General features: G+C 40.3%; 52 protein-coding genes, 1 tRNA gene and 1 pseudogene (2 of these 54 cut by a window edge). 29 read left to right on the top strand and 25 right to left on the bottom strand.

All coding sequences use genetic code 11. The features are described from left to right. From RMZ41_RS16955 to RMZ41_RS16930, 6 genes are all read left to right on the top strand, one after another. A protein-coding gene (locus RMZ41_RS16955; RefSeq protein ID WP_322642421.1) for a ferritin-like domain-containing protein crosses the window boundary here: on the top strand, nucleotides 1-901 show its 3' portion. 5 nt of this gene lie to the left of the window's left edge; only the last 901 of its 906 coding nucleotides appear in the window; its start codon lies beyond the left edge, outside the window; the stop codon is at nucleotides 899-901. Nucleotides 902-940: 39 nt separating this feature from the next. Beyond that, complete coding sequence (locus RMZ41_RS16950) at nucleotides 941-2,107, top strand: P-aminobenzoate N-oxygenase AurF (RefSeq protein ID WP_322642420.1); 1,167 nt, start codon at nucleotides 941-943, stop codon at nucleotides 2,105-2,107. A 57-nt stretch (nucleotides 2,108-2,164) separates the two neighbouring features. Next, the gene (locus RMZ41_RS16945; protein ID WP_322642419.1) at nucleotides 2,165-2,458 is read left to right on the top strand and encodes a 2Fe-2S iron-sulfur cluster binding domain-containing protein; all 294 of its coding nucleotides are present in this window, start codon (nucleotides 2,165-2,167) and stop codon (nucleotides 2,456-2,458) included. 487 nt (nucleotides 2,459-2,945) lie between these two features. Next, nucleotides 2,946-3,116 carry a hypothetical protein gene (locus RMZ41_RS16940; protein ID WP_322642417.1) on the top strand — a complete coding sequence of 57 codons (171 nt, stop codon included), beginning with the start codon at nucleotides 2,946-2,948 and terminating at the stop codon, nucleotides 3,114-3,116. 32 nt (nucleotides 3,117-3,148) lie between these two features. Next, nucleotides 3,149-3,541: a deaminase domain-containing protein gene (locus RMZ41_RS16935; RefSeq protein WP_322642416.1), complete on the top strand. Its 393-nt coding sequence runs from the start codon at nucleotides 3,149-3,151 to the stop codon at nucleotides 3,539-3,541. A 14-nt stretch (nucleotides 3,542-3,555) separates the two neighbouring features. Beyond that, nucleotides 3,556-4,020, top strand: coding sequence for an SMI1/KNR4 family protein (locus tag RMZ41_RS16930; protein WP_322642415.1), 465 nt, complete (start codon nucleotides 3,556-3,558; stop codon nucleotides 4,018-4,020). A 43-nt stretch (nucleotides 4,021-4,063) separates the two neighbouring features. On the opposite strand, the gene RMZ41_RS16925 is transcribed toward RMZ41_RS16930, so the two are convergent. Then, nucleotides 4,064-4,876, bottom strand: a complete 813-nt coding sequence (locus tag RMZ41_RS16925) for an HNH endonuclease (RefSeq protein WP_322642414.1) — start codon at nucleotides 4,874-4,876, stop codon at nucleotides 4,064-4,066. A 120-nt stretch (nucleotides 4,877-4,996) separates the two neighbouring features. Then, nucleotides 4,997-5,215 carry a hypothetical protein gene (locus RMZ41_RS16920; RefSeq protein ID WP_322642413.1) on the bottom strand — a complete coding sequence of 73 codons (219 nt, stop codon included), beginning with the start codon at nucleotides 5,213-5,215 and terminating at the stop codon, nucleotides 4,997-4,999. A gap of 128 nt (nucleotides 5,216-5,343) precedes the next feature. Between RMZ41_RS16920 and RMZ41_RS16915 the strand changes: the two genes are divergently transcribed. From RMZ41_RS16915 to RMZ41_RS16900, 4 genes are all read left to right on the top strand, one after another. Next, nucleotides 5,344-6,366 (top strand): aromatic ring-hydroxylating dioxygenase subunit alpha, encoded by a 1,023-nt coding sequence (locus RMZ41_RS16915; protein ID WP_322642412.1) that lies wholly within the window; start codon nucleotides 5,344-5,346, stop codon nucleotides 6,364-6,366. 135 nt (nucleotides 6,367-6,501) lie between these two features. Beyond that, nucleotides 6,502-7,254, top strand: a complete 753-nt coding sequence (locus tag RMZ41_RS16910; RefSeq protein ID WP_322642411.1) for a sterol desaturase family protein — start codon at nucleotides 6,502-6,504, stop codon at nucleotides 7,252-7,254. Further along, nucleotides 7,251-7,859: an acyl transferase gene (locus RMZ41_RS16905; RefSeq protein ID WP_322642410.1), complete on the top strand. Its 609-nt coding sequence runs from the start codon at nucleotides 7,251-7,253 to the stop codon at nucleotides 7,857-7,859. Before RMZ41_RS16910 ends, RMZ41_RS16905 begins: the two co-directional genes overlap by 4 nt. Then, a complete protein-coding gene (locus RMZ41_RS16900; RefSeq protein WP_322642409.1) occupies nucleotides 7,859-9,370 on the top strand; it encodes a GH3 auxin-responsive promoter family protein in 1,512 nt (503 codons plus the stop codon). Before RMZ41_RS16905 ends, RMZ41_RS16900 begins: the two co-directional genes overlap by 1 nt. Nucleotides 9,371-9,397: 27 nt before the next feature. Here the strand turns inward: RMZ41_RS16900 and RMZ41_RS16895 are convergent, their stop codons facing one another. Next, nucleotides 9,398-10,036 (bottom strand): glutathione S-transferase, encoded by a 639-nt coding sequence (locus RMZ41_RS16895; protein ID WP_322642408.1) that lies wholly within the window; start codon nucleotides 10,034-10,036, stop codon nucleotides 9,398-9,400. A gap of 601 nt (nucleotides 10,037-10,637) precedes the next feature. On the opposite strand from RMZ41_RS16895, the gene RMZ41_RS16890 reads away from it, so the two are divergent. Further along, entirely contained in the window at nucleotides 10,638-10,901 is a 264-nt protein-coding gene (locus RMZ41_RS16890; RefSeq protein ID WP_322642407.1) for a hypothetical protein, read from the top strand. Nucleotides 10,902-10,977: 76 nt separating this feature from the next. On the opposite strand, the gene RMZ41_RS16885 is transcribed toward RMZ41_RS16890, so the two are convergent. The 3 genes from RMZ41_RS16885 to RMZ41_RS16875 all read right to left on the bottom strand — a co-directional run bounded on the left by RMZ41_RS16885 (nucleotide 10,978) and on the right by RMZ41_RS16875 (nucleotide 12,508). Then, a complete protein-coding gene (locus RMZ41_RS16885; protein ID WP_322642406.1) occupies nucleotides 10,978-11,331 on the bottom strand; it encodes a hypothetical protein in 354 nt (117 codons plus the stop codon). 605 nt (nucleotides 11,332-11,936) lie between these two features. Then, nucleotides 11,937-12,254 (bottom strand): type II toxin-antitoxin system RelE/ParE family toxin, encoded by a 318-nt coding sequence (locus RMZ41_RS16880; RefSeq protein ID WP_322642405.1) that lies wholly within the window; start codon nucleotides 12,252-12,254, stop codon nucleotides 11,937-11,939. Next, nucleotides 12,251-12,508: a type II toxin-antitoxin system ParD family antitoxin gene (locus RMZ41_RS16875; protein ID WP_322642404.1), complete on the bottom strand. Its 258-nt coding sequence runs from the start codon at nucleotides 12,506-12,508 to the stop codon at nucleotides 12,251-12,253. The genes RMZ41_RS16880 and RMZ41_RS16875 overlap by 4 nt, the downstream gene beginning before the upstream one ends. Before the next feature lie 371 nt (nucleotides 12,509-12,879). Here RMZ41_RS16875 and RMZ41_RS16870 point away from each other — a divergent pair, with 371 nt between their 5' ends. The 4 genes from RMZ41_RS16870 to RMZ41_RS16855 all read left to right on the top strand — a co-directional run bounded on the left by RMZ41_RS16870 (nucleotide 12,880) and on the right by RMZ41_RS16855 (nucleotide 15,884). Continuing rightward, nucleotides 12,880-13,380, top strand: coding sequence for a hypothetical protein (locus RMZ41_RS16870; protein ID WP_322642403.1), 501 nt, complete (start codon nucleotides 12,880-12,882; stop codon nucleotides 13,378-13,380). Further along, complete coding sequence (locus tag RMZ41_RS16865; RefSeq protein WP_322642402.1) at nucleotides 13,377-14,135, top strand: hypothetical protein; 759 nt, start codon at nucleotides 13,377-13,379, stop codon at nucleotides 14,133-14,135. Before RMZ41_RS16870 ends, RMZ41_RS16865 begins: the two co-directional genes overlap by 4 nt. After that, on the top strand, nucleotides 14,132-15,097 hold the full coding sequence (locus RMZ41_RS16860; protein ID WP_322734380.1) for a tetratricopeptide repeat protein: 966 nt from the start codon (nucleotides 14,132-14,134) through the stop codon (nucleotides 15,095-15,097). The genes RMZ41_RS16865 and RMZ41_RS16860 overlap by 4 nt, the downstream gene beginning before the upstream one ends. 394 nt (nucleotides 15,098-15,491) lie before the next feature. Then, a complete protein-coding gene (locus RMZ41_RS16855; RefSeq protein WP_322642400.1) occupies nucleotides 15,492-15,884 on the top strand; it encodes a hypothetical protein in 393 nt (130 codons plus the stop codon). A 495-nt stretch (nucleotides 15,885-16,379) separates the two neighbouring features. Here RMZ41_RS16855 and RMZ41_RS16850 read toward each other — a convergent pair whose 3' ends face one another. Both RMZ41_RS16850 and RMZ41_RS16845 read right to left on the bottom strand, forming a co-directional pair. Then, a complete protein-coding gene (locus RMZ41_RS16850; RefSeq protein ID WP_322643592.1) occupies nucleotides 16,380-19,010 on the bottom strand; it encodes an ATP-binding protein in 2,631 nt (876 codons plus the stop codon). A 329-nt stretch (nucleotides 19,011-19,339) separates the two neighbouring features. Next, nucleotides 19,340-22,720: a COR domain-containing protein gene (locus RMZ41_RS16845; RefSeq protein WP_322643593.1), complete on the bottom strand. Its 3,381-nt coding sequence runs from the start codon at nucleotides 22,718-22,720 to the stop codon at nucleotides 19,340-19,342. 472 nt (nucleotides 22,721-23,192) lie between these two features. On the opposite strand from RMZ41_RS16845, the pseudogene RMZ41_RS16840 reads away from it, so the two are divergent. Next, a pseudogene (locus RMZ41_RS16840) lies at nucleotides 23,193-23,478 on the top strand (FAD-dependent oxidoreductase); the annotation flags it as partial. A 125-nt stretch (nucleotides 23,479-23,603) separates the two neighbouring features. Here the strand turns inward: RMZ41_RS16840 and RMZ41_RS16835 are convergent. Next, a protein-coding gene (locus RMZ41_RS16835; RefSeq protein ID WP_322643667.1) for an IS5 family transposase occupies nucleotides 23,604-24,418 on the bottom strand; the annotation gives its coding sequence in 2 pieces (ribosomal slippage) (nucleotides 23,604-24,052 and nucleotides 24,052-24,418; 816 coding nt in all). Nucleotides 24,419-24,608: 190 nt separating this feature from the next. Here RMZ41_RS16835 and RMZ41_RS16830 point away from each other — a divergent pair. The 5 genes from RMZ41_RS16830 to RMZ41_RS16810 all read left to right on the top strand — a co-directional run bounded on the left by RMZ41_RS16830 (nucleotide 24,609) and on the right by RMZ41_RS16810 (nucleotide 31,527). Further along, nucleotides 24,609-25,700, top strand: coding sequence for an NAD(P)/FAD-dependent oxidoreductase (locus RMZ41_RS16830; protein WP_322643594.1), 1,092 nt, complete (start codon nucleotides 24,609-24,611; stop codon nucleotides 25,698-25,700). A gap of 86 nt (nucleotides 25,701-25,786) precedes the next feature. Beyond that, nucleotides 25,787-26,830: an agmatinase SpeB gene (gene speB / locus RMZ41_RS16825; RefSeq protein ID WP_322643595.1), complete on the top strand. Its 1,044-nt coding sequence runs from the start codon at nucleotides 25,787-25,789 to the stop codon at nucleotides 26,828-26,830. Between the two features lie 1,112 nt (nucleotides 26,831-27,942). Continuing rightward, the gene (locus RMZ41_RS16820; RefSeq protein ID WP_322643596.1) at nucleotides 27,943-29,394 is read left to right on the top strand and encodes a glycoside hydrolase 100 family protein; all 1,452 of its coding nucleotides are present in this window, start codon (nucleotides 27,943-27,945) and stop codon (nucleotides 29,392-29,394) included. Nucleotides 29,395-29,589: 195 nt separating this feature from the next. Next, nucleotides 29,590-31,047 (top strand): 16S rRNA (cytosine(967)-C(5))-methyltransferase, encoded by a 1,458-nt coding sequence (locus RMZ41_RS16815; protein ID WP_322643597.1) that lies wholly within the window; start codon nucleotides 29,590-29,592, stop codon nucleotides 31,045-31,047. 57 nt (nucleotides 31,048-31,104) lie between these two features. Then, complete coding sequence (locus RMZ41_RS16810) at nucleotides 31,105-31,527, top strand: TerB family tellurite resistance protein (protein WP_322643598.1); 423 nt, start codon at nucleotides 31,105-31,107, stop codon at nucleotides 31,525-31,527. A gap of 60 nt (nucleotides 31,528-31,587) precedes the next feature. Here RMZ41_RS16810 and psb35 read toward each other — a convergent pair whose 3' ends face one another. Together psb35 and RMZ41_RS16800 are read right to left on the bottom strand one after the other, a co-directional pair. Next, the gene (gene psb35, locus RMZ41_RS16805) at nucleotides 31,588-31,815 is read right to left on the bottom strand and encodes a photosystem II assembly protein Psb35 (protein ID WP_229495704.1); all 228 of its coding nucleotides are present in this window, start codon (nucleotides 31,813-31,815) and stop codon (nucleotides 31,588-31,590) included. Nucleotides 31,816-32,083: 268 nt separating this feature from the next. Beyond that, entirely contained in the window at nucleotides 32,084-34,357 is a 2,274-nt protein-coding gene (locus tag RMZ41_RS16800) for a penicillin-binding protein 1A (RefSeq protein ID WP_322643599.1), read from the bottom strand. Nucleotides 34,358-34,870: 513 nt separating this feature from the next. On the opposite strand from RMZ41_RS16800, the gene folK reads away from it, so the two are divergent. From folK to RMZ41_RS16785, 3 genes are all read left to right on the top strand, one after another. Next, complete coding sequence (gene folK, locus RMZ41_RS16795) at nucleotides 34,871-35,386, top strand: 2-amino-4-hydroxy-6-hydroxymethyldihydropteridine diphosphokinase (RefSeq protein ID WP_322643600.1); 516 nt, start codon at nucleotides 34,871-34,873, stop codon at nucleotides 35,384-35,386. Nucleotides 35,387-35,454: 68 nt separating this feature from the next. After that, nucleotides 35,455-36,003, top strand: coding sequence for an NUDIX hydrolase (locus RMZ41_RS16790; RefSeq protein WP_322643601.1), 549 nt, complete (start codon nucleotides 35,455-35,457; stop codon nucleotides 36,001-36,003). A 6-nt stretch (nucleotides 36,004-36,009) separates the two neighbouring features. After that, nucleotides 36,010-36,849, top strand: a complete 840-nt coding sequence (locus RMZ41_RS16785; protein WP_322643602.1) for an ADP-ribosylglycohydrolase family protein — start codon at nucleotides 36,010-36,012, stop codon at nucleotides 36,847-36,849. Here the strand turns inward: RMZ41_RS16785 and RMZ41_RS16780 are convergent. Then, on the bottom strand, nucleotides 36,846-37,715 hold the full coding sequence (locus RMZ41_RS16780) for a sulfurtransferase (protein WP_322643603.1): 870 nt from the start codon (nucleotides 37,713-37,715) through the stop codon (nucleotides 36,846-36,848). The two genes, RMZ41_RS16785 and RMZ41_RS16780, sit on opposite strands and share 4 nt — an antisense overlap. A 499-nt stretch (nucleotides 37,716-38,214) precedes the next feature. On the opposite strand from RMZ41_RS16780, the gene RMZ41_RS16775 reads away from it, so the two are divergent. Both RMZ41_RS16775 and RMZ41_RS16770 read left to right on the top strand, forming a co-directional pair. Beyond that, nucleotides 38,215-39,237, top strand: coding sequence for a serine hydrolase (locus RMZ41_RS16775; RefSeq protein ID WP_322643604.1), 1,023 nt, complete (start codon nucleotides 38,215-38,217; stop codon nucleotides 39,235-39,237). A gap of 216 nt (nucleotides 39,238-39,453) precedes the next feature. After that, complete coding sequence (locus RMZ41_RS16770) at nucleotides 39,454-40,458, top strand: 2-hydroxyacid dehydrogenase (protein WP_322643605.1); 1,005 nt, start codon at nucleotides 39,454-39,456, stop codon at nucleotides 40,456-40,458. Between the two features lie 1,365 nt (nucleotides 40,459-41,823). Here the strand turns inward: RMZ41_RS16770 and RMZ41_RS16765 are convergent. Further along, complete coding sequence (locus RMZ41_RS16765; RefSeq protein ID WP_322643606.1) at nucleotides 41,824-42,567, bottom strand: M50 family metallopeptidase; 744 nt, start codon at nucleotides 42,565-42,567, stop codon at nucleotides 41,824-41,826. A 660-nt stretch (nucleotides 42,568-43,227) separates the two neighbouring features. Here RMZ41_RS16765 and RMZ41_RS16760 point away from each other — a divergent pair. Continuing rightward, on the top strand, nucleotides 43,228-43,449 hold the full coding sequence (locus RMZ41_RS16760; protein WP_322643668.1) for a ferredoxin-thioredoxin reductase variable chain: 222 nt from the start codon (nucleotides 43,228-43,230) through the stop codon (nucleotides 43,447-43,449). 5 nt (nucleotides 43,450-43,454) lie between these two features. Here the strand turns inward: RMZ41_RS16760 and RMZ41_RS16755 are convergent, their stop codons facing one another. The 8 genes from RMZ41_RS16755 to RMZ41_RS16720 form a co-directional block, all read right to left on the bottom strand. Next, entirely contained in the window at nucleotides 43,455-43,676 is a 222-nt protein-coding gene (locus tag RMZ41_RS16755) for a hypothetical protein (protein WP_322643607.1), read from the bottom strand. A 96-nt stretch (nucleotides 43,677-43,772) separates the two neighbouring features. Continuing rightward, nucleotides 43,773-44,564 carry a YdcF family protein gene (locus RMZ41_RS16750; RefSeq protein WP_322643608.1) on the bottom strand — a complete coding sequence of 264 codons (792 nt, stop codon included), beginning with the start codon at nucleotides 44,562-44,564 and terminating at the stop codon, nucleotides 43,773-43,775. Nucleotides 44,565-44,697: 133 nt separating this feature from the next. Next, nucleotides 44,698-45,204, bottom strand: a complete 507-nt coding sequence (locus RMZ41_RS16745) for a hypothetical protein (RefSeq protein ID WP_322643609.1) — start codon at nucleotides 45,202-45,204, stop codon at nucleotides 44,698-44,700. A gap of 187 nt (nucleotides 45,205-45,391) precedes the next feature. Next, entirely contained in the window at nucleotides 45,392-46,915 is a 1,524-nt protein-coding gene (locus tag RMZ41_RS16740) for an AAA family ATPase (protein ID WP_322643610.1), read from the bottom strand. Between the two features lie 100 nt (nucleotides 46,916-47,015). Further along, nucleotides 47,016-47,618, bottom strand: coding sequence for a 50S ribosomal protein L25/general stress protein Ctc (locus tag RMZ41_RS16735; protein WP_322643611.1), 603 nt, complete (start codon nucleotides 47,616-47,618; stop codon nucleotides 47,016-47,018). 110 nt (nucleotides 47,619-47,728) lie between these two features. Beyond that, nucleotides 47,729-49,072 carry an adenylosuccinate synthase gene (locus RMZ41_RS16730; protein WP_322643612.1) on the bottom strand — a complete coding sequence of 448 codons (1,344 nt, stop codon included), beginning with the start codon at nucleotides 49,070-49,072 and terminating at the stop codon, nucleotides 47,729-47,731. A gap of 221 nt (nucleotides 49,073-49,293) precedes the next feature. After that, a tRNA-OTHER gene (locus RMZ41_RS16725) sits at nucleotides 49,294-49,365 on the bottom strand. Nucleotides 49,366-49,370: 5 nt separating this feature from the next. After that, the gene (locus RMZ41_RS16720) at nucleotides 49,371-50,540 is read right to left on the bottom strand and encodes an SDR family NAD(P)-dependent oxidoreductase (protein ID WP_322643613.1); all 1,170 of its coding nucleotides are present in this window, start codon (nucleotides 50,538-50,540) and stop codon (nucleotides 49,371-49,373) included. A gap of 264 nt (nucleotides 50,541-50,804) precedes the next feature. Between RMZ41_RS16720 and RMZ41_RS16715 the strand changes: the two genes are divergently transcribed. Beyond that, nucleotides 50,805-53,003, top strand: a complete 2,199-nt coding sequence (locus tag RMZ41_RS16715; protein ID WP_322643614.1) for a PAS domain S-box protein — start codon at nucleotides 50,805-50,807, stop codon at nucleotides 53,001-53,003. Nucleotides 53,004-53,286: 283 nt separating this feature from the next. Here the strand turns inward: RMZ41_RS16715 and RMZ41_RS16710 are convergent, their stop codons facing one another. From RMZ41_RS16710 to RMZ41_RS16700, 3 genes are all read right to left on the bottom strand, one after another. Further along, nucleotides 53,287-53,523 carry a hypothetical protein gene (locus RMZ41_RS16710; protein WP_322643615.1) on the bottom strand — a complete coding sequence of 79 codons (237 nt, stop codon included), beginning with the start codon at nucleotides 53,521-53,523 and terminating at the stop codon, nucleotides 53,287-53,289. A 634-nt stretch (nucleotides 53,524-54,157) separates the two neighbouring features. Further along, complete coding sequence (locus RMZ41_RS16705) at nucleotides 54,158-55,513, bottom strand: cytochrome P450 (RefSeq protein ID WP_322643616.1); 1,356 nt, start codon at nucleotides 55,511-55,513, stop codon at nucleotides 54,158-54,160. 76 nt (nucleotides 55,514-55,589) lie between these two features. Continuing rightward, complete coding sequence (locus tag RMZ41_RS16700; RefSeq protein ID WP_322643617.1) at nucleotides 55,590-56,543, bottom strand: Rieske 2Fe-2S domain-containing protein; 954 nt, start codon at nucleotides 56,541-56,543, stop codon at nucleotides 55,590-55,592. A 319-nt stretch (nucleotides 56,544-56,862) separates the two neighbouring features. Between RMZ41_RS16700 and RMZ41_RS16695 the strand changes: the two genes are divergently transcribed. Then, nucleotides 56,863-57,519, top strand: coding sequence for a TetR/AcrR family transcriptional regulator (locus RMZ41_RS16695; RefSeq protein WP_322643618.1), 657 nt, complete (start codon nucleotides 56,863-56,865; stop codon nucleotides 57,517-57,519). Between the two features lie 14 nt (nucleotides 57,520-57,533). Here RMZ41_RS16695 and RMZ41_RS16690 read toward each other — a convergent pair whose 3' ends face one another. Continuing rightward, on the bottom strand, nucleotides 57,534-57,671 hold the 3' portion of the coding sequence (locus RMZ41_RS16690; RefSeq protein WP_322643619.1) for a hypothetical protein. 1,572 nt of this gene lie beyond the right edge of the window; the window shows 138 of its 1,710 coding nt (coding positions 1,573-1,710); its start codon lies beyond the right edge, outside the window; the stop codon is at nucleotides 57,534-57,536.

Raw genomic sequence — 57,671 nt, 5'->3', positions numbered from 1 at the left:
TTGCAAATATAATATTGTAGGTTTTGATCTACCACACACTAATTCTCATGATAGTTTACGACGGATATTGACAGCAGTATTACCTAATCAAAATAATTATGCCAATTACCCCCAATTAAATTATTGGAATGCTGATTTTTTCAACTTACAGAAAACCAAACTTTTTCAAGAATCTAATATTACAGAACAAACTGCTATTCTAGAACTTGCCAACCGTAGCCTGTTAGAAGAATCATATTTCATTGAGAAAGCGGGCGTTGGCTATATGGCAAAAATGGTACTGTTAGCAGAAACAGTTGAAGAACGCATTCTTTATGGATTGTTTACGGCTGATGAAGCTACCCACCTTCACCAAATTAGCCAGTTTTTACCAGAAATGGAAGTAACTAGTACGGACGATCCATTTTTGCACTTACTATCAGAAGTGGTTGAAAGTGCAGATAAAACAGTTTTATTGTTTGTGTTGCAAGTCGTTTTAGAAGGATGGGGTTTAAGCCATTATCGGCGTTTAGCAAAGGAATGTCGCTATCCAGTTTTAGCAAAACTTTTTTCTAGTTTTTTACAATCTGAATCCCGTCATCACGCTACGGGAACCACCTTGTTTAATCAAATTACTGTTTCAGCATTCAGTCAAACAACAATTCTTGATGTATTGGCACAGTTTTTGTTTATGGTACAGGTGGGGCCGCAAAGTTTACTTGTAGCAATCGAACAAGTGAAAGGACATCTGACGCGATCGCAAAAAATCCAAATTCTAGAAGAACTGGATACTGAAACCCACAGTGGAACTCGATTACAAATATTGCGATCGCTCATGGGGATAAAATCAGCCCAGTCTATCCTGCAAAATTTAGAAGAACGCGGAGCCTTTGAACCACTCCCCGCCCATCAATGTGTGTAACAAATCTCAATTTTATCTCTGCGTGAAATAAAAACGAATATGGAAAAAACTATTTATCGCAAATTACAAATTAACCACACTCGCAACAAACAGCAAGACCATACTGCTTTAATGGATGAAGCTGTCACCAACTTTCGCTATGAGGATTGCCAAAACGAGTATTGGAATCCAGAAGAGTTTTCCCTGTTATATGGTACACCTTTATGGGAACAGTCTACTCAACATCAGCGTATAATTTTGAACCAACTTTATTGGGTAGCTTACTACTCACAAATTGTTTCTGCTGAAATTGCCACGATCTTTTTCAATCAAACCAGTGCAGCCGGACTTTACGCCCAAGAGGATTTTCGCTTAATCTGCGATACATTAGATTTGGAATCCGCCCAAGAGCGATCGCACATTAATGCTTTCCGCACCATTGCCAAACAGGTTGAACAAGCGTTATTTTGGGAACTTATCTTTACATACCCCATGCGCGGCCCCTTCACCGAAACGATGGTTTATGCTGACACCAATGCCTTAAAAACTTGGTGGAAAAAAATTCAACTTCAATACTTTGGGCTAATTTCTGCGAATAATACTTTTTTGGCTTGTCAATATTTTACAGTTCGGGGAGTGCGGACGCTAAACGGCAAGTTAATACAGCACAAACTCAGCAATTATTATCAAAAACATCCCCATCCTGAAACTGCTCCAATTCCGGCTCAAGTCTCCTATTATCACTTCATGGATGAAAGCTTTCACTTTAATAGTTCGACAATTATATCTCACGATGTTGTCACTTGCCTTCAGCCACCAACTGCTTTTGAACGACTGGTTGCTAATTTAGGATTGCTGGGCTGTCAGCGCGATCATTTCCATTTTTCGGCTGCGATAAACGGGATTTTTTGGTACGAGCCGGCGCTGTATGGCAAGATCTATCGGGTGTTGCGATCGCCAATTTTTGAGATGAGTGACAGAGATGCTAAAGAAATGATGCGGCGTTGTTTTACGGAGGAGTCGGAAGGATTACAGCGCAGTTTTTCAACTCATCAGGAGGCGATGAAATCTTATCAAGTGTATATTGAAAAACTCGATTATCTTTGGCAACGTAATCGAGATATGTCGCTGATGGCTACTAATTCAATTTCTCGATATTTGGCAACTCAACAAAGGGCTTTTAAAGGTTTTGAACAGCGAGAGGATTTGTTTATATCTCACGCATAGACGCAGAGGTGCAGAGAGGAATAGAAGAGTGTAGTTTAGGTAAAATTATTGCGTATTATGGCTGAATTATGTAAGATATCGTTTCCAGAAAGTGATTTTGTTCCTATCACTTTGGAATGTCATCAAAATTTGTCTGAACATCTCACAATTCAGAATTCACCTGTTTTATTTGGTTGTCGGACTGGTATTTGTGCAACTTGTTTGGTTGAGGTTATTGGTGATATTCCGCCTCCTCAACCTGATGAACAGGAAATGCTGGAGACATTAGCGACTAATAACCCTCATGCGCGGTTAGCTTGTCAGATTGAGGATGTTACAGTTAATATTGAAATTCGGAGACTGAAAGGATAAATTTAGTTAATGTTGTAAGGTTGAAATTTAGAATTAGGCTTAATGGCACTGAAGTTTATACTGAGATTTACTTTTTGCTAAATAATTTGAAAACATCACCAAAAAATAAAAGCTATGCATCTCGATCATTTTTTCCCCATGATTATTTTCCTCATATCAATAGGTTTTATGGGTGCGTTCTTGATACCCTTTCTTTTAAATACTTTATTGGATCAAAAGAGTTCCTACAAAACAAATATAACTAATTCTAGTTACTACTCTCATGACACAGATAGTAGTTGGAATTCTTTAGATGCTGCAAGTTATGGCGACGGGAGTAGTAATGACTCAAGCAGTTGCGATAGTGGGGCATCTGATGGGGGTGGTAGTTGTGATAGTGGCGGTGACTAAATCTTTGAATTAGCTGTAATTTCTATGCCATATCAAATAAACAATCAGCTTTTTTTATACCTAATATCGCATTTGTCAGTTTTTTGAAACGTTGGGTTTGCTAGCGCCAACCAACCTATTTACTTGTTTAGTTGAGATTATTGGTAATATTCCTCCTCCTGAAACTGATGAACAGGAAATGTTAGAGACTTTAGCACCTAATAATCTTCATGCGCGGTTAGATTGTCAGATTAATGTTACAGGTAATGTTGAAATTCGTGGGGTTTAGGTGATGATTTAAAAACAATTAAAAGAGCAAGTATGGATTGGTTAGAGCGCGTCGCAAAAATTCGTAAAACTTGTAACGTACCAGCACCAGCCCGAAATGTTGCTATTGCTAGAGTCTGGATAGATGAGATATTTTCCGAGCTATTCGCCTTTAGTGGTAAGCTGTTGCGAGAGGGAGCGGTTGATGTACCCACTCAACCAATGTTTAAAACCTTTGAAGTTACTGGACACCGAAGAGACTTAGACTCAGAGTACAAAATATTAGAAGCAATCGCTCAAAAATATACAAATAATAGAGAAGTAAAAGGTAAAATTGAGTTATTCACGGAGAGAGAGCCATGTGATTCGTGTGAGTATGTCATTAAGCAGTTTAGGCAGACTTTCCCGAACATTCAGCTAAATGTACATCACGGAAACATTGCGTAAAGGAGTCGGTATAAATGTCAATTCGCAATTTACCCGAACCACTTCAGCTTATTTTTAACGAAAATCAGCTTTCACCATGTTCAGATTTGGAAATAATTCAATTTGAACAACAACAAGGTATTACTTTGCCCAGGATTTACAAAGATTTTCTCAAGATGATGGGACATGGTGCAGGTAAGTTTTTGCGTGGTTCTGATTGCTTTTACCAGCATCTACCGCAAATTAAAGAATGGGCTAAACAACTTTTGCTAGAAAATGATTTTCCTGAAGCTTTACCAAAGGATGCTTTTGTATTTTTCATGCACCAGGGTTATCAGTTTAGCTTTTTCAGGCTTTCAGAAGGTGATAATCCACCAACTTACTCATATTGCGAAGGGCAGGAAGAGTCTTATTTTGTTAAAAGTCATGATACGTTTAGTGATTTTTTAGCGGTGGAAATACACCTTTATTTAAAGTCTTCGATGTCTGTAGCGAGTTAAATAACAGTAACTAACTGAATTAGAAGCTAGTTGAAATTATGTGTTAGCTTGTAGCTCGTCTTAGTCGGGAATTTATCTTGTTCTTACCGATATGTAAGGGACTATCCCCATTGTTCTCCAACAACCAGCGCCGATATCCTTCAATTTCTGAACCACCGTAGTTGATGACAAGTTCCAACCCAAAGATTGCTAGAACGAAAAAATACTCGCCCCAAGCAGTCTGAAGAATATCAGACTCATGAACCATTTGTACCTCTGAACCAAATTCGTCAATCCACGTCTCATTCATGTCATAGATTCGGCGTGAGTGATGTGGCCAATGTGGTATATTACCTCGGCGGGCATGATCTCTTATAGGATCAAGTTCTGGGTGATCAACTATGTAATCGATTCCACCAGAAGTATCTAATAATCGTTTAGCCATTAATTCAAGGGCTGCCTTTGCCAAAAATCTTGAGATGATTTTGTCAGATGGTGGTTGACCACCACTCGGAAGAATTAACTGTCCTCCATCATTTTGGAAAATATGTTCAACTGCATTCAACGGAACGTCAATCATTCCTACGAAAGGGCTATCAATGTATCGATATGCAGTAACAGGAAATTCTGGTAAGAGCATTCCTAATATTGGTGGAATTAGACTTCTCTTGTTTGGGATAGCTTGATGAAAACGGAGAGACATCAGTGCAGGAGCTTCAAGAAAAGGTTTTTCTACTTTCCGTGCAAAGTAGTTGTTACAAGTATCACAAACTACTCCTTTAGGAAGTATGTTCGTGGTGTTACCAAGAGACTCTGGAATAATATGCTCAACACTTCTAGATTTACTTGAATCATTTTTGCAAAAAATGCAGCGCATTATTCTAAACCTCCTTATGCATTGTTTAACTCACAAACTTGCTTATTTTAGCTGAGTATTAATATACTATACTACATTAGTAATACATAAGGCAACATTTATACTAAATTAATATTTATATTACTGATACTTTAAGGTGAGATAGTTAATATAATCCACTTCTATATTTTCACTTGATAGTTCTGTACCTTTGGCAATCCCTCGCAGTCGAGACAAGTTACCCTTTTTTGATTCAGAACTAGTTTCTCGCTGTAGCGACTCTAACAGGGTTTGCACTAATGCCCAACGATCGCTAATTGGTAACTCTAATACCTGCTTTTGTAATTGTTCTAATGTCATTATCATTTTCCTTTCTCAGGCTATCTCACCTTTAATTGTAAATTAGCTCTTTTGAAATTCGATATATACAGCAGTGCAGTTCTACTCAAGACATTGCCATAATTTAAATACGATCGCTCCCACCCACTATGCAATTTGCAGATTTCTGGTATATTGTCGCCCTCAGCGAACAGTTACAACCTAACAAGGTATTATCACGCACCGTTTTAGGAGAATGGTTAGCGATATTTCGCGGTGAAGATGGACAACCCGTAGCTTTGCGCGATCGCTGTTTACACCGCAATAGCCGTATATCATCAGGTAAAATCTGTAACGGTGCTTTACAATGTCCCTATCATGGTTGGGTATATGACGGGGTTGGAAACGTTATTGCAGTTCCAGCCGAAGGAGATGATTTCAAACCTTCCCCACAGCGTCGAGCCAAGTGTTACGCTACCAAAGAACAGGATGGCTATGTTTATGTGCGGTTAGCCGATACGCCAAGTATTGAGACTGAACCCTTTTCTATGCCTCACTACGGACAAACAGGATGGGAGACGGTACGGGTAATTAACCGTTTTGCTAACAATGTGACTAATTGTGCGGAGAACTTTATTGATATTCCCCATACGGCTTTTGTTCATCCTGGGGTTTTCCGTACCTCCCGCCAACAAAAGTTAGAGATGACTGTAGAACGCTGTCATGGTTCGGTTTTGGTGGAGTATCGCAACGAAAACAGTAATTTGGGATGGTACAGCCGTTTTCTGAATTTGCAGAATGCAGAGATTAAACATAGCGATCGCTTTTATATGCCAAACATTACCTCTGTAGAGTATAAGATGGCACATAATCGCCATTTATTCATTACTAGCCAATCTATTCCAGAAACCGATAATTCAACTCTGGTTTACACAGATGTCACCTACAACTACGGTATTTGGAATAAGTTAGCGCGTCCCTTTGTGCGGTGGACTGCTCAACATATTATCCGCCAAGACGTGGAAATTTTGGGTATTCAGGGAGAAGCGATCGCTAAATACGGGACACAATTTTATAATACGTCTGCGGACACAATTCATATATTTGTAGAGTCGATTATAGCGGCTATATCTCGTGGAGAAGATCCGCGTTTATTGCCAAATCAATCAGTAGAAGTTACATTTTGGGTTTGAAAATAATTTGTAATTACCCCCCTTAATCCCCCCTTGTAAAGGGGGGAGATTGGAAAATCCGGTTCCCTCCCCTTTATAAGGGGAGGGTTAGGGTGGGGTAAAACCCATGTTTAAAATCAGTGTGAGCAATCAAAAGTGGAAATACAAAGCTTTGCACAATTACTAATTTTTGGTACTTTTATCGGATTAGTTGGTTGGACTATTACCAATCAGCTTGGACAAACTCAATTTAAACTAAAAACTCGTGAAGATTGGCTAATAGATGGTATAGGATTAACGATTCAAGGAATTTTAATTCCCTTACTCCAAGCTACTTTAGTTTATGGGCTTTATCAATATTTACTACCGACTCAACAAGGATATTTAAAAGTATCATTATTTCCGGCTTTTATTATCAGTTTTGTTGTAATTGATTATTTCTATTATTGGAATCATCGTTTCTTGCATACTAAATTGTTGTGGAAAGTTCATCAAGTCCATCATACTGTTACTCAGATGGATGTATTAGGAACTTCTCGCAACACACTTTGGACAAGTTTGTTAATTATATATTTATGGATACACACTTTATTTGTATATCTGTTAGCCGATCCCACAGGTTATTTACTTGGAGTCAGTCTAACTTCTGCCTTAGATTTATGGCGACATAGCCGCTTAATCATTCCTGTAAATACCAGGCTATATCAATTCTTATCTACTTGGTTAATCTTACCACAAGATCATGCTTGGCATCATTGCCGTGAAATCCACAATTATAACTATGGGGCTAATCTGAAAATTTGGGATAAGTTACATGGAACATATTATGAAAGCGAAAATTTGCCATCTATAATTGGAATTTCTATCTCATTAAACTTGTTCCAAAAACTTTTATTCCCATTTTCATGACAGTTATCAGCAAAATTCTTTCGTTTTTTCCTACCTTTATATTATTGCTAACTGGTGCAGCAATAATTTACCTTGCCTATTCACCCAATATCTTCAGCATTTTGGCAGTGTTGCTTTCCATTTATGGGCTACCAGTGCTAGTTTACCGTTTGCATGAATGGGTTTATCCTGTGCGCGAGGGTATTAGTTATCTACTAGGTGAAGAATATAGTCCTTGGTGGGGTAGTCATCAAATCCAGGTAATTTATATTGCAATTCCGGTGTTGGAAGCAGTGCTGCGACTGATTCCAGGGGTATTTTCCTGTTGGTTGCGATTGTGGGGTGCTAAAGTGGGGCGAGATGTATACTGGACAACAAGATTGGAGATTGCCGATCGCAGTTTATTAGAAATTGGCGATCGCGTCGTTGTCGGGCATGGTGTCGGTATCTATTCTCACATCATTAAACCCCGCAAGCAAAATCTAATGTTGTATGTCAAAAAAGTCCAGATTGGCAGCAATGTTTTTGTGGGAGCCGGATCTAATCTTGCTCCTGGTGTAGTCGTTGCTGATGGTTCTTATTTACCAGCAGCCACCAAGCTTTATCCTAATCAAAAGGTGCAATAATGCGTCCGATTATTCAGCTTTTTGGGCAAATTCTCGCGCCAACTGCGAGGCGATTTTATCGAGCTTTGGATAACCCATTAATGCAGACATATGTACAAAGGGAAATTTGCGATCGCCTAATTAAAAGCGAGTATGGTAAAACTTTGGGGATTCATTCTGTAGACGATTGGCAACGTGTACCAATCGTAGATTATGATGCACTCGAACCCTGGTTAAATCAGAAACAGCAGCAAATTGCCCTCACGCCAGAACCTATTTTGTTCTATGAAAAAACCTCCGGTAGTAGTGGGGCGGTAAAATGGATTCCTTATACTCAATCTTTGCGGCGATCGTTTAATCAGATGTTTTGTGTATGGGCGCATGATTTGATTGTACATGGCCCGAAATTTTCCACAGGCAAGATTTATGCTTGTATCTCGCCGCAATTAGATGTAGCGGATAATCAAAGTTTACAGAATGATTTAGATTATTTAGATGGCTGGTTGCGTTGGTTTTTGCGCCCTTGGTTGGTGATGCCAAATAAACTTAATCGGCTGCATGATGCGAACTTGTTTAAACATCAACTAGCTTTGGCATTATTAGAGGCGGAAAAACTAGAAATTATTTCTATTTGGAGTCCTAGTTTTCTCCAAGTACATTTAAAATATATTCAAGAAAATCAGGATTTATTGCGAACAGAATTACACAATCGGATTTCACATCATCGGCTGCAACTCCTCACTGAAAGTAATATTCCCTGGCTACAACTCTGGCCAAATTTGAAGCTGATTTCTTGCTGGGATAGTGCCAATGCAGCAGATCAAGCTCAGGGATTACGATCGCAATTTCCCGGTGTATTAATTCAAGGTAAGGGACTACTAGCAACCGAAGCGCCAATAACGATTCCCTTGATTGTCTCTGGGGGATGCGTGCCGATTATCGATGAAGTTTTTTTTGAGTTTGAGGATGATGCTGGTTCAGTGTATGGTTTACACGAACTCAACATTGGCAGGGAATACACGGTTATTTTATCGCAGAAAGGGGGATTGTATCGTTATCGAATTGGCGATCGCATCCGAGTAACTCATTATTATCGCCAGACTCCTTGTTTAGAGTTTCTCGGACGGCATCAATCTGTCAGCGATTTGGTGGGCGAAAAGTTGCAAGAAACCTTTGTAAATAACGTTTTGACTCTGTTGAACTTGCAAGAAACTAATTTTAAAAGCTTAATGCCAGTTGCCGATCCTCCCCACTATATTTTATTACTAGATTCGGCAAAACAAACCCCAGAAATTATTGCCGAACAACTAGATTTAGCTTTATCAGAATCATATCATTACCAGAGAGCTAGAGCTATCGGTCAACTTACACCACCACAGGTTTTAATCTCTAATCAAATTCCTGAAGTGTTAGTTTCCCACCGTATGCGTATTGGAAGTATTTGGGGAGGCATTAAGCATCCAATTCTGGCAACATCACCTATTAGCAATGAACTTTTACAAGAATTGAAGTTGCAAATTGCCCAGAAATAGCTAATTTACAACGGGGTATGAGAATTATCAAATGCTGTTAGCGTAGTCGTATTTGCCCCCACGTTCAAGAGCGCGTTCATAAGCCGGTCGTGTATGGATGCGATCGATAAATTGCTTAATCTGAGGACGGCTTGAAATGAGTTCGGCTTGGGTAGCGACTATTTCGAGGGGAAAACTCATTTGGATATCGGCGGCGGTGAATTCTTCGCCTACAAACCACGTACTCTTACGAAGTTCACCTTCGATATAGTCAAAGTGAAGCTTAATTTGGGGTGCGATAAATGCATCTTTTACGCTGCTGTCTCCTGTACCAAAATTGCTGAAGACGAGGTTCATCACCAGAGGAGGCATTGCTGAACCTTCGGCGTAATGTAGCCAATAAGTATAGCGCAGACGTTCTGGCGTACCAGATGGCGGGATTAACCGACCATTGCCGTAACGATCTACTATGTATTCGATGATAGCTCCCGACTCAGCAATAGTCTCTTCTCCATCCGTAATCACTGGTGACTTGCCGAGTGGATGAACTTCGCGCAGTGATGCTGGTGCTAGCATCGTTTTCTGGTCACGTTCGTAGAACTTAATTTCGTAATCGACACCTAATTCTTCAAGCAGCCATAGCACACGCTGCGATCGCGAGTTGTTAAGATGATGAACAATAATCATAATAGCTACTTTTTTACAATTGGGTTAAGAAAAGCTTTTACATAAATCCTAATTAACTTATCATTATTTACTCAACTCTTCATCTATCTGGTGGTTTATAGCTTTTCCTAATCAAATGAGGTACATCATAGTCCCCTCCTCGCTTGTGGGGAGGGGATTGGGGGTGGGGTTTTTGTATCTCACCAGACCGGGAAATGCTGTATCTAAATTTAATTACCAATCGAGGAATATTTAGCTTAAGTACAGCGCAAATAAACCACCATTTAGCCTTTATGCAATGCAAATTGCGAATTGCAAATTGGCATTTATCCACATATTATTTTTAATTTTTGCTAGTTTGTGGTTCAATAAAATACTTTTAAACCGCAGAGGCACAGAAAACGCAGAGATTTTAAGAATTACCTTGAAAGAGTTAGTTTTGAGCCAAAGACTCTCAGCATTAAGCCAAAAAGTGATCGATAATTCAGATTTTTGTTGGCTACAAACCCACAATTATAAGCAGGGAATGCAATAGCATTCCCTGGTGATTCCAGCTTTAACTTGCAAGAATTAGCTGGCATCGGCTTTGTTGTGGGCAACGTTAGAAAGTTTGATGGTATAGATGAATATAGGAATAATTGAGTCTTACAGTAACGGGTTTTTAGAAGTTGTACCAGAAAGCGATTATTGGCAGATTGTAGCTATACACATCAATGGCCAAGCTTATTGCCCTACTCCTCGGCTTTATCGTTCAGAAAAACTAGCATTGGCAAAAGCTGCACAAATTTATGATTGGCTAGCTAACCATGAAGGAGAAATTAGTGATGGGGCTTGTAACTGCTCTGAATTGAAACTCATTTTATGGCAGCAACCGAAAGTATCTTAAATTGCTCTTGTATTAATAGCTTCTCAAAAGAGGCAGGGGCAGGGGAGAAGAATTTTCCCCTCTGCCTCTTCTTTGATTATTCTCTCCTTAAATCTAACTGTACTTGCAATCCATCGTTGTCACTGCCAGACTGAGCGGGTGTTAATAAAACCGAATTATCTGGCTGTGATAATGATTCGTTAAAACGGATTTTGACTGGAGTTTTATTGTCTCTTCTATTATTGTTAGAGATGCTTGCTGGATTAGTTCGCTCAAAAAACTTTCCAAAGTCATCTTGGGCAGTTCTATTATCAATTCCAACTAGTGAATCACCTGTTGATCTGTATTGTCCTGAATTTAGGCTTGATGCTGGTAACTGTGCATACACCTGGCTACCTAAGCTTGCAAAAGCTGTAGTAATTCCCAAAAAAGCAATAGTTTTGGCGTTCATTTTTTTTGTCCAAATTATCTTTAATATTGCTTGTGTATTATTCTCTGGGTAAATTATTTGAATCAACTCTATGGCTAGGTTCTACTACAATAATTTTATTGCGTATATACTTAGCGCGTCAATGATTTTTGCTCTGTATTGCGTAAAATAAACAGAGACGCGATGAATCGCCGTCTCTACAATAATCAGTTTTTTATATTGACGGCGGATTATCGGGTCTTTGTGATGATTTATTGCATCTTTACGCTCTAGAATTTCCATCAAAAAACCTTAACCGAACCGTATTGATCTATAACCTCGGCATTCTTTTAGACAGTATGATTATCTAGTTTAGCTTCTCAGCAAATTGCACTTAAGTTTGCCTAGTCGTCACAAATACCGCCTCACCTCAAATTCTCACATTGCATAAAGGTAAAGTTATCATTGCACCGGATTTTAACAATGTCTAACGACAAGCTACTTTGCATAACACTCCAATTGTAAAAGGCGATCGCCTACGACGGTCTACGCTTGCCTATTTGTGTTGAATGAGAGAATAGCGTAGGCGTAGCCCGTTGTAGACATCGCTCCACCAACGCAATCATACAAGCGATCGCTAATCAATATCATTCCTGTTCTAAAATCCTTTGTATATCTTGCCCAGCATAGAGAATCCGCACAATTTCAATGCTTTCATCTTGCTCAAAGTAAAAAATTAGATACTTTTTAAATCCCTTAACAGCCCATTTACGTAAGCCTTGTAAACGAAGATTATCCAGAGGATAACGGCTACCCATTCCAGGCATTTTTGCTAACTGTGCGAAAGTTTCTCTTACAGAGTCAAAGAACAAAAAAGCCGTATCGAGGTTTTCTTGGGCAATGTAAACAAAATATTCATCAATATCTAAACTGGCTTTTGGTGTAATGACTATCCGCTTCGTCATTGTTTCTCTTGATGCAGCTGGTTTATCAAGTGTGTGCGTTTTTGCTGCCACCATTCATCATTAACTTCTATTACCTCTCCACTTTCAAGTCCTACAATTAAAAGTTCTTCTACATGTTTTTGCATCTTGCATTTTTGGTCTTGAGCGATCAATTCTTGGAGATATTCGCTAACTGAACTGTAGCCACCTTGAGCGACTTGTTCTTCAACAAAGGCTTTCAGCGACTCAGGTAAGGAAATATTAATGCTATTCATAACCTTGGCAGTGAGGTTAAACTATTTTTTCTATCTTATCAAAGTTGTTAGGTGTTGTTTTTGAGGAAACGTTTAACGATCGCACCTTGGTTGATGAGAGAATAGCGTAGGCGTAGCCCGTCGTAGACATCGCTCCACCAACGCAATCATATAAGCGATCGCACTGGTCATACTTGCAGTATTTTTCTTAAAGTAGCACAGTAGTGATTGAACAGCGATCGCTCAATCTTCTTTCTGGTAATAAAATTTGCTACTTTTAAACAGCAAGCCTGTAGACGTTTCTAGATATTCAGTATGCCGTTAAGTATCTAGGGTGTATAGTAAATTCAGCCTAATTAAGCCAAATCGCAACCGAATTAGTTGATTTTGCTATGCCAAATGAGCTTTTACAAATTTTAGTAGCTGCATTTATCGGTGTTGTTTCTGGGTATCTGATTAATCAATTACCCCCACTCAGAAGCTTTCGGGGTAGCTGGTTCTTAGTTACTGCTGTAGTAATTGAACTTGCTCTTTTGGGAGGAATTTGGGCATGGTTGTCTGGAGAAGTTGCTAAAACATCAAATGTCAGAGGATTAGTTCAAATGATTGCTGCTGCTTTGGTGGGAGCTTTTTTAGTGAATATTCTTCAACTCATCTTTGGTAACGCTTGGGGTAGACAGTCTCCACAACCAACACCCCCTCAGCCAGGGACAAATCCGGGAACTGTTGTCAGAGGGACAACCATGAAAGGAAAAGGAAATAAAGCAAGAGTTACTAAAGGAGATGTTTGGGTAGAAAATACACAGATAGATGGCGAAAACCAAGAGTTTGATGTGACAGATGGTGTTAATCCTCCATCTTCTCCCCAACAAAATAATCCTCCGAATCCATGATTATTGCTAATCGCACAGAGGAACTTCGATTTTTTAACCAGATGGTGCAGGGAAGCGTTGCCAAACGGGTGTTACTGATTGAAGCTAAATCTGGTTTAGGTAAGACTCAATTACTGGCACGTTTTAAGCATACTCTGCCTCAAAATATACTATCTGTGCAAATGGATCTCAAAACAGCACAGCTAGGAATTCCTTATGTCTTTTCTTGTGTACGCAAACGTTTAGGAAATGAACGTTTTCCTCATTTAAACGCTGCTGTTGGGCAATATCTCAAATCGGGGATAGAAGTCTCTAATACTACGATGATTGGCAAAGATAATCAATTGAGCGTAGTTTTGTCTAATGTGGATGAGTCTACACGCAATTTTCGCTTGACTGAACTAAGAGAAGCATTCTTTTACGACTTGCGGAAAATTCCTCAAACATTAGTCTTTTTGTTTGATTCTTACGAAAAAGCCATTACCGAACTGGCAGACTGGTTAGGAGGCGAATTTTTAACTGAGGTTGTTGATACAGAGAAATTAATTGTAGTAATTGCTGGGCAGAAAATTCCTCAACCGACAATTGAGTGGATGGATTTGCATCACTGCTGTCGTTTAAAAGCGATTTCGGAAGCAAAGGCGTGGTATGAGTACACCCAACAAACTGGATTGCGCCTTAATCAAGATCAGGTAACAACGACAATACAGATACTAGAAGGGCAACCTGCTTTAATTGTGCAATGGTTAGAAACGCTAGCGAGAGAACGGCAATGAATCATGAGTTATTGCAAAAGCTAGCAAAAGCACAAACAGACGAAGAACGTTCTTGGATTGTGACAGAGAGTTTACTCTCAACGCTTTCGCCTGAGTTAGCGTCAGCAGCTTATGCGGCAGCAGTGCCACACTGGTTTAATGCAGATATTTTGGCAGCACTGCGCCCAGAACTGCAAGCTCAGTCATCTCAACTTTATACAGAATTACAAACTTTACCTTTTGTTGAAGAGTTTTTTGGAAGAGGGCACAATGTTCATGATTTGACGCGAAATCTGATGTTAAAACACTTGTGGCATGAGCATCAAGATGAATTTCTTACGTTGTCACAACGGGCAGCAGAGTATTTTTTCAGCAGCAATGAGCGTCAAAAAACTATAACTGAACAACCAGAAACTCAAATTGAATGGCTGTATCACTTGATTGTAGTTGACCGGGAGTGGAAAGGCAGCGAGTTTTGGGATTTAGCCCAAAAGTGGAACAATAATTTTCGTGTTGCGGAACTAGAATCGCTGATTACAACATTATTAGAACAGATTGCAGCAGAGCGAGTGGCAACACCTGCTAAAGCAGAGGTTTATTATTTTGCAGGTAAAGCAGAATTTCGAGTTTATAAAGTAACAAAAGCCTTAGAGCGCTACGAAGCAGCATTGGCATTCTACCGCGACACAGGTTCTCGCTTGGGTGAAGCTAATACTTTAGTAGAAATCGGCATTTTACAAGAAAATTTAACTTTAGGTTTAGAGTATTGTCAGGCAGCGTTAGAACTGTATACCCAAATTGGTGATAAGTATAGCCAAAGTCGTAATTTGATTTACTTCACATCTAAAATTCTTTTAAAACTGGGAAGGCAAAAAGAGGCTGTAGATGCGCTCAATCGTGCTATTGATCTTGCTAGAGAGGTTCCTTATGAAATATTTGTAGAATATGCGACAGCCAAACTCAGAGAAATTCAAGTTCTGTAAGTTGGGTTGAACGAACGCGAACAGCGATCCGTAGGGAAGTAAAACCCAATAAACTCTTGAAAATGTTGGGTTTTTGAGACGCGATAAATCGCCGTCAAGACAAGTGTTTTGGTTTTATCTGAACTGTATTGCGCTATAAATCACGACTTTCATTCACAAAATCACGATTTTTATTGATAAAATCACGACTTTCATTCACAAAATCACGATTTTTATTAATAAAATCATGAGTTTCATTAATAAAATCACGGTTTTCATTCACAAAATCATGATTTTTGCGATAAATACTGAGTTACACATTTTATTAGATACTAATTTATGAGGATTTTACTGGACTAAAATACAGCTTTAGTAAGCCAAAATAGCTCTAAAGCAGAATGAAAAGGATACATTGATGCCTCGTCAAAAACGTACATACCGGGTTTTAGAAAAAGCTGAGTTGAGAGCCGCAGGACTCAAAGCAATTGATCCGAGCATGGATTTTGGAGATGCACGCAATTTGCAAAATATGATACAGCTAATTGAGCAGTACCGTACCAAAATAGATGCTTATAATACTGCTTTAGCTGTGATTGACTCTTCTAAAACTCAGATGGATGAATTGGACAAAAGCTTAGGCGATCTAACTGAGAAAATGCTGATTGGAGTTGCTTTTAAATACGGCAAAGATAGCAGTGAATATGAAATGGCGGGTGGTGTTCGTAAAAGCGATCGCATTCGCAAAAGCAGAGCAACGCGCTTAAAGGGCGCAGACGAATCAAGCAGTGAAAATACTAAAACTGCGTAGCGAGGGATTGGGGATTGGGGATTGGGGATTGCGTGAAAAGTCTTTTTGTATTTAATGTAGATAGACACACAGCACTTCCTGCTGCTATGAGGTACAGATACTTGGAATGCTATTAGTCAAGCTAGTAATTAAAAGTTTGTAGTAAGCACTTTAGTGCTTATAAAATAAGGACTTCAGTCCTTACTACAAACTTTCTTACCCATCAATTTAAACTTGACAGACTATTAACACAGACAAACGATAATTCGAGCAATTAATGTACCTTATAACTTCGGGAAGTGCTGTAATTAAATATAAGATCAAACCTCACCCTCAATCCCTCTCCGATACTTTGGAGAGGGAAGCCGGAGGCAGGGTGGGGTTCTTCGGATTTAGTAAGCAATCAAGCAAACATAATCAGGACTTACGCAATAACTCTCTGAAACTCTTATTACTTCGTGTCTATGCGTCCTTTGCGGTTCGTTTTATCATGATTTTGCGTAAGTCCTAATAATATTACTCTAGTTTTTTCCACGGAAGTTTGACTGTAAATCGACTCCCTTTGCCTAACTGACTTTCGGCGTGGACAGTACCACCGTGTAACTCAACAATTTTTTGCACCATTACTAATCCTAAACCAGTACCCGCAGAACGACGGGTAGAGGCATTTTCAACTTGGATAAAAGGTTGAAATAATTTAAACAGGTCATCGGAAAGCATACCAATACCTGTATCTACCACGCTAAAAAAGATATATTCGTTTGTGGAATTTGGCTGGACTTCAATCCAAACTTTGCCTCCGTCGTGAGTAAATTTGATAGCATTACTCAACAGGTTGATAAATACTTGGCGGATACGACGCTCATCAACTTGGATAGGTTCGAGTTCTTCAGGGATTTGTAGACTCAGTTGAATATTTTTCTGTAACGCCAAATTCTTCACGAAACTGAGACTAGAGTCACATAATTCTGGAATCGAAGTTGCAGCTAGTTGCAGTTGGATTTTGCTAGATTCAATGTCGGTAAGCTCAAGGATTTGGTTAATCATTTCTAGTAAATTCTTACCGCTAGATTTGAGGGTATTTAAGAACTGGCGCTGTTCTGCGGTTACAGTACCGTAGACTTCATTTTGGAGTGCTTCTGCAATCTCAAAAATAGAACTTAAGGGAGTCCTTAGTTCCTGGCTCATATTTACTAAAAAGGTCTTTTTGGCACGATTTGCAACTTCGGCAGCTTCTTGAGCCTCACGTAGGGCGGATTCTGCACTTTTGCGATCGCACACTTCTATACTCAGGGCGACAAATTCAGCGATTGAACTAACGAAGTTTTGCTCGCTCAGTTCCCATATCCGAGGAATATCAATCTGTTCGTACAATACCGTTCCCACCACTTCGCCCCCAACCCAAATGGAGGTATTAATTAGGGATACAATATTCTTCGGTTCTAGCTGTTCATCCCATAATTCTTGTATCCGTAAATCGGTGCGAGTATCGTTAACGGCGATGATGCGGGCAGATGTCAGAGATTTAAAATAGATGGGATAATCTGCGCGATTGCGTTCTACACCCGCCGAATGCTTCTGATTGCTACGTTCGTAGAGATTTATACATTGTAGTTTGGTGCGATCGCTATTAAATAACCACACACTTACTCGTTCTACCTCTAAAGCATTCGCGGCTTTTTCGGTAATAACTTTGAATGCTGTTTCCAGATTTCCTTCTGAAATTGCTTTATGATTTGCCAGTTCTGCCAACGCTCGATTATGCTGTTCTAGTTTTCGCTCGCTGTTGGTATGTACTTGAATCTCTTGCTGTAATTCTTGAGTTCGCTGTTTAACCTGCAATTCTAACTCTTCATTTTTAGTAATCTGTGCAGTAAAGGTTTTACGTAAATGCTGCATCATCTCGTTGAAAGATTCACCCAGCACCTCTACTTCTTTAATGCCTTGTACCGCCACCGATTCAACCTTGGTAAAATCAGCTAAATCTTTTGTCGCCGTGCTGAAATAGAGAATTGGCACAGTTATCCAACGGGCGGCGATAATTCCTAATAAAGTAGCTAATCCTAATGCTCCCAGACAGAGAAAAATTGTAGTTTGAGTGTTGCGATCGATTTGTCCCATAAAGTCTGCTTCTGGGACAGCTACTACAATCAACCAGTTGACATTTGGTTCGCCCTGTAACGGTCTAATTTCTAAAAATTGTCGTTTACCGTCAAAAGAGAAATCTAGTTGCTGTAAACTCTGAATTTGGTCAAAGTTACTAAATTTAGTTTCTAAATATTTAGCGCTGGCTTGAGTCAAAGCATTCCCACTTTGGGAAGCTGCCAACCGAATCGGTTTACCATTTTGGAGACGGAATGGTTCTTCCGTCGTGGAACTTGCGACTAATAGCCCCGATCGCTCGATAATAAAAACTTGTCCAGACTTGCCAATTTTAATATTTTGCAGCAAATTCCCAATTTGTGATACATGAGTTAGAGTGCTGTTGACACCGAGTAACTCACCTTGGGAGTTATATATAGGTTGAGATGCACTAATTAGCAGCGTTGGTTCGGTGATAGATGTAAAAATCTGACTAAAGCTGAATTTTTTAGCGGTAACTGCTGCTTGATAACTAGGACGCGATCGCGCATCATAGTTTTTGATGACTTCTGGTAGCTGGGTACGTTGACCAAGAGAGTCAATTTTGTAGGTGTAGAGGTCGTAACCAGTTGACTTATCGGCTTTTCTGAGTAAGTATTGGCGATCGTTGAGCTTTTCTACCCCTAAATGTTCTTGCTGTTCGTTACTTGTCGTTAAAACAACAGCATCAGGAAAAATCTCTAACTGCTTGATTAAATATGACTCCCAAGTTGCCAGATTTTCCATCTTCAGCAACCCGATGTCAATGATATTTTGATTACCGCGCAATACTTGATACGGAGTTGAGAGATAAGCCTGTAAATTTTGCTCAACTCGATTAGCGACTTCATAACGCAACTCGCTAGCTACCTCATTGACAGCCTTTTGCCCATTGCGGATTGATAAGTATGCAGTCAATCCCACAGCTAGGAAGATTTGCAGCACAAACAACGCTACGAGAATGCGACGTAGGGGTACACCTTTAAATAGCGGAAAAACACCATTGTTACCAATATTTTTGTTCATAAGCCCACTCTCCCTTCCTATCGTGTAGTAGTGAGTACAACACCTCGACTTCTCTGGCCTGCGGGCTTATGCATAGTTTGTACTCGGTCAGATCAAGTGCCAATATACCACTTCTGGTAAAAGAACAAAACGTTAACCTGTGATTTTTACTGCAATGTGAATTTCATCGAATGAACATTTCCAGCCTAACCGAGAGCTTGTCTGAAAAGTGTTTAGCTGTGATTTATAAGCATTCATGGATTCATCCTAATACCCTTTAAAAAGACTGGCCATTACCCAGATTTTTATAGAGAAACTTGAACTTTTGTTCAAGATAGGGAGAGGTTTTTTTACAGACAGGCTGCTGCTGCATTGATTTTTTCGCAGATATCTACCCAAGCTTTATCTCGTTTTCCTGCCCCAATGGTGTTTAATGGGCGATCGGGAACGTGTGTTGCTTGATATCGTTCAATTGCTGTTACTTTGTAGTTGCTAGCACGCAAAGGTATCCAGAGAATTTTGACTCCCTCGGCTTTCGCTGCTTCTAACAGAGGTGGTAACTCATTTTGACTAATAAAGTTTGAGGCTAGGAAGTCTGGACTTACCAGCAATACTGCTACTTTTGCAGCTGCTAAAGCCACTTGAATTTCATTCCGCCATATAGCACCAGGCTTGATTTGGGTATCATCCCAAAGGTTGAGATTTTGTTCTCTAATTAATGGTTCTAGATGAATTTTGAGGTCATCAAACCACTTTTTATCTTTGTGACTATAGCTAATGAAAACTTGATTTCTCGTTACAGGTTCAGACATAGGTATTTCCAAATTTGGTGAAGTCGGTAAAACATCGTCAATCAGTCTGCGGACATCTACCATCCGAAAAGTTTTCTGACACTGGATTTGGTCATTACGCGCCTCCAGAGAGTTATACAATATGTATCGCTCATAAAAATGAGGAGTTTGACTATCCTTACACTTTTCACAGTTGCAGGGAACAAGTGTTTTGTATTTCAGGCGTTCGTAAGACTTATGGATTTTGTCCAGTTCATGAATAATACGTATTAGCAGGTCTTTCTTGCGGTTTCCTGCTACGCGAACTTTAATTTCTCGTTGATTGTAGTTTTCAATCACTTCCGCGCGGGTTTGGTCTTCACTGAGAACAACGCCTGTTTTCCAAACGAGGATTTGTTGTTCAATTAATGAATGCATTTCGACAATAAAACGAGTAATAATACCTTTTGGCATGAAATCGTATGTGTAGCGCAGAATCAGATTGTTAGATTCATCCCAATTGAAATCAGGCTGATTGCTAGAGAGTAATTGAGGTGCAATATAAGTACCCGGACGGCTAGGAATTTCGTAACAAAGTTTAAATTTTATCATTAGCTGCAACAGTTCTGGTCGCATATCTGCATATTTATCTTCAAGCCAAATGTTTTTTAAATCATTACGGTCAAATTTACCTGATTTTTCAATCACTTGTGGATTATCTAACACTTTGTAAACCGCATCTGTTCCCCAAGTTGGCTTGAGAATTACAGTTTTTCTTAGCAAGTCATCGTCTTGAAAGTGTAGGCATACACCTAAATCGTGCAGATAGCCACTAAGTTGAAGTTTATCCTCTTGTTTAGTAAAACCATGTTGCTGACAAATGTTAAAATATTCTTCCAAACTAATACATTCATGAAGGTTGTGTTCTAAAGCTTCCCGCACTTTAACCCAGGTTTTAGGGAGTTCTATACCTACATGAGGTAAGTTACTAATAAAGTGCTGAACTTTATCCAATATTTCTGGTATTCCGCGATTAGTGGCAAAGTTTGTAGAAAGTGTTTCTTTAAAATTGATGAATTCCTTTCGTAAATCTTTCTCATTTATTTCCCGTTTGCGCTCATGCTTTTCATTTTTGATAATGAGTAAAGGACTATCATCGCTCAACAATTTCACCACATTTAGCCAGTAGTAAAAATCTGTATCTTCTTTGCGAGTATCAGCAACTACGGCATAAAGAGAGCGTTTGGTGAGAAAAAATTGGTGGGTAGCATGGTAAATCTCTTGACCACCAAAGTCCCAAATGTTGACCTGAAATTCTTTGTGATTGTCAAGCAAGAATTTCCATTGAATAACATCAATGCCTTGGGTGGAAATTTCATCTTGCTGTAAAGTATATTTCTGATCTTGAATTTTTTTGGCTAGCGTAGTTTTACCTGCACCACTTTCTCCCACAATCAGTAATTTGGCTTCGTAGAGGCGATCGGTTTCTTGTTCTAGTTGTTGTCTGTAGAAGTTCAGAATTTCTGCAAACCTTTTTGTTCGGATTTCTGGTGGAAGTGTTTCTAAGGTATTGCTGGATAACTCAAAGACGCTGAGGTTGCTGAGTTTACCAATTTCTGCTGGCAGCATGGTCAGTTGATTATTGCTGAGGTTAAGTTTGCAAAGATTGGTGAGTTTACCAATTTCTGCTGGCAGCATGGTCAGTTTATTCAAGTTTAGGTAAAGCTGATACAGGTTAGTGAGTTGACCAATTTCTGCTGGCAGTATGGTCAGTTGATTATTGCTGAGGTTAAGTTTGCAAAGATTAGAGAGTTGACCAATCTCTGCTGGCAACGTTGTCAGTTGATTCGAGTTTAGGTAAAGCTGATACAGATTAGTGAGTTGACCAATTTCTGCTGGCAGCATGGTCAGTTGATTGGAATTGAGGTCAAGCTGATAAAGATTGGAGAGTTGACCTATCTCTGCTGGCAACGTTATCAATTGATTCGAGTTTAGGTAAAGTTCCCTTAGATTAGAGAGTTGACCAATTCCTGTAGGCAACGTTATCAGTTGATTTGAGTTTAGGTAAAGCTCTCTAAGGTTAGAGAGTTGACCTAACTCTGCGGGCAAGGTTATGAGTTGATTGAACTGAAGGTTAAGTTGGCTGAGATTAGAGAGTTGACCTATCTCTGCGGGCAGCGTTATCAGTTGATTGAATTGGAGGTAAAGTTCTCTAAGGTTGGAGAGTTTACCTATCTCTGCTGGCAGCATCGTCAGTTGATTCGAGTTTAGGTAAAGTTCTCTAAGGTTGGAAAGTTGACCTATCTCTGTTGGTAGAATTGTCAGTTGATTTGAATTGAGATCGAGCTTCCTAAGATTGCAAAATTGACTAATCTCTACTGGCAGCATTATTCGTGGGTTGGAATTGAGGTCAAGCTCCGTAAGGTTGGAGAGTTGACCTATCTCTGCTGGTAGAGTCTTTAGTAGTCGATTCAATCCGAGGTTAAGGACATTAAGGTTTGAGAGTTGACCTATCTGTTGTGGTAGGGTTTCTAATTGATTGGAGTTGAGGTAAAGCTCTCTAAGATTTGAGAGTTTACCTATCTCTTGTGGTAGGGTCTTCAGTTGATTAGAGTTGAGGTAAAGCTCCCTAAGATTTGAAAGTTTACCTATCTCTTGTGGTATGATCTTCAGTTGATTAGAACTCAGGTAAAGCTCCCTAAGATTTGAGAGTTTGCCTATCTCTTGTGGTATGATCTTCAGTTGATTGGAACTGAGATCAAGCACAGTGAGGTTAGAAAGTTGACCAATTTCTACTGGCAGTATTGTAAGTAGATTTGACTGAAGGTAAAGCTGACTAAGGTTGGAGAGTTGACCTATCTCTGGTGGCAGCTTTATTAAACCTTTGTCAGAAAGGTCTAATATTGTCGCTTTGTCTCTGGCAGCTTCTTCAAGAATTTGCAGAAGTTCTTCGTTGGTCATAGGTAGAGTTTTCACCAAGGCTATCTATGTCTCTGACTTGCCATTGTGCGTTTTGGCAGCAGAGAGATTGAGCTAATTAATTACTAATTTAGCGTGTATCAAGACTTGCATTGACGGACTTTGCGCTTCTAAGCTCAAGCTCAAAACCTCACCATTCCACCTCTGAACACAAACTGTCCAGCAAAAAAGGTTAGGCGTAGCCCCCCGTAGACATTGCTCCATCTTTGAACACCAACTGTAATAATTTATAAACTTTCCTATTTTCTCTCTTGGCGCACTTGGCGGCTTCTCTTCGAGACGCTGCGCGATGGCGGTTCGATAATCATAATTTGCTTCAAGATAATAAGTGCGATCGCAGCAAAATATCTAACTTTTTGTATTTGATTTTAAGATTGTTGTGTGATCCTATGTAACTTAATGGCTATAGCTTTCTATATTGCCCAGCTTCTATCCCAAATTCCTATGTATAAATATGCCAGAAACTAACTCAACACCTCATACATATACAAATACATCAACCAAAGCTGATACTTTACCTGCCTCTTCTACCTCTCAAGAAATCTACGATGTTGTAGTGGTTGGTGCTGGGCCTGTTGGGTTAGCAACTGCCATTGGCTTACGTAAACGTGGAATTGAAAATATCCTTGTCATCGATCAAACTCGCGCCTTTCGTCAAATTGGGCAAACATTAGATCTTCTCCCCAATGGATTAAAAGCTCTCAAACATTTAGATCCTAACGCTTACGAAGAAGTTAAAAAAACTGGACTTGGTTTATTGAATCCCAAACAGTCTAATGACCAAGAAACTGTCGAACCTACTGAAGAGAATCAACCTCCAAAGACTTCACCCCAATGGATTTAGAGCTGATTTGTAAAGTAAATATTAAGCCGCCAATCGCCTAACCATGAGACGAAGCAAAGAACCATAAATCATAGCTTCACTGACTTCGGAATAGACCTCATAATCTTTACTCAACCGTCGAAATCGATTCAACCATCCAAAAGTGCGCTCCACAATCCATCGCTTAGGCAATTGCTCAAAAGTGTCGGTGGTTCGTGCAATCACTTCCACTCGCACCTGCTCGCCACAGACTTGCTTGACAGCATTGGCAAAATTCTTACCAGAATAGCCTTGGTCTACCCAGATCACTTCTAATTGGGATAATTTCTCCTTTGCTTCATCAAGTACCACCACTGCTCCTAATCGTTCTGAGGCATTAGCTTCGGTCACGAAAGCTCCAAGTAACAATCCTTGAGAGTCTACGACGATATGGCGTTTACGCCCTTTAACTTTCTTACCACCATCGAAACCGTAGACCTCCCCTTTTTTTCCGTTGTCTTGACGGATTGAGAATCCGCGATCGCCACGGTGGAATGCTCCTCCTTACCTAATTCTGTTCGTAGTTGTTGGCGAACTTGGTCGTGCAATTGTTGCCAGATGCCTTTACGTTGCCACTTCTGAAAGTACCCATACACCGTCGTATATGGCGGCAGATCGTGGGGTAGCATTTCCCATTGGCATCCGGTTCGTTGTACATAAAATATGGCATTGAGAATTTCCCGAAAATCGACTTCCACTGGATGACCAAATCCTTTTGGTGCAGGTATGAGCGGTTTCAATACCTCCCACTCACCATCACTGAGGTCGCTGGGGTAAGGTTTTCTTTGGGGATTGGCAATCTCTGGCAGGCGAGTCATTTTTAGTACAACCATGCAACTCGATCTAGCTTAAAATCCACTCCCACTCATCCACAGTCTTTTTAGATTTTCTTTACGAATCAGCTCTTACAAAAACTTAAAAGGACAAATAATTAGGTCAACTTCGCTGAGTTTCGATGACTGGTTTAAAGATTATGGTGAGGGACGAGTATCAATTTCTTGGTACAATTTGCAGACAACTCTCAGACAGCTACTTCCAGAAGACCGAGTTAAAGCTAATCACCGTTGTATTAATGTTGTAAATGAGCCGGAAAAAAGTTGTGTCCGCATAGATTGTGTAAGTGATACCCAAATAGAAAGCAACCCCTATGCCTATTGGACAGATGGGCAGAAACATAAAGATTCGCAGCCCCAAGATTCAGATATTCTCCCCCAAGAATTAGCAACAAAATCTATTAGAGCTAAACTAATTGTTGCAGCAGACGGAATTAATTCTACAGTTCGTAAGCTGCTTTACACAGATACTCAACATCATGATTTTGCCCGACCTGAATATTCTGGATTTGCAGCTATATTGTGTAGAGAAATAGCTGAAGTACCAAAGGAACTATGGACAAAACTAAAAGAAGATTTCTTTCAAGAATCACCACTTGTAACAATTACTAATGATGAAATATCTGGCAATTCTGTTTGTATAAATAACATCAGGATAATTTTATATTACAGACCAACTGGTGAGCTAGGGTACATAATACATCTTGCTTTGCCTTTAGCCTCGTTGCAAGAAAAGTCAGAAAGTTCTTTAATTGACTTAGCTTTGCAAGAGTTAGAAAAAGCAGGTTTTCCTGATACGCTCAAGCAATTAGTAAGTCTGTCTCCTCCTGCTAAAATGCAGCAGCGTCCATACTATATCCACCCCGCGAGCATTTCAAATTCTTTACAAGTTTCTAACCCAACTGACCTCAATATAGAAGCGAATCCTAGCACAAATCCACCAGCTTGGAGTCTAGGGCGAATCGTCTTAGTTGGCGATGCCGCACATGGAATGCCACCCTTCATGGCTCAAGGAGCTAATCAAGGATTGGAAGATGCACTAGTAGTTACAACACTCATCGCTAAAATTGCTGAGGAGAATAACTGGGATAATCTGCAAACTATAGCCAAAGCCTTCGAGAAATACGAACATCTTCGTCGCCCATTGATAGCATACGTCCAAGAGGCAACATTACAGCGATCGCCCCACTCATCAGATAAAGAGTGGCAAAAGTTTACTCAACAGATGTATCACCGCAATTTCGACCAAATAATAGAAGCCTTGTAGTTAACCGTCAGTGAAAAATTTTGATTACAATGCAGATGTCCACTAGGCGGCGTGCTGTCTATCCACGTAAATCCAGAAGATAATCGATGAGTAATCAACTACAAGACTACAATCCTAGCGGCGTAGGTGAAATAAATGGCAACCTTTTAGGTTTGCCTTGCGATTATGAATCTGCAAACCTGATTGTCTTTGGTGTGCCGTGGGAAGTCACTGTTTCTTATGGTGCGGGCACTGCTAACGGCCCCCAACGAGTTCTCGATGCTTCGACTCAACTAGATTTATTCGATTTCGATAACCCTAATGGTTGGAAGCAGGGAATTTTCATGGTGGAAATTCCCCAAGATATTTTAGAGAAGAATACATACTACCGCGCCTTAGCAGCAAAAATTATTGAGCGATTAGCTCAAGGTAAAGAACTCTCAGATGTACCAGATTTAACACCTGTCCTCACAGAAATTAATCAGGCTGGGCAACTTGTAAATCAATGGCTGTTTGAAAATTGCCAAGAAGCAATTAACAAGGGTAAGCAAGTCGCAGTTATTGGAGGAGATCACAGTTCGCCGTTAGGTTATTTCCAAGCATTAGCGGCTAACTACGCCAACTATGGCATTTTGCACATTGATGCCCACGCAGATTTACGCAATGCTTATGAGGGATTTGAGTTTTCCCATGCGTCGATTATGTTTAATGCAATGAAAATACCGCAAATTTCCAAGCTAGTGCAAGTGGGTTTGCGTGATATTAGTCATGATGAAGTGGAAATGATAGACCAATCTGAGAGTCGTATTATTGCATATTACGACTCAGCCATTAAACAAAAGCTCTACTCTGGAACAACTTGGCTTGATTTATGCCGAGAAATTATCAGTCATTTACCTGAGTATGTTTACATTAGCTTTGATGTCGATGGTTTAGATCCCAAACTTTGTCCGAGTACAGGTACTCCTGTTCCAGGTGGGTTGGAATTAGAGCAAACATTTTGTCTGTTTCGGGAATTAGTCAAGAGTGGTAGAAAAATTATTGGCTTTGATATTTGTGAAGTTGGTGATGCCGAGTGGGATGGTAATGTTGGAGCGCGGGTAGTATATAAGCTGGCAAATTTGATGGATTTGTCAAAGCAGAATTTGTAATTGGAATACGAATTTTTGAGTTAAAACCCTTAAATTTAGTTGATTACAAGAGTTGCCCAAGATTAAATTCTAACCTTGCACAGTACCTCTGGGACAAATATTATTTTTAGCTCTTTGGTATACTTCACCGAAGGGCTTTCACTATTTCACAAATCTCTGTTCCTTTGCGTCCTTTGTAGTAGCCTGCGGTAAGCCGTTCGCGTAGCGTCTCGTAGAGAAGCGTCTACGTTAAAAAAGTTGACTTTGACAAAGAGTTTTAGCCTTAAGATAGGGAACAGTTTACAGATTACAAGTTACAGGAAAAAACTTGTGTAATTAATTCTGTCTGATTACTTAGTTAAACGCTCACCAATGTCAGATAGGGTACAATATATAACTCAGTCTTCAGAAGTATTGACATCTTCACTTTTTAAAGTATTCATCTTGCATATTCTGAAAGAAAGTTATAAATTATTATTTAGGGGAATAATCTGACATCTTAGTGTCAAAAACTAATCCTGCTCAAGTAAATATACTCCACTAGTTTTAACTTCATGCAAACCCTAAACAGCACTGAAGATATGTTTTTATTTGGTAAAGCCAAGATTCCGGGCATGAAACGGAACAGTAAATAATCTAAAAATATATCTTGGATGACTTTTTTGAGGAATCATGTTACTGCTTGCGGTGAAGAACAAGAGCTATAACTCACCAAAAGAATGAAGAAAGGGAAAGGGGGAAAGGGGAAAGGGTAAAGGGTAAAGGGAACCAGTGACTTAAAAGCAGGGGTTTCAAATATGGACACTGATTTTTATTGCACTACGTGTCTGAAAAATCTTCTTTTAATATTTTCCATATTTAAAAAGACTTGCTCTATACCGTGTGGGAAAAGTTTTACTCTTTTTTTCCTTTACCCCTTCCCCTTTTCCCCTTTTCGGTAATTGATTATAAACCAATTAACAATCAGTAAAGCTGCTAAATGTCAGCATATTTATTCATTGTTGATTGAGTAATTTTCCTCAAAATTATATTTGCTATTCAAAGAATCGTTTTTGTTATGCTGAGAATAGCAAAAAGAAGAAATCAAGACGCATCTACCACAAATTCACAACCTAGATGGAGCTATTCTAGCGATGCACCCCAACGAATTGGAAACTACTGAAAATTTGAAAGAAGTGGAAGAAGCGTGGCGAATACTAGAAAAATCAATTCTTTATTATCAAGGTCGCCCTGTTGGTACGGTAGCCGCTTATGATTCGTCTGTAGAGGCGCTCAATTATGACCAGTGCTTTGTTCGGGATTTTGTTTCTTCTGCTCTAATTTTTCTGATTAAAGGTAGAACAGATATTGTTCGTAATTTCTTAGAAGAAACCTTAAAGTTACAACCTAAAGAAAGGGCATTAGATGCCTATAAGCCAGGAAGAGGATTAATACCAGCTAGCTTCAAAGTTGTATCAGAAAATGGACAAGAATATTTAGAAGCGGACTTTGGCGAACATGCGATCGCTAGAGTTACACCTGTTGATTCTTGTTTATGGTGGATTATTTTGTTGCGTGCTTATGTAGTCGCCACAGAAGACTTTTCTCTGGCTTATGAACCTGAATTCCAAAATGGTATCAGGTTAATCATGGAAATCTGCTTGGCGAATCGTTTTGATATGTACCCAACGCTGTTGGTTCCAGATGGTGCTTGTATGATTGACCGTCGTATGGGCATTTATGGCCATCCTTTAGAACTGCAAGTTCTCTTTTACACGGCATTGCGTGCATCACGTGAACTGCTAATTTGTCAAGGAAATTCTGATGTTGTTGCAGCCATTGATAACAGGTTGCCTCTTTTATGTGCCCATATTCGCCAGCATTATTGGATAGATATTAATCGCCTGAATGAAATTTATCGCTTCAAAAGTGAAGAATATGGTAAAGGCGCTGTGAATTTGTTCAATATATATGTAGACTCTGTTCCTTATTATGAATTAGATAAGTGGCTACCCAAAAAAGGGGGTTATTTAGCCGGTAATGTTGGCCCTTCGCAGCTAGACACTCGCTTCTTTTCACTCGGCAACTTAATGGCGATTATTTCAGATTTAGCCACCGAAGAACAGTCACAAGCGATTATGACTCTCATTGAGAAACGATGGGATAATTTGGTGGGAGATATGCCGATGAAAATTTGTTTCCCAGCTTTGGAACATGAAGAATACAGAATTGTAACTGGATGTGACCCCAAAAATATCCCCTGGTCGTATCATAATGCTGGTAGTTGGCCAGTTTTAATGTGGATGTTGGCAGCTGCGGCTGTAAAAACTAACAACATAAGTCTTGCACAAAAGGCTATTGAAACTGCCCAAGGACGGCTCAGTACAGATCAATGGCCAGAATATTACGACGGTAAGAAAGGGCGACTAATTGGGAAACAAGCTAGAAAATATCAAACTTGGACAATTACTGGATTCTTATTGGCAAAAGAACTAATGGCAAATCCTACTTATTTACCATTAATCAGCTTTGGTAAATTACCAGCAGAACAGGTTTCTAGAGCATGTGAGTTTGAAATTGCCAGTGTAGATCCATATATGCAATAATTCGTAATTCATAATTAGTAATTCGTAATTAAAAGACAGTTCCAGACAGAAATATAGACCCGAATAAAAGCAAGACCACCTATAAACAAGGGGGAATTCAACTCGACAATTACGAATTACGAATTACGAATTACGAATTAGTAAAGAGTTGGGAGTTAGAATACAAAAGCCTCCTGACTCCTGATTCATGTTTCCATGACAAACCCCCGTCAACTAGCTTTTATCGCCCTGCGAGATGTTCATAAGGGGGCTTATGCTGATTTTGCCCTAGATAGAGTGCTGCAAAAAGTTAATTTGCCCGATCGCGATCGCCGTTTGGTGACAGAATTGGTTTATGGGAGTGTCAGAAGGCAGCGCACTCTTGATACTCTCATCGATCAATTTGCCAAAAAGAAATCTCACCAACAACCCCTAGACCTCCGCACCATTTTACATCTAGGTTTCTACCAGCTGCGCTATCAAGAGCGTATTCCCACCTCAGCTGCTGTTAATACCACCGTCCAACTCGCCAAAGAAAACGGTTTTTCTGGACTCACAGGTTTTGTTAACGGTCTATTACGCCAGTATCTCAGAAAAGCAGAGGGGCAGGGGGGCAGAGGGGCAGAGGAGCAGGGGGGCAGGGGGGCAGAGGAGAAAGATTCTTTGTTACTCCCCCAATCCCCAATCCTCAGCCCCCAATCCCCAATCCCCAATCCCGATCCATTACAACTTCCAGAAAATCCAGTGGAACGCTTGGGTATTTTACACAGCTTTCCTGACTGGATTATTCAAGTCTGGTTAGAACAACTGGATTTTGAAGAGACAGAACAACTGTGTGAATGGATGAACCAATCACCAACAATTGATTTGCGTATCAACCCACTTCGCACTTCCATCAAGGAAGTTGAGACGGCTTTGCAATCTGTTGGCATTTTGGTGAGACGGATTCCTCATTTACCCCAAGCTTTACGATTTATTGGTAATACTGGGTCAATTCAAAAACTACCTGGTTTTCAAGAAGGTTGGTGGACTGTACAAGATAGTAGCGCCCAATTGGTAAGTCATTTGCTCGACCCCCAACCAGGTGAGGTGATAATTGATGTCTGTGCTGCCCCAGGCGGTAAAACAACCCACATTGCTGAGTTGATGGCAGATAACGGGAAAATTTGGGCTTGCGATCGCACTTCTTCTCGTCTTCGTAAACTCCAAGAAAATTCTCAACGTCTAAATTTACAATCTATTCAAATTTACACTGGCGACAGCCGTCATTTCAACCAATTTCAAAACACCGCAGACCGAGTATTATTAGATGCTCCATGTTCTGGATTAGGAACCATGCACCGTCATGCAGATGCGCGTTGGCGACAGACACCAGAATCTGTCCGAGAACTTTCGGTACTGCAAAAAGAATTGCTTACACATACATCAACTTTTGTCAAAGCTGGGGGTGTACTAGTTTATGCCACTTGTACATTGCATCCAGCAGAAAACGAAGAAGTGATTTCGGCATTTTTAGCTGAGTCACCTGATTGGCAAATTGATTTTCCAAGAGGTGTTGAGTTGCCTGTTTCTGCCTATAGTATGCCTCAAGGTTGGTTTAAAATCTGGCCCCATAGACAGGACATGGATGGCTTTTTTATGGTTCGCTTAAGAAAAACCAATAATTCCGAGTGAATACTGTTTAGGATTGTACGATTTGGTGGAGGTCTTAATCTACCAGAGGAGGCAGCAATGGTTAGCCCTTCCAATGTGAAAAACTTAGTTAAAATCCTGATTGGAGCCGCTTGGATTGATGGCAGAATCCAGCCAGAAGAACGGCAATATCTCCGCGAAATAGCTCAAGCAAAAGGTTTAGCTAACGATCCAGAAATTAAACCTTGGCTATACGAATTAGTTCCTGTACAGCCAAAAGAATGCTATGACTGGGTACGTGAGTATTTAGGCGATCGCCCCAGTCTCGAAGATTGTGAAAATCTGATTGAAGCCATCAGTGGCTTAATTTACAGCGATGGCGAAGTTGCCGTCGAAGAAGCTAGACTCTTGACGGAATTGCAGGATATAGCGAAGCCAAATGATTCAACTCAATCGACTCAGGTTAAACTTCTCAAACAAATTCAAAAGCTTTACCGTCGTTGGGTTGACGTACAAAACTAATCATAGTCAAAAGCCTATAGTTAATAACTAATGACTAATGACTAATGACTAATGACTAAATTATGACTTCGGATCACCCAGACCCGGAGTTTCTTCTTTATCAACTTTAGGCACAAAATCAGGACGCTCTTTGCTTTCCCAACCTGCGGGGCGTTTAGAGTTGTACCAAGCTATTGAACCAATGGTTACAGCAGCAATAAAACCAACGACATACACCAAGGTGAAAGCAAAAGGAAACTGCCCGCCACCTGTTGCGACTGAATCTGCTGCCTGCATCAATATATGCATGAGTATATTCTCCAATGTTAAGTAACACTACTTGACACACTATAGAATGAGCGTATCACTTAACATCCTCCCGTAGTTTAGTTTGAGCAACTTCATATTGCATAGAAATGGGGAGGGGAAGGGGGAAGGGGGCAGGGGGCAGGGAGCAGGGGGAAGAAAAACTATTGATATTAGCCAATTCCCAATTCCCAATTCCCAATTCCCAATTCCCAATTCCCAATTCCCAATTCCCAATTCCCAATTCCCGATTTCCAATTCCCACTAATCATTAATTAGAAGGTCTAAGTCTCTCGCGCCAGGATGGTTGTGGTGATGAAGAACCTGAAGAACCTGAACTATTGTCACCAGAGAAAGATCGCCGACTTCTTCGAGGTGGGGGAGAATCTGATTCTACTCTTCTAGAACGCCGCCGGGGAGTAGATGATTCTGAGGAAGAGTTACTGGAAGTTGATTCTTGGCTGCGTAGGCGTAGCCCGCCGTAGGCATCGCGCCTTCTCCGTCTTGGGGTATAATCGCTCGATTGCTGTTCTTCTTGAGAATAGCTCCTTCTCCTCCTCCGTCTCCTAGATGAACCACTATCCTCAGAATTTCTAGCACTTTCTCCTTCTGAATCATCATCAGAGGAAATAGAACGATTCAGCACTTGTTTCGGCTTGATTGCCTGGGCTTTGATCGTCCCTTTGCGACCTTCTAACTTAGGGCGTTTGGGAAACTTTTCTACAGGCATCCCCTCTACGGCTTTTTCCATAAATTCGTGCCAGGTGTAAGCGGCGCTCCCACTGCTGCCATAAGTGGGACGGTTATCATCGTTACCTAACCACACCCCTGTTACCATCTGGGGAATGTAGCCAATAAACCATAAATCGCGGGCTTCGTCGGAGGTACCGGTCTTGCCGGCAACTGGTCTATTACCTAATTGAGCAGCAGCACCAGTCCCCTCTTCTACAACGTTGCGTAGCATCCAAGTCATGATGGCGGCACTGTCAGCGTCAAGGGCCCGTTGAGACTTGAAATTAGCTGACCAAATCACCTTACCTTGGCGGTTGAGGATGCGGGTAATACCATGAGGCTCTGTGTGCAATCCTTGAGTTGCAAAACTACCATAGGCGCTAGTTAATTCTAGCAAATTGACTTCATTTGAGCCGAGAGCCAAAGAATAGGTAGGCTTGAGTTCCGATTTTATCCCCATATCATGGGCAAGTTTAATCGTTGGCGTAAATCCCACATCAATCAATGTCTTCACGGCAATGATATTAACAGAACGGGTGAGAGCATCTCGGATGCTCATTGAACCCCGGAATTTTTCACTATAGTTTTTTGGTTCGTAGCCATCTACGACAAAAGGTGCATCCTCGTAGCTATCGTAAGGGCTTTTACCGCTAGCGATCGCAGTGGCATAGACAAACCCTTTAAATGTCGATCCTGGTTGCCGTTGTGCCTGTGTAACCCGATTAAACTGGTTTTTACCAAAGTCTTTTCCCCCAACCATTGCCTTAATTTCACCGCTACGAGGGTCAATGGCAACCATTGATGCTTGCTTAAAGTTCTCCCAGCGTCCTTGATTTCGTAATGTTTTGGCAACCGCCTCTTCTGCGGCTTTCTGCCAAGCCGGGTTGAGCGTGGTTTCCACTACTAATCCCTCACTTGCCAGCACCTTAGCAGAAACGTACTTCGGTAATTCTTTTTGGATGTAGCTAGTAAAGTAGGGTGATTCTACTTGCATTCGCTTGGGCAAACTGCTTTTTAGGGTTAACTGCTCCTGAAGGGCTGCTTGCCTTTGCTCTGGTGTAATAACTCCATCCTCTTGCATCCGTTGCAATACCAGATTTCTTCGCCGGATTGCCGCTTCGGGATTCTTGTCTGGGGCGTATAAGCTTGGCGCAGGAGCTAATCCAGCAATCGTTGCCATTTCTGCAAGAGTCAGCTGATCTGGCGATTTACTAAAGTATACCCAGGCGGCATCTGCCACACCATAAGCTCCACCTCCCAAATAAACCAGGTTCAGATAACGCTCTAGAATCTGATCTTTGGTTAGTTCATGCTCCATTTTTTGAGCTAGGCGGACTTCCTTGAGTTTGCGCCAGATTGTCTGTTCTTGTTTCAAAAAGAGAATCCGCGTTAGCTGTTGGGTGATGGTGCTACCACCTTCTACCACACCTTGCGATCGCAAATTATTTAAACCCGCTCTCACAATCCCCTGCGGATCAACTCCATTGTGTTGCTGAAATCTTCTATCTTCTGAGGCTATGAAAGCTTTTTTTAAATTATCTGGTATTTGTTCCAGCTTTAGCTGTTCTCTAGTCGCTTCACCTTGTTGTTGTAATATGCTTCCATCAGCAGCTTTAATAGTCAGTGTTTGCTCTCTCAACACAGCGTTTAGCTCGGTCTGATTTGGCAAAGTGCGGTCTATTAGATTGATGCCGTAGATGAAGGCAACTATCCCACCACCTACACCCAAGCCCGCCCAAAACCATAAACGACGATAGAGTGGTTTACCGCCAGTTGCCTGATTGGCCTTCATCCTAGATGGTAAAATTTTCATTTGCTCAGTAACTGCCTCGTCTGCGCCAGATGTGCCGGTGGTAAGCTCTCATTTGTTCCTCCTCATCCAGAGTCACTCAAATTAATTGGTCTTCGCTTGAACCAGGAGGTAAGCTTCCCCACATCAGTTCCTCGCTCAAAGTAGTAAATATCTAACCACCATCAATCAGCTTTGGGGTTATAGCACCACCATTGTGTTAGTATAATATCCTATAAATAATTAACTAGATTCACCATAAGATAATGTTTTTTAGATTTGGTTAATTTAGTTTTGTAAAAATACTGCAATTTTGCTAATTACTCTGGAATATAAAGCTATTGGCATTTATTGGGGAAGTCCAGCGAAGTACCCGCAAAAACAGCCAAAAAACAGCTTAGGAACTCCATAAAATAATTATCCAATTTCTGAACTTCACTACAACTTTCCCTCCCCCTGCTCCCTGCCCCCTGCCCCCTGCCCTTGAAGCAATGGGATATTTTTTTATTTTGAAGTCCCTTATTTCAGGAGAGTGCAATGCCTGGGTTGGACTACCCTTACACTAAGCCCAAAAGAAGCGCTATTGCCCTTGGTAGTAATATCGGCGATTCCCAAACAATTTTAGAAGCAGCGATCGAAACTTTAGCCGAAACGCCAGGTATTCTCTTAGAAGCCAGATCCAATTGGTACAAAACTAAAGCCGTGGGGCCACCACAGCCGGATTATCTAAATGGCTGCGTCACATTGCAGGTAGAAATGCTACCCCAGCAACTATTAGAAATTCTGTTAGGAATTGAACAACAATTTGGGCGTGTGCGTCAAGAACGCTGGGGGCCACGAATACTGGATTTAGATTTGTTATTATTTGATGACTTTATTATGGATACACCAAATCTCCAGATCCCCCATCCACGAATGCGGGATCGGGCCTTTGTATTAGTACCACTGGCAGAAATTGCCGCAGATTGGATAGAACCAGTATCCGGGTGTGTTATTAAAGAACTGCTGAAAGAGGTAGACTGTTCTGATGTACATTTATTGATGGGCAATTAAAATTACCATCCTTAAAAGCAAAAGAACGCTGATTTCACCTCTGTATTCACAGATAATCAGATTTTACTATGCCATTAGGTAGAGAATTACCACAACTGCTAAGACAACGCCTGTTTCATAAAGGACGCAAGTTTGATTTTGAAGTTAATCGCTTGCGTCTGCCGAATAAATCGGAGGGGGAATGGGAATGTATTCGTCACCCTGGTGGTGCCCTAGCTGTGCCGGTGACACCAGAAGGCAAACTTGTATTGGTGCGCCAATATCGTTTTGCAATTCAGGGACGGATATTAGAATTTCCGGCAGGAACTTTGGAAGCAAAGGAAGAACCTTTGGAGACAATACAGCGCGAAATCGAAGAAGAAACTGGCTATACTGCCAAAAAATGGGACAAATTAGGTGAATTTTTCCTAGCGCCTGGTTATTCTGATGAGATTATCTATGCTTTTCTGGCGCGAGATTTAGAAAAGTTGGAGACACCACCAGCACAAGATGGAGATGAGGATATCGAAACTGTGTTTTTAACTCCTGAAGAATTAGAAAAAGCTATTCTGGAAGGAGAACCGGTAGATGCTAAATCAATTGCTAGCTTTTTTCTGGCGCGTCCATTTTTAGTTTAATATCCTATGCTGCTAGAGTTAGCGATCGCAGATGCTTACGGTGCAGGTTTTGAATATGCTGATGAGATGATCGTTAACAACGATTTGAGTCGATACGTTCAACACCCGCGTTTTCGACTCATTCCTGGCAGCTATACCGATGACACCCAAATGAGCATTGCCATTGCGGAAGTAATTGTTGCTCAAGCACCGTGGACACCAGAAGTTTTAGCAGATAGCTTTGTTAGAGCTTTTAAACGCGATGAGAGAGAAGGTTATTCTCGAAGCTTTTACCATTTTCTGGGAGAAATTCAGGATGGAGAAGAGTTTTTAACTAAAATTAACCCTGATAGTGACAAAAGCGGTGGTGCAATGCGTGCAGCACCCATTGGCATCTATTCGACACCAGAAAAAGTAATTGAAGCGGCAACAGTTCAAGCGGCAATTACCCACAATACACCCGATGGGATCAATGCTGCTGTTGCTGCCGCCCTAATGTCGCATTATTTTATCTATCGACTGGGAGCAAAAGGCAACTTAGGACAGTTTCTCAAAGGTTATGTCTCTGGAGAGTGGAATAAACCGTGGGAAGGTAAAGTAAAGTCTAAAGGCTGGATGAGTGTCAGAGCCGCGATTACTGCGGTGATCCGAAATGACACTATGAGCGAACTTTTACAGGATTGTATCGCTTTTACTGGCGATGTGGATACAGTAGCTGCGATCGCTTTAGCTGCTGGTTCTTGTAGCGAAGAAATCACACAAGACATTCCCCATCATCTTGTCACAGGGTTAGAAAATGGAACTTACGGTAAAGATTACCTGATCGAGTTGGATAAGCAACTGATGGATCTGAAATCAGTTTTCTAAGTATCTGTTGCTTGTATAACTTTACTATCAATAGGTAGTGAGAAATCACGCGACCATTCATTCCAAGAACCAAAATAATTTCTGGCAGAAATTCCTGCTTCTTCTAGGGCTATCAACGTATTAGCAGCCCTTGAACCCTTAAAGCAGTAAATGTACACAATGGACTCTGAAGTAATACCTACAGACTGACAAATTTCTCGAATTTCATTTGGCGAACGGAACGTGGGGATTTCCGATTCAGTATTCATCAGACGATGCCATTCTAACCATACTGAGTTAGGGATTCTACCTTTGCGAGGGCAAAAATCAGGATGGTATGGGGAAGAACTCAGCCCAAGCCATTCATTGCGATCGCGCACATCTAATTTTATAATTGCTGGATTGGTAATTGCTTGCAACATCTCGGCGGTAGTCACCATTATGTCAGCATTGGGATGCAATCTAAATATGCTGCTTTCAGGTAATGGAACTTCATCGGTAATAAATAATCCTTCTGTCAGCCATGCTCTATATCCTCCCTGTAAAATAGATACCTGAGTGCAACCCAAATACTTTAGTAAAAAAGCTGCTCGACAAGATTGACCATAACCTTTATTTAAAGCATCTTCGTATACAATTAATCGTTCAACACCCGATATTCCCAGCTTGCTCATAATTTCTGCAAAATACTCTTGTAATTCCTTTAAACCTGCTGGGTCAGAATTCTCTAAAAGATAGGTGAAAAAATCTCTAATATTTATGGATGTAGGAATATGAGAAATAGCATAATCTTCGGGAGTTCGTGTATCGATAATGACAGCCCGTGATGACTTTTCTGCTAACAGGGACGTGACTTCTTGAGGAGAAATGAGGAGTTTTGTATTCACGCTTTCATGCTTCTGTTATCGTCCTATTAAGCATTATCGCGCTCGATAGATTTGCATTTTGGAATGCAAATCACAGAAGAGTGAATGTAGAATGTTACGAGGAAACTTTTGTGCCTATATTATTTTAAAATCAAGGGAGAGTCTAAAATTTAAACCTATAGGATAACCAGCACCACCACATTCTCCTGAACCCGGTTATGGTGAGGCACTTACAACGGAATGCTTTCCTGCTCCCGATTACTATGTATAAATAATTGCTAAAAAAATAAAAACCATAATTATCAGTTATTACTACTTTTAGAATTACATAATTAATTGATGTGAACTGAGCATATTTTGTAGATTGTGCTTTTTTAGCATCATTCTTGTTAATGAGTCTGTGTATTAATCTCTCTTGACATGGGATATTTTAGTGATTACTATGTCAATCAATCCGGATCTCATTAACTTATTCGGAAAATCTCTGTAAATAAATCCAACACTATCCTCACACCACTCCATGAAACTACGCTGGTTGTTCCTGAGCCTTACAAGTATTCTTTTACTGTCATCCCCAGCAAAAGCGAATTCCAACACAAATCAAGTTGACAATATAAATGATTGGAGTGCAAATCAATCTGATTTACAACTCCCAAAACTTAAATTTATTCCTCCAGTACCTCTAAACGAGCCTGTCAAGCCAATAAATAATTCTAAATTTACTGGTGTAATTCCTCTAGGACGTGAGATATCAGAACTAAAAACTCCTATTAAAACATTAATGGCTCGCTATAGATTCCTCACTCCCGGAATCTTTTTTATGGACTTACAAACAGGGGATTATTTTAGTGTTAATGGTGAAAAAGCTTTTTCTGCCGCTAGCACAATTAAGTATCCGATTTTAATTGCTTTGTTTCAGGAAGTAGATGCAGGAAGAATCAAACTAGATGAAACTTTGGTAATGAAACGCAAAGAAGTCACTGGTGGTTCTGGAGATATGCAGTATCAACGAGTGGGAACTAAACTTAGTCTCTTGCAAACTGCAACCAAGATGATGACTATTAGTGATAACACCGCTACAAATATGATTATCGATCGATTAGGCGGTGCATCTAAATTAAATCAAAAGTTTCGCAGTTGGGGATTGCAAAGTACTGTAATTCACAATATGCTCGGAGACTTTAAAGGAACTAATAAAACTAGTGCAAAAGACTTGGTAAGATTGTCAGCTTTGGTGACAAATAATCAGTTAATTTCTGATACAAGTCAATCTCAAGTATTAGGCATTATGGTTCGTTGTCACAATAGAAGCTTGCTACCATCAGGCTTAGGTTCTGGTGCAAATATTGCTCATAAAACAGGAACTCTGCGGTTTGTACTAGGCGATGCAGGTATCATTGAAACGCCATCAGGTAAGCGTTATTTAGCAGGAATTTTCGTCCGTAGACCAAATAATGACAATAGAGCTAGGGATTTTATTCGTCAAGTTTCTCAGGTAATGTATGGCTACTTCGATCAACCAAAAGTTACTTATCTACCTTAATTGTTGGTTGGGTATGAAGGAGGCAGGAGGGTAGAGATCGGTTTTCTTCTCTCTTGAATTGCTCTGTGACTCCTGCTTGCATTAATAAATTCTAAATTTTTGTTTTAGACAAACTTCAAAGCTGCGATGTTGAATAGCCCGTTATAGACATCGCTTCTCTAACTGCCAAGGTATTATGTAGTCGAATACCGTGCAGTATACAGTTTGAGGTTTTGGATGAAAGTAGCAGTCTTCAGTACAAAAGTCTACGATCGCAAGTTTTTGTCAGATGTAAATTCTCCCACAAAACACGAATTAGTGTTTTTTGAACCTCGTTTAAATCGGGATACAGCTATCCTCGCCGCCGGATTTCCGGCGGTTTGCGTATTTGTACACGATCAGGTTGATGCCCCAACTTTAGAGCTTCTCGCCTCACGAGGAACTCGGCTGGTTGTGCTTCGCTGTGCAGGATTTAACAATGTAGATTTACAAGCCGCAGCAGATTTAGGAATTACAGTTGTACGTGTTCCTGCCTACTCACCTTATGGAGTAGCAGAACATGCTGTGGGATTGATTTTAAGTTTGAATCGCAAAATTCATCGGGCTTATAACCGTGTCCGAGAAGGCAATTTTTCTCTAGATGGACTATTGGGATTTAATTTACACGATCGCACAGTGGGTATTGTCGGTACTGGCAAAATCGGTCTGATTTTAGGACAGATTATGAAGGGGTTTGGTTGTAACTTACTCGCTTATGATGTTTATCGCAATCCAGAATTGGAAGCGCTAGGTGGTAGGTATGTAGAACTACCTGAGCTATTTGCCAACTCTGATATTATCTCTCTGCATTGTCCATTGACTCCCGAAACGCATCACTTGATTAACGCTGAGGCTATAGAACAAATTAAGTCAGGCGTGATGCTAATTAATACTAGCCGAGGAGCATTGATTGATACCCAAGCAGTGATTGAGGGATTGAAATCTGGTAAGATTGGCTATCTCGGTGTGGATGTCTACGAACAAGAATCGGAATTGTTTTTTGAAGATTTATCTGGCGAAATTATTCAAGATGATATTTTCCAACGTCTGACAACGTTTCCCAATGTACTCATTACCGGACATCAAGCTTTTTTTACCGCAGAAGCACTCCACAATATTGCAGAAACAACTTTTGCTAATATTGCTGATATTGAAAATGGTCGTCCTTGTGCTAATGAAATTCGCGCTCAACCGTCAGCTTAGGTAATGATTAATGATTGGCGATCGCAAACACTCTGACTCAAATCACCAATCAATCCTTATTATCTGGCAAATTCTCCATTTCCTCAGCAATTAGCGTCTGAAAATCTTCGTCACCAAAACCCCCGTGCCGTGCAGAGCAATTACATTCATGCATGGGGGCAAGGCACACTTCTCTACGTTTTTAATGCCTTATCTTACATAGTTTCTCAGTAAACCAATCTCTTTGTAGTGTTTTCTATGAAACTTCAATAATTCCAGATAAGCAAATGGGATCACTATCGGCCAGAAAATAGTGATTAAGACTAAAATTATCATAGATAAATAACGCTGTTTTTGACTCATCTCTTGATCGTTGAGAGAGAAAAACAACCATTCACTAAATATACGGTAAGTGATGGCTAGATAAACTATGATAACAAGATTAGTCAGAAGTAAATGCAACATAATCCCTTCTATATATAATTGACAACCGGGCAACGCCAACTAAAACACAATACGTCCTAATGAATGCCGGAGTTACGGATATTAATCCTAAAGAGTCTACTAAATTAAATAGAGATTATTAATATGAAGAGAAATACTATTGAATAATAACTTTTTGTCTTTCCCTGCTTCATCTGCTAAAAAATATCTTGATAACTTTATTTTTAACAATGTTAATTAGGCAATTTCGGTAGTTATTTTATAAATAGTATTTAGTATTATTATAGCGATTCTCGTTTAGATGAGGTACACCTGTAGGGGCACGGCACTGCGGTGCCCTTACATCTTGCAATATAATTTTGTACCTCATCTAAATGGGAACGGCTATAAGTAACTTTTATTCAATATTAATTAACATAGTTTTTTAAGAATCCTTACCAAGTATATTAAAATTTTTTCTTTAGAAATTCAATGATTTTTTTATTGATGTAAAATGTATTATTTTTAGATACAAAGGACAGCTTTTGCCAGTTAGCTTTAATTGCACCAACTTAGTTATCTAGAGATATAGGATTACTATTTGATTTTTGAACAGAATTAGGTATTGTAGGGTGTGTTAAAACAGAGTTCGGAACGCACCACGATCTATGGTTAGGTGCGTTACGCTATCGCTAACCCACCCTACGGATTTTTTCAGAAATAAAACCGGATTCCTATAGAATGTCTAAGATTTCTCGAAGTACTTGGACTACTTAAGTTTCATTCCAACGACAACTAAGTAAGAACTCTGTACTGAGTAAATTGCCATCAATTAGTTTTTGAACTAAATAGAATTCGTGGTTTTCTGCAAAATCAGCTAGAAGTTTGGAAATACTAAGAGTGATAAGGTTATTTAACTAAAGTACTTAGTGACTGCAAGAGGGCGATCGCTAATTTGTATTTTCATTCTGAACGATAGGCAATGCGGAGACTTTGGACTAAAATCACCAGAGATGCGATCGCCATCAACCCGCCCCAAAACCAGTAAGGTAAAAGCAAATATCGCTGCATTTGTGCTGTATCCGAGAGTCCAAGGGGGCCAGCAGAACTACTAAATAGATAATCAAGTTGATGGAAGGTACTCACACAAGCTTGTACACCCAGGAATTGAATAGCAAATCCTTGCGCCCAGCGAGGGGCTTTCAGGGCGATACCCAAGATTATTAAACCTAACAAGGGAATTGCCAGCAATCCAAAGGAGGAACGTACCCAAATTAATGTAGAAAATAGCAAAAAGCTTCCTAAAATTTTCAAACAGAGGGTTGCTGCTCTAAAACTGCGGGAAGCTAGAATTAAAGCTGCACCAGCAAGAGGTGGCCCCATTGGCCCTGCTGCTGCCACCATTGCCGGGCCAATTGGGCCCAATGATGACCGGATGCCATAAGTTGCGACACCGGAACCATTGCTAAAAATCTGTAATTTCTGAAACTGTCCTCCTACTAGGAGTGCCATTAAGCCGTGACCCATTTCATGAAACCAGGTTGCCAGAATTGTAAATGGGTATAAGATATAGTCACCTCCTGGTATTTGCCACAGTAAAGCAGTTGCGATCGCTGCTGCAATTAGCCAGGTTAGCCCCATGCGTTCAACAACTGCTGGGGCTTCTTTGGTAAGTAAGGGTTCAAAATTTCTACTTGGTTCCCTCATAAATCACTCTATTTTGGATTTTAGATTTTAGATTTTAGATTTTCTAGAAAATTCAAAATCTAAAATTGACAGTGTATTTTCTCTATCCTAGTGTACTTAAACTGATAAGCATTCAAATTACATATAGTCAATAGCTAAAATACTTGCTGCACTTGTATCTATTTATTTTTTAATCAAAGCCAATATCAGTAAGCAAGGTGAGAAGTTGCTAGGCGGTAAACATATCCAAGGTAAGCTCTTAAATAAAATCGTGAAATTGTTGTTCCAGTAATTGTGTAAAATATTCTCTTGACCAGATGCTAAAACTCTTCATACAAATGAAGGGTTTTAAAATGCCCCGAAAACTTTCAGTTACTCTGAAAATGATCGGGTTATATCTCTTGCCAAAGTACTAAGGACATTTGAATATCACTTCATTTTCTTTTGTTTCCCTGATTTTGGGGTAAAACGGAGGGTGAGAGTGATAAACATTAACATGGCAAAAACTTGTAAAAGTATGCACGGATAGCTAAAACGTGCCTGGACGCAGAGGGTTAAATGCGCTGTCGCACCCCTGTGAAGCGTCAAGAAATAGCTGATTAAATCAAATCTGAAGCGATTTAATCATATATTTTGTAGCAGATACTTGTGGAAAAGCAAATGCTAGGTATGAATGTTGTTATGAAAGTTGGCGATCGCGTCCGCGTTAAAGATTCGGTAGTAGTGTATCATCATCCTGAACACCGGAATCAGGCTTTTGACATCAAAGGTACAGAAGGTGAGGTAGTAGGTATTGCCACCCAATGGCGAGACAGACCTGTAAGCGCTAATTTGCCGATTGTAGTTCAGTTTAGTAAAAAGTTTAAAGCCCATTTACGTGAAAATGAATTAGAAGTCATCTAAATCACTTATCGCCGGCGAAACCACTGAAAAATATTCAGTTCGCCGCGCATTCTTTTCAGTTCTTGGCGATTCTGTTCTGCTGTTGTGTAATACCATTCACAATAACGCTGAAACTCTGACCGTGACCGAACTTCATGGTAGAATTGGTGGGTTGTTTGGTAAGCAGCAAAACCTTCCTCAACTTGGTGTTGAGGTGATGGCATAATATACGGTAAGTTTTTTGTCATTTGTCATTTGTCATTTGTCATTAGTAGGTTGAAGTTTGGAAGCTAGGTCATTACTACAATTAATAATTCCTAATTTTTTAATAACTCATAACTTTATTAGAGCCAACCGCGTAAGCGATAAACTAAAGAACCAATGTACTCTTTTAAAGCAGTGGTAAATTGGTGCAAGTTATCTGTATCAGGTAATAAATTCAGTATAGCGGCTTTGGGAGTGGAACCAAGTTCTTGCAAGTCACCTTGACTAACTAAAAAATCAGTGGGTGCAGGAATAACATTAATTCCTTGACGTTGGAAAATGTTAAGCGATCGCGGCATGTGCATTGCCGAAGTAATTAATAATACCTGCTTGATGTTACGAGATTCTAAAATTTTTCGGACATTTACAGCATTTTGATAAGTATTGAGAGATTCAGGTTCTTGAACAATCGCGTCAGATGGAATACCAATAGATGTGAGTATTGTTGCCATATCTGCCGATTCTGGTGAACCGCTACCACGCCAATCAATGCGCCCCCCGCTAAGAATGATTATAGGTGCTTTTTTTTGGCGATATAGTTGTGCGGCATAAATCACGCGATCGCCTGATTCACTCAAATCAACGGTAGGTCTTGGGAAAAAAGCTGATTTAGTTGCGCCACCTAAAACTACAATTGCTTCTGCAACTGGTATTTGGGCGGATGGAAGATTTTGCCATTCTAGCGATCGCACTAATGATTTAGCGATCCAAGCGTTACTACAAAATAGCAATAAAGTTAGGGCAAAAGCAATTGCGATCGCCGCAGTGCGCGGTCGTTTCCACAACATGACTAATGCTACTACCAAACTGACGCAAGCTAATCCTAGTGGATAAAAAAATAGCGGTAGTAATTTGGACAGATATAAAAACATATTGGGGAATGGGGAATGGGGCAGGGAGCAGGGGGCAGGGGGACAAGGGGACAAGGAGAATAACTATCCCCAATTCCCAATTCCCAATCCCCAATCCCCAATCCCCAATCCCCAATCCCCAATCTCCAAATTACTACCTTTCCCAAAACCTGAAATTGAAACTACTTCCAGGAGCGCGACGGTAACGGCGGGCTGTTCTTCTTGTTTGCCGTTTATTGATCCTTTCATTCGTTGGTTCAACTTCACCCTCTTCTGATTCTTCAACTTGCAACTGAGTTCTAGTTTCTTCCTTACTTCCCCACCAAGCAGTAATCCAGCCTCCAGCTAAACCGCCTATTCCACCTAGCAAGATGCTCATTGGTGGTGGATATCCCAAATATACAAAGCCAAGCATAAAAAATAACCAGTACTTAAGTCCTGCATCAACGCCATCAGAGGAGGCTACATTTGGTGCTTGGGGGCTATTATCAGTTACATTTGTGATCCAGCTGAGGATGAAACCGCCCATGATTCCTAAGAAGATGCTCAGGGCTGGTGCAGAGCCGGTCATTACTAATATAAATGTTAAAAATGCCCCAAATAACAATTGAGAAAAGAAACTGGGAGAAATACCGATAAAGTCGTTTTTTTTGTCTGCCATATAGTAATAAAAAGGCTTTAACTAATTACTAATTTATAATTCACATCAGACATGAATTATAAACGCATCTTATCCCATAAGGATTTATAGATTTACTGAAAATCATTATTTTGGAACTACCTACGAAATTACAAGGGTTTCAAGACTTAATTCAGATTAAATTCGTAATTTTTTATTCAATTACGAATTACAAATTACGAATTACTTGAGTTGTATCCAAAATCTTCACGTAGGCTTGTTCCTCTTCAGTGAAAGGTTCAGCTTGTTTGATTTGTGAGGCTAATAAATCGGCAGTGGCATCAGCAATATCACCAGTGCGGTTGTTCAGACGCTCTTTTAGAACTTCTAGCGGTGCTGTGCATTGGATAATCTGAAGAGAAAGTTGGTGCTTTGTAGCTTGAGCGATCGCTTCTTGCCGCAACTGCTGTTTATCATACTTGGCATCCAAAATCACTGAAAACCCTTGTTTAGCCAGGATAATGCCCAATTCCAAAAGCCTTGTGTAGGTTTTTTTGGTCATCTCAGGTGTATATAAATCATCGCCACCTTTTTCCCACAGAGGAATTCCCCCTAAATGTTTCCGCACCGCATCAGAACGCAGGTGAATCGCTCCCTGTTGACGGGCTAAATGCCTTGCTGTGGTACTTTTACCAGAACCCGACAACCCCGACATCAAAATTAGCTCTCCAACCTTTGGTTTAGTATACTCCCAAGCCTGTTTGTAATACTCACTGGCGGTTTTTGTCGCCTCTTCCTTTGCCGTCGCAGGTACACTTGGATCGTCTAACAAAAATGATGTCACTTTTGCCCTGACATAAGCCTGACGACTTAAATATAAAGGTAGCACCTGTAAACCTTCCCAGTCTCCAGTTTGCTCTATATACGCATTCAAAAACGCATTAGCCAAGTTTTTGCGTTGTCGTGCTTCCAAATCTATCACCGTGAACGCTACATCATACATGACATCGACAAAGCGAAACGGCTCATTAAACTCAATGCAATCGAACAGCAAAATTTTATCGTGCCACAGGGCAATATTTCTCAAGTGTAAATCCCCGTGACATTCACGAATACGATCGTTGTGAATTCTGCTAGCAAATAATTCTGGACGTTCGGCAAAAAAATTATCTGTATATTGCTTTGTTTCTGTAAATTGTTCCTGAGTTTGGGGGCCACCAATATAATTCTCAGTTTGCTGATAATTCTCATCAAAGGCAGCCCGGACTTTTGCCACTTCACCAAAACTGCGAATGTAATCATTCGTCTGCGCTTTGGCATGGTATTGAGCCACCACCCTTCCCAACTCATCTAGACGTGTCTCATCTAACTTACCTTGTTCAAAAAGTGTACTCAATAGCGACTCTTGAGGAAACTGCCGCATTTTCAGTGCGTATTCTACAGCCTCAGCAGTTCCCCCTAACTGGTATTGCTCCCCTACCAGAGTTATGGGCAAAACTTCTAAATATAGTTCACCAGCACCCCTCTGATTTAATCGCAACTCTTCCTGACAAAAGTGCTGCCGTTTTTCTAAGGTAGAAAAATCCAAAAAGCCAAAATTCACAGGTTTTTTCAGCTTATAAGCGTAATCCCCAGTCAGCAGCACATAAGAAGCGTGAGTTTGAATTAGTTCAATGGGTTCTGTTACCGCATGGGGATAAAATCCAGGCTGCAACATTTGCTGAATTAAGACTGGAAGAGTCGCTTCTGCCATTTATATTCCTCTGCGCTCTCTGCGCCTCTGCGGTTCAAATACAAAAAAACCAGGAGTTTCCCCCTGGTATCATCAAAAATTATTACACAGTTGACTTAGCCTAAGAAGCCGTTTCAGTTTCAGCTTCTTCTTCAGCTTCAGCATTAATTTGTGGTGGCAAAACGCTCACAATAAGTCGTTCCGATTCAGCTAGAGGTGTTACACCTTCAGGGAAAGATATATCACTAATACTTAAACTGTCTCCAATTTGTAAATTAGTGACATCGATTTCAATTACTTCTGGAATATTTTCTGGCGCACAACTTACTTGCAATTCGGTAACTACGGTGTCTAACACACCACCTTCTTGTTTAACACCAACAGCATTGCCTACAAAACGCAGCCGTACTTCTACAGTGGTATCGCCGTGACCAGCAACCGCAAAAAAGCTGAGGTGGTAGGGTGTACCTTTTGCTGGATGGATTTGAAGTTCTCTCAGCAGGGTTTTGCCGCGCCAAGGTGCATCAGTAATGTTTAATTCAATCAATGTATTGTTGACTGAAACTCTTTTGAGCAAACGCTCAACAGTTTTAGCATCAATAGTCAAAGAAATTGACTCTGTACCCTTATGACCGTACAAATTGCCAGGTATTAGTCCAGAACGACGCAAAGCTTTTGGCTTGCTCCCTTCTGGACGTTTTTGAGATTCGACTGTAATAGCCATAGAAGTTGTCCTTTGTCATTTGTCAGTTGTCATTTGTCAGTTGTCATTTGTCAGTTGTCATTTGTCAGTTGTAAACACCAATGACCAATGACTAATGACCAATGACTAATTTACGCACTTAGCAGGGTAGTAGGCGTGCCGTCAAGCTGCAATAAAGCGCGTTTGGGCCCGTGGATGGGGTCTTCTACGATTATTGTTTGATCGCGGCTTGCTCCTAGTGAGACGATCGCGATCGGGACTTCCATTAATTCGGCGAGGAATTTTAGATAGTCCAGTGCTTGCTGTGGCAAGTCTTCCAGGGTGCGGCATTCGGTTGTTGAAACTTTCCAGCCTGGTAAGGTTTTGTAGATGGGGCGACATCTAGCAAATTGACGAGAACTTGTGGGGAAGTGTTCGCTGCGTTGACCATCTATGTCATAAGCTACACAAACTTTGATTTCCTCTAATTCATCGAGGACATCGAGTTTGGTAAGCGCCATACAATCCATGCCGTTAATCCGCACAGCATAGCGACCAATGACGGCATCAAACCAGCCACAACGCCGTTTGCGTCCGGTGGTTGTGCCAAATTCAGCCCCGCGATCGCACAACAATTCACCCAACTCTCCATCCAATTCTGTGGGAAATGGCCCCTCTCCCACCCGCGTTGTGTAGGCTTTCGATACGCCAATTACCCGGTCAATCATTGTCGGCCCTACGCCTGTACCAACGCAAGCCCCCCCAGCCACCGGGTTCGAGGATGTGACATAAGGATAAGTTCCATGATCTAAGTCCAGGAGCGTACCTTGTGCGCCTTCAAACAAAATATTGCGCCGTCGCCCAATTGCATCGGATATTTTTAACGATGTATCAACAACGTGAGGGCGCAAGCGTTCTGCATACCCCAAATACTGTTCAATAACCTCTTGTGCATTTAGAGGCGGCAAGTTGTAAAGCTTTTCTAAAATGACGTTTTTATAATTAATCGTCCACTCCAACTGCTCGCGTAGCTCATCCGGGTTCATCAAGTCTAAAACCCGAATGCCTGTACGTTCAGATTTATCAGCATAAGTCGGCCCAATGCCCCGACCTGTTGTGCCGATCTTATGGCTTCCCCGTCGTTCTTCAGATGCCTGGTCAATCAACCGATGATAAGGCATTGTTACGTGGGCTGTCTCAGATATCAGCAGGTGGTCAGTGGAAATATTTAGTTCTTTTAGTTGGTCGAGTTCTGCAATCAAAATCTGTGGATCGATTACTGTTCCACAGCCGATAATACAATCGGTATTTGGATACAAAATACCAGAGGGAATCAAGTGTAGTTTAAAGGTTTGACCTTTAACTACAATCGTGTGTCCAGCATTGACACCCCCTTGGTAACGCACCACAACATCTGCGGAACGACTGAGTAAGTCAGTTATTTTACCTTTTCCTTCATCGCCCCATTGGGCACCTATGACAATGACGTTAGCCAAGAGCTTATATTAAGAAGTAAAGTTTCCACAAACTATAATTATTAACATAATATGTGGCTTGTGTCAATAATTAAAATCTTATTGGGGTACTTAGGGGTGGGTTTTAGATTGTTGATTAAAAGACTTACTATTCTACATCTCGCAAAAAGGGCAACGACGGGAATTGCACCCGTATCTCCTGGTATACTCCAAGGAATTCTACTCTTTGAACTACGTTGCTGGGGCAGCGAACCGAATCGAACGGCTATCTTTCGCGTTGAACGGCGGACGCTTTACCATTAAGCTACACTGCCAGAAATTACCAATCTATTTCTGTATAATCCTTAAATAATCTAGCAAAAGGTGTTTTACCTTGGTTAATTCCTAGATAAATTGGGTCACAAATGCGTGCAGCAGCATCATTTACATCAAAGGGAGGATAAATGCCACGTTCTTGCATGGATTTTGCTTGATGATAGGGGTGTTGGAAGCTAATCCATCCAGGGTCTACTGCATTCATAAAAATACGATGTTTGGCGTATTCTTTGGCACAGGTACGGGTCATTTGATTGAGAGCAGCCTTTGCCATATTGGTGTGGGGATGTCGCCAAGGTTTGTCAACATCGTTAAATCGCCCCTCCATTGAAGAAACATTAATAATGTATTTATTAGTTTCTTTGGAGTTGCTCATTAATTGCTTGAGTCTACTGTTAATGACAAATGGAGCGATCGCATTAATTATATGCACTTCCAATAATTCTAAAATACTGACATCATCATCCTTCATCAGCCAGCTATTAAAGGGACGCAAGTCAAGTTGTTGCTCATCATCAGTATACCCACCTAAAGGGAAAAAAGCCGAATTATCGCCGATGTCTTCGGGAATTAAAGGAATTTGGGACAGAAAAGCAGAATTTTTGGTAAATGTGGCTTTTTTTTCTTCTGTACTAGCTAATAATGCAGAATTCTCAGTGTTCACCGCATGATTATGATCTACTAACACCTGTATTTGGGGCGGTAGTTCCCCAAAAGACAGTGATTCAAACTCAATTAAATGATGGTAAAACGCTGGCGGACGACGTACTGTTTGTGCTGCATTATTGATAATAATGTCGAGTCGCGGGTAAAACTTGCAAACGTGTTGGGTAAATTGCTCAACATTGTGGAGATGGCGCAAATCGAGTCCGTAAATTTGCAAACGATGTTGCCATTCTAGAAAATCTGGCTCTGTTGCGTACCTTTTTGCCGCATCATGAGGAAAACGGCTTGTTGCTATCACAGTTGCACCATTTCGCAACAGTCTCAATGCTACCTCATGACCAATCTTTACCCTGGCTCCTGTGACAACGGCAATCATACCCCGTAAATCAGCAGTTTGTTGACGCTTGCTGAAGTTAAGATTTCCACACTCAACACAGAGTCCAGTGTAAAAACTATGACCTTGTAAAAAAGTTGTCTTGCAGACAATGCAACGTGGTGGTTTGGTCATTAGTCATTTTTGGTATTATTGCCTTGCATACCTGTAGCTCACTGGATTGAAAATGGCTATATCCCATCTAAACTGCATTGCCCATATTACTGTAAAAATGAATTTATATTAAAAACTAGCGGATTTATTTGTAACTATTATGTATAAATCATCATCCCAAAAGATCCAGATATTTACAACTTTAAAAGATTGTATTTTGCTACCCGTGTTATCAAAATTATTAAAATATTCTCAGTATTTCTTTTTAATATTAAATCTTAACTGATGAAAGGCATCTGCGGCATAAAGCGCGATCGCATGGGCAAAAAATGGTATCGAGTCCAAAAGCTGAAAGCAATATTTGTCCTAACATTGGCAGTTGTATTTACTAATGCTGTAGTTTCATATAGCAACACTGTAAAGCTAATTTACAACCAGCAATGGCTAGCATACTCCTATAAATTTATTACCCAAATTGAAAGTATCCAATCTACACTCAAAGATACTGAAACTGCACAACGTAGTTATTTAATTACAGGAAATGCAGATGATTTACAAACTTATCTTGCAGCTTATCAACAAATAAATATCAATATTCAGATTTTAAAAAACCTAACTGCCAATAACTATCAAAAGCAGGAGTGGATTGCTTTTTTGGAGCCGAAAATTACCAAGAGGCTCAACATTTTACAACAAGAAATTTACCTCAAAAAAAACCAAGGATTAGAAGCAGTTCGGCAGCAAATATTATCTGATAATGACAACCAAACTGGCAAAGAGATTCAACAACTAATTAACGACTCTTTAGAGGTAGAGCAAAAGTTATTACATCAGGGAATGCAGCAGTCGCAAGCAAATTCTCAAAAGGCGATAGTGACATTTTTTATCGCTGCGATTGTGGATTTGGTACTGGTGGCATTGCTATATGAGTTGTTGTGGCGTTATATCAGGCAACTTCAGCAGACGGAACTGGCCCTACGCCAAAGCGAAAACCGTTTACGGGCCATGATAGATGCAGAACCAGAATGCATCAAGTTAATTGCCGGGGATGGAACCCTTTTAGACATTAATGCAGAAGGGTTGGCAATGATGGAAGTTGAAAGTGCTGATGTATTGATTGGTAAACCAATTGATGCCGTAATTGTGCCAGAGTATAGAGCAGCTTTTGCAGACTTGCATAAAAGTATCTGCCAAGGTAACAGGGGGACTTTGGAGTTTGAAATTGTGGGATTTAAAGGTACTCGTCGCTACATAGAAACTCATGCTGTACCACTGCGTAACGAATCTGATGGCACGTTTATTCATTTGGCACTGATGCGAGATGTAACTCAGCAAAAGCAGGCAAAACAGAAAATCCGCGAACAAGGGTTGTTGCTGGATGTATCAACTGAGGGAATTGTGGTACGAAATATCCACAACCAAATCTTATTTTGGAATCAAGGTGCGGAACGTCTGTATGGCTGGAAGGCTGAGGAAGTTGTGGGTAAGAATGTTTTGCAACTTTTGTATAAAGATTCACCACAGCTAGAAGATGCTTACTTGAAAGTGATGACTACAGGTGAGTGGCGAGGTGAATTGCATCAACTAACAAGGGAAGGTAAAGTAATTATCGTTGAAAGTCGGTGGATACTGATTCGAGATGATAATGGACAAACTAAGTCCATTTTGAGTGTGAACACCGAGATTACGCAGCAGAAACAACTAGAAGCTCAACTTTTGCGATCGCAACGTTTGGAGAGTATTGGGACGCTAGCTGGCGGTATCGTCCACGATCTCAACAATATACTATCCCCAATTTTAATGTCAGTTCAACTGTTGCAGAAGAAATTGCCTGATTCGCAGAGTCAGCAAATACTGCAAACTTTAGAAAATAATGTTAAACGCGGCGCTAATTTGCTCAAGCAAGTATTATCTTTTGCACGGGGTATTGAAAGCAAACCAACAATTGTGCAAATTCAGCCTTTGATGGCAGAAATTGAGCAAGTTATCGCTCAAACTTTCCCAAAATCTATTATCTGCCAAATAGATATCCCTAAAAATCTCTGGTATGTCCGTGGAGATATAACTCAAATACATCAGGTGCTGATAAATTTAGTAGTTAACGCCCGTGATGCCATGCCCAATGGCGGTATATTGAGGATTGCAGCAGAAAATCTGGTGATTGGCGAACGTTCTGCACAGATCAATATTGATGCTAAAGTGGGTTCTTATGTTGCGATCGTAGTGACTGATACTGGTATGGGGATGTCGTCGGAAGTCCAGCAACGGATTTTTGAACCATTTTTTACTACCAAAGAAGTAGGCAAAGGTACAGGTTTAGGGCTTTCTACAGCGTTGGGTATCATTAAGAATCACGGTGGTTTTGTCAATGTTTACAGTCAGGTAGGTAGAGGAACTCAATTTACAGTCTATTTACCTGCCTTAACATTCAGAGACACACATTTGCTGTCTCAAGAACTGGAATCGGTTACAGGAAATGGCTAATTTATCTTGGTGGTGAAAGTATTACAGACTAGAAAAAATCCTATTAACCAAAACTCTTTGCCAACGTTGGAAATTGGTTACTAGAAATAAAAAATATCAGTTAATATGATACGCCGTTATCACTATTGTCTTGTCTGGACTATATATGGACTCGACTCTTGGGTATTCGTTATGAATCCACCATACTTTTATTCTATTAGCCTGTGCAGGTGCGCTACCAGAGATTGAATACCCTGCCTGAGTCATTAAGGTTTCAAAAGTATTTGAGTCGAGAACCGTACAATTAAAAGCTGTTAGTCCCTGTATTTGATGTCTGTTTAGGGTCATAGCTACCCTGGTAAGTCGTAAAAATCCTATATCCTGGTAATACTAACGCAATTCCAGTGTAACTGTGAATTTTACCGGGATATTTATAGGGAATATCATCTGGTACGCTCCCACCAATGCGAAAACTAAAACCCAATAGCCATATATATAAACCAGGTAGTAGTAAATCCATGCTATACGCAATAGCTCTCATTGCCTCATTTTCTTTGAAAGAAGCAGAATTTCTAGCTATAGCGAATTTTTTGGAGATATTTTTCACGTTTGTGTTTTGTAACATGGTCTTAATTTCAATCCCCAATATCCCCAATAGGGATTTTAGTGAGTTTCAAGCGTTTCAATCCCCAATAGGGATTTTAGTAAGTTTCAAGCGTTTCAATCCCTATCAGGGATGAGGTGTTTTGCAACCTGATGGATATCATTATATAATGATACTAATTAAAGTTTCAATCCCTATCAGGGATGAGATGTTTTGCAACGAGAAATCATAATCCAGTCGTTTACAGGGAGTGGGACAGAAGTTTAAATCCCTATCAGGGATGAGGTGTTTTGCAACGGCTGACCTTTGAAAGCTTTGCTGTATTTGGGTTTTAAAGTTTAGTTGCCCGGATGTGTACATAATAGCAAAGTTTTCAAGCTCTTGTAAGAGTAGAAAGTCTTTAAAATACTTATACTGCAAGGTGCGCGACAGTTAATCGAATAAGGCTCAAAATTCAAAATTCAAAATTCAAAATTCAAAATTAATGATCCCCATCAATAAATTTAGGGGTTGTATCATGAGTCGTTTTCGGTCATAGTTACCTCTCAAGCTTGCTAATTGTAGCGTAGCACTAGTAAGAATTTAGCTTGCTATTCAAAGGCTCAATATATGCTTCTAGAGTATCTTTAACTTTAGAAGGTTGACGAACTGGAGCGATCGCAGAATAATCTGGTTTTACTGTCCAGTCGTAATGGCGAAGCAGTGTGGAAAGCACAATTTTCATTTCCATTTGAGCAAATTCCATGCCTAAACAACTGTGCGAACCATGACCAAAACCCACTAATGCTAAGGGATGTTTTTTATCTTCTTCACGAGGTGGTGCAAAGCGATCGGGGTCGAAGCGATCGGGGTCGGCGTACAATTCTGGTAAGCGGTGAGTCAGCATCGGCGAAATAGTCACAAACCAACCTGCTGGGATACGATAGCCTCCATACTCAATATCCTTGAGAACACCACGATTATAGGCATACACTGGCGGATAAAGCCGTTCTACTTCTTTTAACACGTTGGTTAACTGCGGAAGTTGTTTGAGATGAGACAGGCTCAAGGGATTATTTCCTACAACTGCTAATTGTTCTTGGCGCAGTCGTTCTCGCCATTCTGGGTGATTACCTAATTCAAATATTACCCAAGTTAGCAAGGAAGCTGTAGTCTCATGTCCAGCAAATAGTAATAATAAAGCTTCGTTGATTACCTGTGTTTCGCCTAATTTATTGCCGTCTTCATCAACAGCCGCTAGCAGCAATCCCAAAACATCTTTTGATTGCTCTAAGTTACCCTGCTCAATACGCTGGGCGATCGCTTCACGCAAAAAAGCCACTAACTTAACCCTAGCATTTTGACCGCGACCATATAAAGTAAAAGGAAGATTCCATTTGAATATTGCCATACTGCTCTCTAGCAGTTGCGTAAACCACTGACTGGTTTGCTCAACTTCACTCTTGTTCTGACTTCCCAAAAATAGGCGAGTTGCAACCATTAGAGTAAGCTGGCGGAAACTAGAATTTAAGGAAATTGTTTCTCGCTTCCCCCAATCTTTGAGGAAGTCTTGCACAATATTTTGGATGGTGTCGAAATATGTAGCGATCGCTTTTCCGTGAAATGCTGGATACATTAAGCGACGAGTTAGCCGATGTTCTTCCCCATCTTGTAATAAAATATTGTTGCCAAATGTTGATTCTAAAAAATACCACCCTATCCGCGACGACATATTTTCCGCTTGTTCCACCAGCACCAGGCGATTAGCATCAGGGCCAATTAAATAAGCACGTTTACGCCCCAGAACGCTCGTCTTAAAAACTGAACCATACTGCTGGAATCGTCCCCATAAATACAACTCTGAATCCCGAAATATTTCCAAAGTCTCCCCCAGAATGGGTAAGCCATAGCTACCAGGAATTTCATCGGCGGATTTTAGCTGCCGCATATTTAACTACCTCCAGCAAGAATCAGCTACATTATCTCCTTAATTGTAAAGCGCAGTTAGGTTTTGCAAATCCAAATTACCAATCGCGGTAGAGTTTTTCTGCGTAGAACATAATCTCTTCATTCGGCAATCTAATTTTCGGTTTTTGCCGAGGATACAAACTTTCAACTGCACCTGTATCCTGTTCAATAACAGTTGCTGCTGCTTTTAAAACGGAATTCTTGAACAGAAATTTCATCAAAGGATTGACGACTTTGGCATACATCAAAATAAACGTTTTGGTGATTTTTTCTGTTTCTGGGTAGAGAATATGAACTTGAGCAATATCACCAATAGGTGTTTTAGTAAAAAAAGCTGTAGTTGAAGGAAAAGCGTATTCGAGTTTGTTAATAAGAGTTTTAGGCAAGATTCCCAAAATAGGATTTTTGATAATTTCTACTAGCGTGTTATTGGCTCTCTTCAGTTCTTGTTTGACTGTGGCATAATATCCTTTTTCTTCAAAAGAGCTTACATGACAATATTTAATTTTAAATAATTCTTTATGAGTACCATTTTGGTGGTTATAGTCATAGTTAACCATCAGATTAGTCAAAAAATCACCCTGAATACTTTTGTCCCCAGTTACTCCGATGAACTCGTAATCATCGGCAATTTTCTGATGCAAATCTGGGATGGGCAATGTTGGCTCAAACCCGGCATAAGTCCAGATGGAATCATTGCTAATAATTAGCTCTAATGGTTTGGTAATTGGCTGAGTGTCTTTTTTATCTCCTTGCTGTAGTCTGCCTTGTCCATCAAATTCTAGTGCATGAAAGGGGCAAATAATAGTATTTTTATCTTGACAAATCCATCCGTCTGATAAGGGTGCTTGCATGTGGGGACAGATGTTATCAAGGGCAAAAACTTCACCTTTTCGACTTTGCCAAATCACATAATCCTGTCCGTTTAAAGTAATTTTATTAGGTTTATTCACTCTTAATGTAGATTTGTGCGCGATTAACCAAGGCGCACCCGGTAAAATTGGTTCCATTTTTCCTCCAAAATATTGATAATTGATTGAAAAATTGCTAGATGCGTTAGCAAAAGGTAACGAAATTTTGAAACTTAAAAATTGTAGACAAGCTAGTGTCACCTGTCCGAATCTCAATTGGGATAATTAAAGTCTTATCTGTAATGGACGAACTAATACTACCGAGCATTTACTCGGCTAACTTTGGCTACTGCATAGATGAGTTATGAAATTAACTAAAAAATTAGTTAATTGTTATTAATGTAATAAATTTCATCTTCCATGTCAACTACTAACGAATTTTTTAGTTAATATATTTTCGTTATGATCATGGAGCAACGTGGGTAGTTCAACAGAGTCCAAATTCTCATCTAAAAAGCCGCGTCAGGTGCGCGATGCAGAGGCGACGAAAAAGCAGATTCTTGATGCGGCGGAAGCGGAGTTTGCCAGAAATGGACTTCAAGGGGCGCGGACAGAGGCGATCGCTAGAGGTGCAGGTGTCACCACAGCAATGATTTACTACTACTTCCAGAGCAAGGAAGGACTATACCAAGCTGTTCTGCAACGTCCGGCGGTGGAGATGCACGAAGGGCTGGGACAGCTAAATTTGGATCGGTTTCCACCAGAGGAAGCTTTGAAGCTGCTAGTCAAAGAAGCGATCGCTTATGAAGCTGCTCACCCGCACAGAGGAATGCTTTGGTTTCAAGAAGCAAACCAAAATCAGGGGAAGTATTTCAAACAGGGAAATTGGCAAGAAAATTTTAGCTATCTCATCAATATTTTAGAGCGGGGGATGGCGGAAGGTTGTTTTCGTCAGATCGATCCATTTCTTACCACTCTGCATATTATTGGGGTTTGTAATATGTACTTCAACGCTTACGAAAACATTAAGCATACTAGACCTGATTTGCAACTACTGAGTCCAGAAATGATTGAGCAGCATACTCAAGCAGCAGTTAATTTTATTGTGGCTGGTGTGCGACGAATTGGGGATTGAATTTGCAATTATGTTTATAAATGCAAACTTTTTAAAGGGTAAAAAATATTTTGCTTTGCATCAAATGCGTATGCTTGAACATAAGATTTTTTAAAATTAGCCAACTTATTTTTTAAATCTACATTACCTGACCAACCTGAATTTATATATTG

Origin of the sequence: Nostoc sp. DedVER02 (assembly GCF_034530675.2) — a bacterium.
Lineage (GTDB): Bacteria > Cyanobacteriota > Cyanobacteriia > Cyanobacteriales > Nostocaceae > Nostoc.
The sequence above is the reverse complement of the archived record's forward strand: the minus strand, read 5'-3'. Positions and strand labels throughout refer to the sequence as shown.

Bases quoted from the DNA above. Each gene is read 5' to 3' on its own strand.
- RMZ41_RS16950 (WP_322642420.1), top strand. From the start codon at position 941: ATGGAAAAAACTATTTATCGCAAATTACAAATTAACCACACTCGCAAC.
- RMZ41_RS16945 (WP_322642419.1), top strand. From the start codon at position 2,165: ATGGCTGAATTATGTAAGATATCGTTTCCAGAAAGTGATTTTGTTCCT.
- RMZ41_RS16935 (WP_322642416.1), top strand. From the start codon at position 3,149: ATGGATTGGTTAGAGCGCGTCGCAAAAATTCGTAAAACTTGTAACGTA.
- RMZ41_RS16930 (WP_322642415.1), top strand. From the start codon at position 3,556: ATGTCAATTCGCAATTTACCCGAACCACTTCAGCTTATTTTTAACGAA.
- RMZ41_RS16925 (WP_322642414.1), bottom strand. From the start codon at position 4,876: ATGCGCTGCATTTTTTGCAAAAATGATTCAAGTAAATCTAGAAGTGTT.
- RMZ41_RS16920 (WP_322642413.1), bottom strand. From the start codon at position 5,215: ATGACATTAGAACAATTACAAAAGCAGGTATTAGAGTTACCAATTAGC.
- RMZ41_RS16915 (WP_322642412.1), top strand. From the start codon at position 5,344: ATGCAATTTGCAGATTTCTGGTATATTGTCGCCCTCAGCGAACAGTTA.
- RMZ41_RS16905 (WP_322642410.1), top strand. From the start codon at position 7,251: ATGACAGTTATCAGCAAAATTCTTTCGTTTTTTCCTACCTTTATATTA.
- RMZ41_RS16900 (WP_322642409.1), top strand. From the start codon at position 7,859: ATGCGTCCGATTATTCAGCTTTTTGGGCAAATTCTCGCGCCAACTGCG.
- RMZ41_RS16895 (WP_322642408.1), bottom strand. From the start codon at position 10,036: ATGATTATTGTTCATCATCTTAACAACTCGCGATCGCAGCGTGTGCTA.
- RMZ41_RS16890 (WP_322642407.1), top strand. From the start codon at position 10,638: ATGAATATAGGAATAATTGAGTCTTACAGTAACGGGTTTTTAGAAGTT.
- RMZ41_RS16885 (WP_322642406.1), bottom strand. From the start codon at position 11,331: ATGAACGCCAAAACTATTGCTTTTTTGGGAATTACTACAGCTTTTGCA.
- RMZ41_RS16880 (WP_322642405.1), bottom strand. From the start codon at position 12,254: ATGACGAAGCGGATAGTCATTACACCAAAAGCCAGTTTAGATATTGAT.
- RMZ41_RS16875 (WP_322642404.1), bottom strand. From the start codon at position 12,508: ATGAATAGCATTAATATTTCCTTACCTGAGTCGCTGAAAGCCTTTGTT.
- RMZ41_RS16870 (WP_322642403.1), top strand. From the start codon at position 12,880: ATGCCAAATGAGCTTTTACAAATTTTAGTAGCTGCATTTATCGGTGTT.
- RMZ41_RS16865 (WP_322642402.1), top strand. From the start codon at position 13,377: ATGATTATTGCTAATCGCACAGAGGAACTTCGATTTTTTAACCAGATG.
- RMZ41_RS16860 (WP_322734380.1), top strand. From the start codon at position 14,132: ATGAATCATGAGTTATTGCAAAAGCTAGCAAAAGCACAAACAGACGAA.
- RMZ41_RS16855 (WP_322642400.1), top strand. From the start codon at position 15,492: ATGCCTCGTCAAAAACGTACATACCGGGTTTTAGAAAAAGCTGAGTTG.
- RMZ41_RS16850 (WP_322643592.1), bottom strand. From the start codon at position 19,010: ATGAACAAAAATATTGGTAACAATGGTGTTTTTCCGCTATTTAAAGGT.
- RMZ41_RS16845 (WP_322643593.1), bottom strand. From the start codon at position 22,720: ATGACCAACGAAGAACTTCTGCAAATTCTTGAAGAAGCTGCCAGAGAC.
- speB (WP_322643595.1), top strand. From the start codon at position 25,787: ATGAGTAATCAACTACAAGACTACAATCCTAGCGGCGTAGGTGAAATA.
- RMZ41_RS16820 (WP_322643596.1), top strand. From the start codon at position 27,943: ATGCACCCCAACGAATTGGAAACTACTGAAAATTTGAAAGAAGTGGAA.
- RMZ41_RS16815 (WP_322643597.1), top strand. From the start codon at position 29,590: ATGACAAACCCCCGTCAACTAGCTTTTATCGCCCTGCGAGATGTTCAT.
- RMZ41_RS16810 (WP_322643598.1), top strand. From the start codon at position 31,105: ATGGTTAGCCCTTCCAATGTGAAAAACTTAGTTAAAATCCTGATTGGA.
- psb35 (WP_229495704.1), bottom strand. From the start codon at position 31,815: ATGCATATATTGATGCAGGCAGCAGATTCAGTCGCAACAGGTGGCGGG.
- RMZ41_RS16800 (WP_322643599.1), bottom strand. From the start codon at position 34,357: ATGAAAATTTTACCATCTAGGATGAAGGCCAATCAGGCAACTGGCGGT.
- folK (WP_322643600.1), top strand. From the start codon at position 34,871: ATGCCTGGGTTGGACTACCCTTACACTAAGCCCAAAAGAAGCGCTATT.
- RMZ41_RS16790 (WP_322643601.1), top strand. From the start codon at position 35,455: ATGCCATTAGGTAGAGAATTACCACAACTGCTAAGACAACGCCTGTTT.
- RMZ41_RS16785 (WP_322643602.1), top strand. From the start codon at position 36,010: ATGCTGCTAGAGTTAGCGATCGCAGATGCTTACGGTGCAGGTTTTGAA.
- RMZ41_RS16775 (WP_322643604.1), top strand. From the start codon at position 38,215: ATGAAACTACGCTGGTTGTTCCTGAGCCTTACAAGTATTCTTTTACTG.
- RMZ41_RS16770 (WP_322643605.1), top strand. From the start codon at position 39,454: ATGAAAGTAGCAGTCTTCAGTACAAAAGTCTACGATCGCAAGTTTTTG.
- RMZ41_RS16765 (WP_322643606.1), bottom strand. From the start codon at position 42,567: ATGAGGGAACCAAGTAGAAATTTTGAACCCTTACTTACCAAAGAAGCC.
- RMZ41_RS16760 (WP_322643668.1), top strand. From the start codon at position 43,228: ATGAAAGTTGGCGATCGCGTCCGCGTTAAAGATTCGGTAGTAGTGTAT.
- RMZ41_RS16755 (WP_322643607.1), bottom strand. From the start codon at position 43,676: ATGACAAAAAACTTACCGTATATTATGCCATCACCTCAACACCAAGTT.
- RMZ41_RS16750 (WP_322643608.1), bottom strand. From the start codon at position 44,564: ATGTTTTTATATCTGTCCAAATTACTACCGCTATTTTTTTATCCACTA.
- RMZ41_RS16745 (WP_322643609.1), bottom strand. From the start codon at position 45,204: ATGGCAGACAAAAAAAACGACTTTATCGGTATTTCTCCCAGTTTCTTT.
- RMZ41_RS16740 (WP_322643610.1), bottom strand. From the start codon at position 46,915: ATGGCAGAAGCGACTCTTCCAGTCTTAATTCAGCAAATGTTGCAGCCT.
- RMZ41_RS16735 (WP_322643611.1), bottom strand. From the start codon at position 47,618: ATGGCTATTACAGTCGAATCTCAAAAACGTCCAGAAGGGAGCAAGCCA.
- RMZ41_RS16720 (WP_322643613.1), bottom strand. From the start codon at position 50,540: ATGACCAAACCACCACGTTGCATTGTCTGCAAGACAACTTTTTTACAA.
- RMZ41_RS16715 (WP_322643614.1), top strand. From the start codon at position 50,805: ATGAAAGGCATCTGCGGCATAAAGCGCGATCGCATGGGCAAAAAATGG.
- RMZ41_RS16710 (WP_322643615.1), bottom strand. From the start codon at position 53,523: ATGAGAGCTATTGCGTATAGCATGGATTTACTACTACCTGGTTTATAT.
- RMZ41_RS16705 (WP_322643616.1), bottom strand. From the start codon at position 55,513: ATGCGGCAGCTAAAATCCGCCGATGAAATTCCTGGTAGCTATGGCTTA.
- RMZ41_RS16700 (WP_322643617.1), bottom strand. From the start codon at position 56,543: ATGGAACCAATTTTACCGGGTGCGCCTTGGTTAATCGCGCACAAATCT.